At 63.7% G+C, this 56,798-nt stretch carries 53 protein-coding genes and 1 riboswitch (2 of these 54 cut by a window edge); of the genes, 33 read left to right on the top strand and 20 right to left on the bottom strand.

Annotated elements, in window-relative coordinates:
- The 5 genes from E8E78_RS07630 to E8E78_RS07610 all read right to left on the bottom strand — a co-directional run.
- Positions 1-443, bottom strand: the beginning of a protein-coding gene (locus E8E78_RS07630) for an MFS transporter (RefSeq protein ID WP_280311656.1). Its footprint begins 733 nt before the window's first position; the window shows 443 of its 1,176 coding nt (coding positions 1-443); the start codon lies at positions 441-443; the stop codon falls past the left edge of the window.
- Between the two features lie 66 nt (positions 444-509).
- Positions 510-1,034: a gamma carbonic anhydrase family protein gene (locus E8E78_RS07625; RefSeq protein ID WP_049275351.1), complete on the bottom strand. Its 525-nt coding sequence runs from the start codon at positions 1,032-1,034 to the stop codon at positions 510-512.
- Between the two features lie 12 nt (positions 1,035-1,046).
- Complete coding sequence (locus E8E78_RS07620; protein WP_049275352.1) at positions 1,047-2,237, bottom strand: CaiB/BaiF CoA-transferase family protein; 1,191 nt, start codon at positions 2,235-2,237, stop codon at positions 1,047-1,049.
- A gap of 24 nt (positions 2,238-2,261) precedes the next feature.
- On the bottom strand, positions 2,262-3,191 hold the full coding sequence (locus E8E78_RS07615) for a hydroxymethylglutaryl-CoA lyase (protein ID WP_280311655.1): 930 nt from the start codon (positions 3,189-3,191) through the stop codon (positions 2,262-2,264).
- Between the two features lie 98 nt (positions 3,192-3,289).
- Positions 3,290-4,201 (bottom strand): LysR family transcriptional regulator, encoded by a 912-nt coding sequence (locus tag E8E78_RS07610; RefSeq protein WP_049275354.1) that lies wholly within the window; start codon positions 4,199-4,201, stop codon positions 3,290-3,292.
- Between the two features lie 267 nt (positions 4,202-4,468).
- Here E8E78_RS07610 and E8E78_RS07605 point away from each other — a divergent pair, with 267 nt between their 5' ends.
- From E8E78_RS07605 to E8E78_RS07575, 7 genes are all read left to right on the top strand, one after another.
- Complete coding sequence (locus E8E78_RS07605; RefSeq protein ID WP_016499852.1) at positions 4,469-5,797, top strand: hypothetical protein; 1,329 nt, start codon at positions 4,469-4,471, stop codon at positions 5,795-5,797.
- Between the two features lie 32 nt (positions 5,798-5,829).
- Positions 5,830-8,061: an Ig-like domain-containing protein gene (locus E8E78_RS07600; protein ID WP_059396369.1), complete on the top strand. Its 2,232-nt coding sequence runs from the start codon at positions 5,830-5,832 to the stop codon at positions 8,059-8,061.
- Positions 8,062-8,076: 15 nt separating this feature from the next.
- Positions 8,077-8,550: a curlin gene (locus tag E8E78_RS07595; protein WP_059396370.1), complete on the top strand. Its 474-nt coding sequence runs from the start codon at positions 8,077-8,079 to the stop codon at positions 8,548-8,550.
- 16 nt (positions 8,551-8,566) lie between these two features.
- Positions 8,567-10,012 (top strand): curlin, encoded by a 1,446-nt coding sequence (locus tag E8E78_RS07590; protein WP_049275357.1) that lies wholly within the window; start codon positions 8,567-8,569, stop codon positions 10,010-10,012.
- Positions 10,013-10,262: 250 nt separating this feature from the next.
- Positions 10,263-10,910 carry a DNA oxidative demethylase AlkB gene (gene alkB / locus E8E78_RS07585; protein ID WP_059396010.1) on the top strand — a complete coding sequence of 216 codons (648 nt, stop codon included), beginning with the start codon at positions 10,263-10,265 and terminating at the stop codon, positions 10,908-10,910.
- Between the two features lie 167 nt (positions 10,911-11,077).
- Positions 11,078-11,365 (top strand): hypothetical protein, encoded by a 288-nt coding sequence (locus tag E8E78_RS07580; protein ID WP_016499857.1) that lies wholly within the window; start codon positions 11,078-11,080, stop codon positions 11,363-11,365.
- A gap of 86 nt (positions 11,366-11,451) precedes the next feature.
- Positions 11,452-12,066 (top strand): Yip1 family protein, encoded by a 615-nt coding sequence (locus E8E78_RS07575; RefSeq protein WP_016499858.1) that lies wholly within the window; start codon positions 11,452-11,454, stop codon positions 12,064-12,066.
- A gap of 20 nt (positions 12,067-12,086) precedes the next feature.
- Here the strand turns inward: E8E78_RS07575 and E8E78_RS07570 are convergent, their stop codons facing one another.
- The 5 genes from E8E78_RS07570 to E8E78_RS07550 all read right to left on the bottom strand — a co-directional run bounded on the left by E8E78_RS07570 (position 12,087) and on the right by E8E78_RS07550 (position 16,053).
- Positions 12,087-12,347, bottom strand: coding sequence for a DUF1652 domain-containing protein (locus E8E78_RS07570; RefSeq protein ID WP_041167745.1), 261 nt, complete (start codon positions 12,345-12,347; stop codon positions 12,087-12,089).
- Between the two features lie 186 nt (positions 12,348-12,533).
- Positions 12,534-13,460 (bottom strand): AlkA N-terminal domain-containing protein, encoded by a 927-nt coding sequence (locus E8E78_RS07565; protein WP_049275358.1) that lies wholly within the window; start codon positions 13,458-13,460, stop codon positions 12,534-12,536.
- An 85-nt stretch (positions 13,461-13,545) separates the two neighbouring features.
- Positions 13,546-14,433, bottom strand: coding sequence for a pirin family protein (locus E8E78_RS07560; RefSeq protein ID WP_016499861.1), 888 nt, complete (start codon positions 14,431-14,433; stop codon positions 13,546-13,548).
- Positions 14,434-14,529: 96 nt separating this feature from the next.
- Entirely contained in the window at positions 14,530-15,402 is an 873-nt protein-coding gene (locus E8E78_RS07555) for an alpha/beta hydrolase (protein ID WP_232861703.1), read from the bottom strand.
- Positions 15,403-15,423: 21 nt separating this feature from the next.
- The gene (locus E8E78_RS07550) at positions 15,424-16,053 is read right to left on the bottom strand and encodes a LysE family translocator (RefSeq protein WP_049275361.1); all 630 of its coding nucleotides are present in this window, start codon (positions 16,051-16,053) and stop codon (positions 15,424-15,426) included.
- A 124-nt stretch (positions 16,054-16,177) separates the two neighbouring features.
- On the opposite strand from E8E78_RS07550, the gene E8E78_RS07545 reads away from it, so the two are divergent.
- Positions 16,178-16,657: a GNAT family N-acetyltransferase gene (locus tag E8E78_RS07545; protein ID WP_016486745.1), complete on the top strand. Its 480-nt coding sequence runs from the start codon at positions 16,178-16,180 to the stop codon at positions 16,655-16,657.
- A gap of 165 nt (positions 16,658-16,822) precedes the next feature.
- Here the strand turns inward: E8E78_RS07545 and E8E78_RS07540 are convergent, their stop codons facing one another.
- Positions 16,823-17,281, bottom strand: coding sequence for a hypothetical protein (locus E8E78_RS07540; RefSeq protein ID WP_059395974.1), 459 nt, complete (start codon positions 17,279-17,281; stop codon positions 16,823-16,825).
- A 173-nt stretch (positions 17,282-17,454) separates the two neighbouring features.
- On the opposite strand from E8E78_RS07540, the gene E8E78_RS07535 reads away from it, so the two are divergent.
- From E8E78_RS07535 to E8E78_RS07450, 18 genes are all read left to right on the top strand, one after another.
- Positions 17,455-18,345: a LysR family transcriptional regulator gene (locus E8E78_RS07535; protein WP_049275362.1), complete on the top strand. Its 891-nt coding sequence runs from the start codon at positions 17,455-17,457 to the stop codon at positions 18,343-18,345.
- Positions 18,346-18,608: 263 nt separating this feature from the next.
- Positions 18,609-19,745 carry an acyl-CoA dehydrogenase family protein gene (locus E8E78_RS07530; RefSeq protein ID WP_280311654.1) on the top strand — a complete coding sequence of 379 codons (1,137 nt, stop codon included), beginning with the start codon at positions 18,609-18,611 and terminating at the stop codon, positions 19,743-19,745.
- Positions 19,742-20,686: a D-isomer specific 2-hydroxyacid dehydrogenase family protein gene (locus E8E78_RS07525; RefSeq protein ID WP_156860019.1), complete on the top strand. Its 945-nt coding sequence runs from the start codon at positions 19,742-19,744 to the stop codon at positions 20,684-20,686. The genes E8E78_RS07530 and E8E78_RS07525 overlap by 4 nt, the downstream gene beginning before the upstream one ends.
- A 23-nt stretch (positions 20,687-20,709) precedes the next feature.
- A complete protein-coding gene (locus tag E8E78_RS07520) occupies positions 20,710-21,504 on the top strand; it encodes a class II aldolase/adducin family protein (RefSeq protein WP_059395976.1) in 795 nt (264 codons plus the stop codon).
- 152 nt (positions 21,505-21,656) lie between these two features.
- On the top strand, positions 21,657-23,285 hold the full coding sequence (locus tag E8E78_RS07515) for an ABC transporter substrate-binding protein (protein WP_049275364.1): 1,629 nt from the start codon (positions 21,657-21,659) through the stop codon (positions 23,283-23,285).
- Positions 23,282-24,232, top strand: coding sequence for an ABC transporter permease (locus E8E78_RS07510; protein ID WP_016486734.1), 951 nt, complete (start codon positions 23,282-23,284; stop codon positions 24,230-24,232). The genes E8E78_RS07515 and E8E78_RS07510 overlap by 4 nt, the downstream gene beginning before the upstream one ends.
- A gap of 2 nt (positions 24,233-24,234) precedes the next feature.
- A complete protein-coding gene (locus E8E78_RS07505) occupies positions 24,235-25,125 on the top strand; it encodes an ABC transporter permease (RefSeq protein WP_049275365.1) in 891 nt (296 codons plus the stop codon).
- Positions 25,122-26,744 (top strand): ABC transporter ATP-binding protein, encoded by a 1,623-nt coding sequence (locus tag E8E78_RS07500; RefSeq protein WP_049275366.1) that lies wholly within the window; start codon positions 25,122-25,124, stop codon positions 26,742-26,744. Before E8E78_RS07505 ends, E8E78_RS07500 begins: the two co-directional genes overlap by 4 nt.
- Before the next feature lie 433 nt (positions 26,745-27,177).
- Complete coding sequence (locus tag E8E78_RS07495; RefSeq protein WP_049275367.1) at positions 27,178-28,512, top strand: LLM class flavin-dependent oxidoreductase; 1,335 nt, start codon at positions 27,178-27,180, stop codon at positions 28,510-28,512.
- Positions 28,513-28,539: 27 nt separating this feature from the next.
- Positions 28,540-29,640, top strand: a complete 1,101-nt coding sequence (locus E8E78_RS07490; RefSeq protein ID WP_049275368.1) for an LLM class flavin-dependent oxidoreductase — start codon at positions 28,540-28,542, stop codon at positions 29,638-29,640.
- A 158-nt stretch (positions 29,641-29,798) separates the two neighbouring features.
- Positions 29,799-32,279 (top strand): TonB-dependent receptor, encoded by a 2,481-nt coding sequence (locus E8E78_RS07485; RefSeq protein ID WP_280311653.1) that lies wholly within the window; start codon positions 29,799-29,801, stop codon positions 32,277-32,279.
- 167 nt (positions 32,280-32,446) lie between these two features.
- A riboswitch (cobalamin riboswitch) is annotated at positions 32,447-32,671 on the top strand.
- A gap of 93 nt (positions 32,672-32,764) precedes the next feature.
- Entirely contained in the window at positions 32,765-32,953 is a 189-nt protein-coding gene (locus E8E78_RS07480) for a CbtB domain-containing protein (RefSeq protein ID WP_049275370.1), read from the top strand.
- 9 nt (positions 32,954-32,962) lie between these two features.
- Complete coding sequence (locus E8E78_RS07475; RefSeq protein WP_061203877.1) at positions 32,963-33,649, top strand: CbtA family protein; 687 nt, start codon at positions 32,963-32,965, stop codon at positions 33,647-33,649.
- On the top strand, positions 33,649-34,038 hold the full coding sequence (locus tag E8E78_RS07470) for a cobalamin biosynthesis protein (RefSeq protein WP_061203878.1): 390 nt from the start codon (positions 33,649-33,651) through the stop codon (positions 34,036-34,038). Before E8E78_RS07475 ends, E8E78_RS07470 begins: the two co-directional genes overlap by 1 nt.
- Positions 34,039-34,071: 33 nt before the next feature.
- A complete protein-coding gene (gene cobM / locus E8E78_RS07465; protein WP_280311652.1) occupies positions 34,072-34,824 on the top strand; it encodes a precorrin-4 C(11)-methyltransferase in 753 nt (250 codons plus the stop codon).
- Between the two features lie 66 nt (positions 34,825-34,890).
- Entirely contained in the window at positions 34,891-35,133 is a 243-nt protein-coding gene (locus E8E78_RS07460; protein WP_049277855.1) for a DUF1272 domain-containing protein, read from the top strand.
- 222 nt (positions 35,134-35,355) lie between these two features.
- Positions 35,356-35,970: a response regulator transcription factor gene (locus E8E78_RS07455; RefSeq protein ID WP_049277853.1), complete on the top strand. Its 615-nt coding sequence runs from the start codon at positions 35,356-35,358 to the stop codon at positions 35,968-35,970.
- A gap of 13 nt (positions 35,971-35,983) precedes the next feature.
- On the top strand, positions 35,984-39,253 hold the full coding sequence (locus E8E78_RS07450; protein ID WP_280311651.1) for a transporter substrate-binding domain-containing protein: 3,270 nt from the start codon (positions 35,984-35,986) through the stop codon (positions 39,251-39,253).
- Here E8E78_RS07450 and E8E78_RS07445 read toward each other — a convergent pair.
- Both E8E78_RS07445 and E8E78_RS07440 read right to left on the bottom strand, forming a co-directional pair.
- Positions 39,228-40,547 (bottom strand): PAS domain-containing methyl-accepting chemotaxis protein, encoded by a 1,320-nt coding sequence (locus E8E78_RS07445; protein ID WP_016499889.1) that lies wholly within the window; start codon positions 40,545-40,547, stop codon positions 39,228-39,230. The genes E8E78_RS07450 and E8E78_RS07445 overlap by 26 nt on opposite strands.
- Before the next feature lie 129 nt (positions 40,548-40,676).
- A complete protein-coding gene (locus tag E8E78_RS07440) occupies positions 40,677-41,696 on the bottom strand; it encodes a LacI family DNA-binding transcriptional regulator (protein WP_049274495.1) in 1,020 nt (339 codons plus the stop codon).
- Between the two features lie 207 nt (positions 41,697-41,903).
- Between E8E78_RS07440 and E8E78_RS07435 the strand changes: the two genes are divergently transcribed.
- From E8E78_RS07435 to E8E78_RS07425, 3 genes are all read left to right on the top strand, one after another.
- Positions 41,904-42,443 (top strand): gluconokinase, encoded by a 540-nt coding sequence (locus tag E8E78_RS07435; protein ID WP_280311650.1) that lies wholly within the window; start codon positions 41,904-41,906, stop codon positions 42,441-42,443.
- A gap of 111 nt (positions 42,444-42,554) precedes the next feature.
- A complete protein-coding gene (locus tag E8E78_RS07430; RefSeq protein ID WP_016499892.1) occupies positions 42,555-43,907 on the top strand; it encodes a GntP family permease in 1,353 nt (450 codons plus the stop codon).
- Between the two features lie 84 nt (positions 43,908-43,991).
- Positions 43,992-44,294 carry a hypothetical protein gene (locus tag E8E78_RS07425; RefSeq protein ID WP_151326012.1) on the top strand — a complete coding sequence of 101 codons (303 nt, stop codon included), beginning with the start codon at positions 43,992-43,994 and terminating at the stop codon, positions 44,292-44,294.
- A 114-nt stretch (positions 44,295-44,408) separates the two neighbouring features.
- On the opposite strand, the gene E8E78_RS07420 is transcribed toward E8E78_RS07425, so the two are convergent.
- From E8E78_RS07420 to E8E78_RS07405, 4 genes are all read right to left on the bottom strand, one after another.
- Positions 44,409-45,836 carry a sigma-54 dependent transcriptional regulator gene (locus E8E78_RS07420; RefSeq protein WP_016499894.1) on the bottom strand — a complete coding sequence of 476 codons (1,428 nt, stop codon included), beginning with the start codon at positions 45,834-45,836 and terminating at the stop codon, positions 44,409-44,411.
- Positions 45,805-47,298: a HAMP domain-containing sensor histidine kinase gene (locus E8E78_RS07415; protein ID WP_016499895.1), complete on the bottom strand. Its 1,494-nt coding sequence runs from the start codon at positions 47,296-47,298 to the stop codon at positions 45,805-45,807. The genes E8E78_RS07420 and E8E78_RS07415 overlap by 32 nt, the downstream gene beginning before the upstream one ends.
- 298 nt (positions 47,299-47,596) lie before the next feature.
- Positions 47,597-49,057 carry a HAMP domain-containing sensor histidine kinase gene (locus tag E8E78_RS07410; RefSeq protein WP_049274499.1) on the bottom strand — a complete coding sequence of 487 codons (1,461 nt, stop codon included), beginning with the start codon at positions 49,055-49,057 and terminating at the stop codon, positions 47,597-47,599.
- 118 nt (positions 49,058-49,175) lie between these two features.
- Positions 49,176-49,769, bottom strand: coding sequence for a transglycosylase SLT domain-containing protein (locus E8E78_RS07405; RefSeq protein ID WP_061203881.1), 594 nt, complete (start codon positions 49,767-49,769; stop codon positions 49,176-49,178).
- 185 nt (positions 49,770-49,954) lie between these two features.
- On the opposite strand from E8E78_RS07405, the gene gspG reads away from it, so the two are divergent.
- The gene (gene gspG, locus E8E78_RS07400) at positions 49,955-50,380 is read left to right on the top strand and encodes a type II secretion system major pseudopilin GspG (protein ID WP_049274509.1); all 426 of its coding nucleotides are present in this window, start codon (positions 49,955-49,957) and stop codon (positions 50,378-50,380) included.
- Positions 50,381-50,391: 11 nt separating this feature from the next.
- Positions 50,392-51,582, top strand: a complete 1,191-nt coding sequence (locus E8E78_RS07395) for a type II secretion system F family protein (RefSeq protein ID WP_156859263.1) — start codon at positions 50,392-50,394, stop codon at positions 51,580-51,582.
- Here E8E78_RS07395 and E8E78_RS07390 read toward each other — a convergent pair.
- Both E8E78_RS07390 and E8E78_RS07385 read right to left on the bottom strand, forming a co-directional pair.
- A complete protein-coding gene (locus E8E78_RS07390) occupies positions 51,576-52,883 on the bottom strand; it encodes an LLM class flavin-dependent oxidoreductase (RefSeq protein ID WP_197863087.1) in 1,308 nt (435 codons plus the stop codon). The two genes, E8E78_RS07395 and E8E78_RS07390, sit on opposite strands and share 7 nt — an antisense overlap.
- A gap of 137 nt (positions 52,884-53,020) precedes the next feature.
- Entirely contained in the window at positions 53,021-53,956 is a 936-nt protein-coding gene (locus tag E8E78_RS07385) for an ABC transporter substrate-binding protein (RefSeq protein WP_049274502.1), read from the bottom strand.
- Between the two features lie 303 nt (positions 53,957-54,259).
- Here E8E78_RS07385 and E8E78_RS07380 point away from each other — a divergent pair, with 303 nt between their 5' ends.
- Entirely contained in the window at positions 54,260-54,868 is a 609-nt protein-coding gene (locus tag E8E78_RS07380) for a cysteine dioxygenase (protein WP_049274503.1), read from the top strand.
- Entirely contained in the window at positions 54,865-56,451 is a 1,587-nt protein-coding gene (locus tag E8E78_RS07375) for a rhodanese-related sulfurtransferase (protein WP_049274504.1), read from the top strand. The genes E8E78_RS07380 and E8E78_RS07375 overlap by 4 nt, the downstream gene beginning before the upstream one ends.
- A gap of 189 nt (positions 56,452-56,640) precedes the next feature.
- On the opposite strand, the gene E8E78_RS07370 is transcribed toward E8E78_RS07375, so the two are convergent.
- A protein-coding gene (locus E8E78_RS07370) for an RHS repeat-associated core domain-containing protein (RefSeq protein ID WP_084738481.1) crosses the window boundary here: on the bottom strand, positions 56,641-56,798 show its end. It continues 817 nt past the right edge of the window; 158 of the gene's 975 nt are visible here — the last part of the coding sequence; its start codon lies beyond the right edge, outside the window; the stop codon is at positions 56,641-56,643.

Raw genomic sequence — 56,798 nt, 5'->3', positions numbered from 1 at the left:
CGCGGGAACCAGCACGCCAGGTAGAAAAGAATCGCCGGGCCGAAGCCAGCCTCCATCACCCCGATCAGAAAGCGCAGGAAATACAGGGTGTACTGGGTATAGGCAAACACCAGCGCCGCCGTCGCCAGGCCCCACGACACCATGATCCGGCAGATCCAGGCCGGTGCCCCGTAGCGCTTCAGGCCCAGGCTGCTGGGCACTTCGAACAGCACATACCCCACGAAGAACATGCTCGCGGCCAGGCCGTAGGCGGCGTCGGTGAGGCCCAGTTCCTGCTGCATCTGGGCTTTTGCGAAACTGATGTTGATGCGGTCGAAGTACGAAAACAGGAAGCAGATGATGGCCAGCGGCATGATGCGCCAGGCCACGCGGCGGTACAGCAGCAGTTCATTGATGTGGCTGTCGTTGCGCTCACGCGCCAGTTCGCCGGTCATGGCAACCATGGTGGATCTCCATTCTTGTAATTATTGGAGAGCAGCGACGCCTTCTTGGGCGTCGCCAGCGGGTTTTCAGCGGATACGGATCAGTTTTTCCTTGAAGCTCTTGCCTTTTGCGACGTACTCGACGGCGTTGCGCTGCATGCTGGCGATGGCTTCGGCCGTCAGTTCGCGCACCAGCTTGGCGGGCGCACCCAGGATCAGCGAGTTATCGGGGAACACCTTGCCTTCGGTGACGATGGCGCCAGCCCCGACCAGGCAGTTGTTGCCGATGACCGCGCCGTTGAGCACCACCGCCTGGATGCCGATCAGCGCGCCATCACCGATGGTGCAGCCGTGCAGCATGGCCTGGTGGCCGATGGTGACGCCCTGCCCCACCGTCAACGCAAAGCCGGGGTCGGCATGCAGCACTGCGCCTTCCTGCACATTGCTGTGCTGGCCGATGCGGATGGGTTCGTTGTCGCCCCTTAGCACGGCCTGCGGCCATACGCTGACGCCTTGTTCGAGGGTCACGTCGCCGATCACTGTGGCATCCTCTGCCACGTACGCCTCCGGGTGCAGGTTGGGGGCCAGGGTGTCGTATTGGTAAATCGCCATCTCAAACCCTCCTCAAGCTGCGTCGTCGGTTTTCAGCACGCCGGCCGCGCACAGCTCGGCAATGTGCGCATCGCTGTAACCCAGTTCACGCATCACCTGGCGGGTGTGCTCGCCAATCCGTGCTATCGCACGGCGCGGCTGCAGGCGCTGCCCGTCCAGTGACAGCGGCAGCAACGGCATGGGTGTGTGGCTGCCGTCTTCCAGTTGCAGGTCGGCCATACCGCCGCTCTGCTGCAGGTGGGGGTCGTCGAACAACTCTTCCGGGCGACGGATCGGCGCAAACGGGATGCCGTTGGCCTCCAGCTGCAGCGCCAGTTGACCCGCTTCCAGTGGCGCGAACACCTCGGCCAGGTGCGCCAGCAGCCGTGGCCGTTGCAACACACGGTCGTTGTTGCTGGCCAGTGTCGGGTCATCGAGCAAGGCAGTCTGCCCCAGTACCTGGCACAGCGCGTGCCACTGCCCTTCGCCGGTGGCGGCGACGAACATCTGCTCGCCACCGGCGAAGGTGAACACGTCATAGATCGCCCAGGCACTGATGCGGTTTGGCATCGGCGCTGCAGCCTCGCCGGTGACTACGTACTGCTGCATGTGCTGGGCGGCCAGCAACACGCAGTTCTCGTACAGGGCACTTTGTACCTCGCGGCCGCTGCCGGTGGTGTGGCGGTCGTTGAGCGCCGCCAGTACGCCAATGGCGCCGAACATGCCGCCCATGATGTCGTTCACCGAGCTGCCCGCACGCAACGGGCGGCCCACCGGCCCGGTCATGTACGCCAGGCCGGCCATCATCTGCACCACCTCGTCCAGCGCCAGTCGGTTGTCATAGGGCCCGCTGAGAAAGCCTTTGTGCGAGGCATAGATCAGCCGCGGGTTGCGCTGGCGCAGCGCGGCGTAGCCCAGGCCCAGCTTGTGCATCCGACCAGGTTTGAAGTTTTCGATAAACACGTCGGCAGTGTCGATCAATTGCAGCACGGCCTCGCGGCCCTCGGCCGTTTCGACATCCACCGCGATGCATTGCTTGTTACGGTTGAAGGTGCGGAAGAAGCCCGCCCCCGCACCCAGCAGCCGGCGCGTGCCGTCGCCGCGCACGGGTTCGATCTTGATCACTTCCGCGCCAAGGTCGCCGAGGATCATGCCGCAGGTCGGGCCCATCACCATGTGGGAAATTTCGACGACACGGATGCCGTCCAAGGGAAGTCTGGACATCGTGGTATTCCTCGTTCAGGCAGGTCAGGCGTGGCCGGCAGCGTAGGCGAAGTTCAGCGGTAAACCGGCGCGGGCGATGCAGCCGTAAAGGGGCTCGCCCGGCAGCGCCTCGCTCAGCACCTGGCGCGACTCGATCAGTGCAGGCAGGTTGATACCGGTGGCGTAGCCCATGCTCTGCAGCATGAACACCAAGTCTTCGGTGACGGTATTGCCCGACGCGCCCGGTGCGAACGGGCAGCCCCCCAGGCCAGCCAGGGAGGCGTCCAGCTCGCGGATACCCTGCTGTACAGCGACCAGGCTGTTGGCCAGGGCCAGGCCACGGGTGTCATGGAAGTGCGCGGCCTTGAGGCGCTCACCGGCAATCGCCCGTACCGCCTGGAGCACCGTTGCCACCTGGCCCGGGTTGGCGTAGCCAGTGGTGTCACCCAGCGAGACAAGGTCGCAACCGGCTTCGATCACGTGGCGGGTCAGTGCACACAGGTCGGCCAGCGGTACTTCGCCCTGACGGGTGCAGCCAAATGCGACCGACATGCCGGCAATGACCTGTACATCCTGCAGGCCCATTTCAGTACGCACTTGGCACATGCGCCCCAGTTCCTCGACCATTTCCCTGGGCGTGCGGCGCACGTTGGCCAGGCTGTGCGCCATGCTGACCGATACCGGGGCGACGATGCGATGGGCGCCAGACTCAAGTGCGTCCCTGGCGCCGCGCAGGTTCGGGGCCAACACGGTTACCTGCAGGCCCGGGTATGTGAGGGCGTGGGCCACCACTTCGCGGGCATCGGCCATTTGCGGCAGCAAGCGTGCTGGTACGAACGAAGCGACCTCCATGTGGCGCACGCCAGCGGCGTAGGCGGCGTCGATCCAGCGGCGTTTGGCGGCGGTTGGCATGATCGTCTGCAGGCTCTGCAGGCCATCGCGCATGCCGACTTCGTTGATTGTTATTGTTATCATCACGGTCTCTCTATCTGAAGCGTTGCGCCAGACTAAGAGCTGGATGACGGGCAGAAAAGACGTGTTTCACGGGCTGATCCATCGTCAGCCACGATGGATCAGCCCGCGACCTGCCAGGCCGGTGCACGCAGCAACAGGTGGTCAAGCAGGCGCCGTGCCGACAGCGACAACGTGTGCCGGTCGCGCATGCAGATAACGAATTCGCCAAGCGCCCAGTCGTCCGTCAGCGGGATGACCCGCAGGTCGAACAATCCCGCATAGCGGGCCACGGCCTCTTGCGGGAACACCGCCAGGCCAAGCCCGAATTGCACCAGGCGGTATGCCGCGTCGAACGACGATACATACGAGCGAAAATGCAGCTCCTTGCCGGCCTGTTCGGCGCTTTTACGCATGAAGGCGTTCAATGTGGCGAAGGCCGAGAGGCCCAGGTGGTCGTAACCCAGAGTTTCCTCGAAAGCAATCTGGCTGCGGCCGGCCAGCGGGTGATCCGCCGCAACGACCACGGCCAAGTGATCCTGCCGGTACGCTACGAATTCCAGGTCACCCACCGCCATGGATTTGCGGCAGATGCCGAGGTCTGCATTGCCCTCGGCCACACCACGAACGACATCGGTGCTGAAGCGCTCCTCGATATCGGCCTGAATCAGTGGATTCTCCAGCATGAACGCCGACAGCTCTTCGGGCAGGAACTCCATGATCGACGACACATTGGCCAGCACCCGCACATGACCACGCGCACCTTCGGCGTATTCACTCAGCTCGCTGTCCAGGCGTTCCATGGCGCGGGTCATTTCCCGGGCATGGCGCAGCAGCGCCAGCCCCGCTGGGGTGGGCTCCACGCCGCGCTTGCTGCGCTTGAGCAAGGCGGTGCCAAAGCGCGCCTCGATGTCTGAAATACGTTTGCTGACGGCGGAAGGCGCCATGAACGCGCGCTCGCCAGCGCGGGCGATGGTGCCTTCTTCACAGACAACGATGAACAGGTTCAGGGAAAGGTGGTCGAGGGGTTGCATCGCTTGGCTCGGCAGGGGAATGGGACCGCCGATGCAATGTAGCAAAAACCGCATTTGCTTCGAAAACCGGGTTTGAATTACTGGCCCCAATCCCCAACCTTGGGGGAACGTAGCCCACCGCCAACCGCTCGCAACATATGCCGCTGAGAAGCACGACCCTTTGTCCCGCAAGGCCTGCGACACAATTTTCAAATTGTGGCACAGCTCTTGCCGATCTCCTCCCAGACGCCCCAAGTCCATGGGCCCGTTTGCAGGAGGAATTGACTCATGCACCGACCGATACCCCACCCGCTGGCAGTGGCGATTTTCGCCGGCATGCTCCAGCTCCCGGCGCAGGCTGCCTTGAATGCTGTCGATCCAGGCGCCTACGTGCCCGCCAACGGCGGCTTCCCCGCCTGGTACCAGGACAGTCACGGTCGTACCCTCGACCTGTGCCTGACCAAGGCGGTGAGCTCCAGGGTTGCCGGCGCACCCGGCGCACCGTCTTACATGTGCACGCTGCTGCCCACGCCCGGCGTGTTCGACGATACCCAACCCATCGTCTTTCCCACCAATTTCCCTGACGAAGCGTTCTGGTTCACTGCCGACGCTGCCATCGTCGACGCCGCGCGTGGCATCGACCTCAGCTACGGCACCGCGATCGAAGCGGCATTTGCCGCCGAAGAGCCGGTCGAGGGTGACCAGGTCAGCTTCGCCCGGGTGCGTATCCGGGTCGACGTTCCCACCGCTGGCACCTACGTGGTCACCCACCCCTATGGCGTGGAAGTGTTCGATGTCCCCGCCGCAGGGCGTAGGGCGATCAACATGACCCGCGACATCGGCATTGCCGGGGCAGGCGATTTCACTGGTGCGTTGAAGGGCGATGTCGGGCCGTTCCTGCGCAGTGTCAACGGCCCCTACACCGAAGGCAACGAGCGCTTCATCGGTGACCCGAACCTTGAAGAACGGGTGACCGGCAGCCCGTTCAACACCAACTTCGTGCGCATCGAAGGCCCGGGCGGCATCGACCTGCGCACCGAGCTGTTCGCAATATCGGGCAAGCTCTCGACCGTTGCCCTGCCTACCCCGCTGATGCCCCAGCGCAGCACCTACTCACGGCACACCGAGAACGGCGACCTGCGTGCCCAGCAAGACATCTTCGTGATGGCCCCGCCGCCACCGGCCAGCGTCACCCTGACCAGCCAGACGCCCAACCTAAGCCTGACCGAGGCCAACGCAACTGGCGCCTGGTACGCCCAGTCGGCCCTCAACCCGGCGGCCGGTACCATCGTGACCCTGACCGCCGACAACAGCGTGGCCATCCCGACCAGCAGCCTGACCACCCGCAATGTGCCACTGACTGACCTGGTCACCATCACCCAGGCCCAGTACCGCCTGTCCACCGGCGAGCTGACCCTGGTGGCCAGCACCAGCGACGAAACCACCCCGCCCGTGCTCACCGCCCATACCGGCAACGGCACGTTGATCGGCAACCTGGGCGGCACCGGCGCCGTGAAGACGTTGAGCATGTCCCTCTCGCCCATCCCGCCGGCCAAGGTGCAGGTCACCAGTGCCAATGGCGGTAGCGACACCGAAGACGTGGTGCTGGTGCCATGAACAGACAAAGGCTCAGCCTTCAAGGAGGCCGCATGAACACTTGGTCGCGCCGTGCGCTGTTCGCCGCCGGTTTTTCCCTCACCGTTACCAGCGCCGCCTTTGCCGCGTTGTCTGATGTAGACCCGGGGCCCTACACCTTCGCCACTGGCGGCTACCCGATGTGGTACAAGGACAGCCTCAACCAGTCGCTGGAACTGTGCCAGTCACGTGCGACCAGTACCCGGGCGCCAGGCGCACCAGGGGCGCCGGCCTACATGTGCACCTTGCTGCCCGAGCCCGGTATCTATGACGACGCCCTGCCGCTGGTATTCCCGGATAACTGGCCACCAGAGATGTTCTGGTTCCTGGCCGAAACCTCAATACCACAAGTGGGCAACAGCGGTTATGAGCTGGAGGTCTACGTTGCGGGTATAGAGGCAGCCTTCGCTGCTGAAAACCCGGTAGACGGTGATCAGCAAAGTTTCGCCCGCATCCGTATCCGCGCTTCGGTTCCACGCACCGGTACCTACACCATCACGCATCCTTACGGGGTGGAAACGGTCAACGTGACCACGGCAGGTCGCCGGGCGATCAACATTACCCGGGACATAGGCATTGGCGCTCCGGGCAACTTCCAGGGGGCGCTGGCGGGTGCGATCGGCCCTTGGCTGAAGGGGGTTGGCGGGCCTTATACCGAGGTCAATCCTGACACTGGTTCCACCGAAACCTACATCGGTGACCCCAACATCACCGAAGCGGTCACCGGTAGCCCGTTCAATACCAACTTCGTACGCATTGATGGGCCCGCCGGCATCATCCAGACCAACGCATTCACAGTCTCTGGCAAGGTGCTGGACCAACGTGCGCAGACCCCGGTGACCCTGGAGCGCGCCACCTACTCACGCAGCGCCACCGGCACCCGTACGGAAGTCTTCGCCAAGGCGCCCATAGAGGCCAGCTTGTGTATGCGCAATGGCCTGGCATTGGTCGGCACCCCGCCTTCACCGTGCCAGTTCACACTCACCGCCGACAACAACGGGCTGTTCTTCCATCAACAGTTCGGCCAGGACGCACCACCTGCAATCGTGGTGGTGACCGCCAGCAACAACATAGGCGGCACCCAGCCAACCGCACTGTCGAGCAAGCTCACCGACGTGGTCAAGGTCAGCACCGCACGCTACGACTGGGCCAACAAGCGCCTGCTGATCGAGGCCAGGTCCAGTGACGAAGTCGCTATCCCGGACATGCTCGCCCAGGGCTACGGCCGCCTGTCGAAATCCGGCACGCTGCAAAGCATCACGGTCAACGACGTGGCACAACCGCCAGCTACCGTCACTGTCAAGTCTGCCCATGGTGGTACTGACGTGGAACCCGTGATCGTGGTCGGCAACGCACCCGTCGAGGCGGCCAACCAGCCACCGCTGGCCCAGGCAGATGTCGGCAGCACCAGCGTTGGTGTGCCGATCACCCTCAACCTGCTGCAAAACGACAGCGACCCGGACGGCAATGTGCCGCTGACCATCAGTGACCTCACCCAACCGGGTACCGGCCTGGGCGGTGTAGTGCTCAACGGTACCACCTCGGTCACCTACACCCCGCCAGCCGGCGCTACGCAACCATTGGTGGCCACCTTCAGCTACCGGGCGGTGGATGCCAAGGGCCTGAAATCGGAACCGGCCACGGTCACCATCAATGTGGCGCCTAACCGGCCACCGGTCGCCAACCCGGAAACCGTCGCCACCCTGGGTGTGCCATTGACCATCAACGTGCTGGCCAACGACACCGATCCGGAAGGCAATGTGCCGCTGGCTGTTGCTGCCGTCACCCAACCGGCTGCCGGCCGCGGCACGGTCAGCACCGACGGCGCCACCGTGACCTATACCCCGCCGGCCACGGTTACGGCGGCCTTCACCACCACCTTCACCTACCAGGCACGTGACTCGCTGGGGGCGTTGTCCACCCCGGGTACGGTCACCGTCAACGTGTCGCCACGGCCCGCCGCCGAAACCTTCGCGGTCACGGCAGCCACCGTCACGGCGCGCTCCAACAACCGTTACAACTGGGACATCAGTGGTACTTCGTCGGTAACCACGGGCAACGTTGTCACCGTCCGGGTCACCACCACCACCGGGGTGCAGACACTGGGCACCGCCACCGTACCGGTTAACGGCCGCTGGCGCCTGGCAGTCAGCAACAGCACCACGGTAATCCCGACTGCCGCGCCGACGGCAACCATCACCACCAGCACGGGTACCACCCGCACCGTCAACGTGGTTGTGCAGTAAAGGCGGGGAAACGCCATGAAACGCTTGTATCCACTGCTGTTCAGCCTGGCCCTGGCGGGCCAGGCCAGCTGGGCCGACGACCTGATGGACAATGCCGACCTCGCGCCCGGCAACGACCTCGGTGAACCGGTGATCATCCGCCTGTTGCCGGTCGGTGCCGGCCAGGCTGCGGTGATCGAGCAGCAGGGGTCAGGCAACCGCGCCGCCATCGACCAGAACGGTCAGGCCCTGCTGGGCCGTATCGTCCAGTCTGGCGGTGCGCAGGAAGCTTACATCTTGCAGGAAGGCAGTGACCTGATGGCCAGCATCAGCCAACAGGGAAATGGCAACAGCGCGTCGATCCGCCAGAGCGGCAGCAGCAACAGCGCTGCCATCGAGCAGATCGGCAACGACAACAGCGCCAGCATCGTGCAGTCGGGCTCGGGCCTCAACAGTTCCGTGACCCAGACCGGCAATGGCCAGCATGTTCAGATCACCCAATATCGATAGACCTGGAGGCACCACCATGTACAAGCTCGCCCCTTTAAGTGCCGCTATCGTCCTGGCCCTCGCAGGTCAGGCCATGGCTGCTGACAGCACCTCGTCCCAGACCCAGGACGGCAAGGAAAACATCGCCGAAGTTTCGCAGACCCAAGCATCCTTCGCCTCGGCCACCCAGAACCAGACAGGCAAGGGGCACAACCACCTGGCGGTGCAGACCGAGAGCACCAGCGATATCCAGCAAAGCGCCACCGGCCAGTACAACGCAGGCTACGCCGAGCAACTGTTCGAGAACGGCAGCCAGATCACCCAAACCGCTGGGGGCAGCTACAACGATGCCTTCGCCAGCCAGTCGGTAGGGCTGAACAACGAATCGCTGCAAACCCAGCAAGGTGTCGGCAACAAATCCACCGTGTGGCAGGACACCCAGGAAGGCAGCAAAGCCACCACCTGGCAATCCGGCCAGCGCAACGAAGCCTTCATCGAGCAGACCTTCGGTGGTACCAACAACCGTAGTACCGTCAACCAGACCGGCCAGGACAACTACGCCGCCGCCGAGCACTTGAACCACGTCGATGGCGACATCCAGGTGTACCAGGATGGCCACGACAACTGGGCCTACGGCGACCAGCGCGAAGGCACCGGTGGCACCATTGGCATTGGCCAGTACGGTGGCGGCAACTCGGTGGAAGTGTGGCAGGACACCCAGGTCGGTAGCCAGGCCTCCGTGGTCCAGACCGGCCAGACGAACGAAGGCTATATCGACCAGAGCTTCGGCACCGCCAACAAGGTCAGCCTGTCGCAGCAAGGCAATGCCAACGCCAGCTGGTCGGACCAGTTCGAGACCAATAACGCGACCGCCACCATTACCCAGACCGGCAACAACAACCTGTTTTTCACCTACCAGAATGGTGAAAACCTCAACCTGACCATCAACACCAAGGGCAATGGCAACAGCATCACCGCCAGCAACTGGAAAGGCGCCAAGATGGGCGGCCAGTTCGGTACCAACCAGAACGCCACCATCAACCAGAACGGCAATGGCAACGGCGTCAACCTCACCCAGAAAGGCGCTGACCAAGTGGCCACGCTAAACCAGACCGGTAAAGGCAACCAGATGTCGACCAAGCAGGACGACGTCAACAACGAGCTGTATTTCGAGCAGAACGGCACCGACAACATTCTGATCGCCGATCAGCGCGGTACCGACAACTATGCCTACGGGAACAGCCAGGGCACCGGTAACTCCATCACCCTGGACCAGTCCGGCTACAGCAACCAGAGCTCTACCAACCAGCTGTACGGTAGCGGCAACGAAGCCACCATCAAACAGACTGACAGCATCAACGTCGCCTACGTGACCCAGGGAGGCCAGGGCAACAAGGCGTTCGTCGACCAGAGCGGTATCGCCCAAACCGCCACCATCACCCAGCTGGGCAGCGCGAACCTGGCCACTGTGACCCAGAAGTAAACCTCTCCCCCCTTGAATCGCGGCACTCCTCTCCCTGGTGCCGCGGTTCCTTTTTCGCTCGCACCCTATGCAACTTCTCGTTCTGCCGGGTATGTGCATTCCCGGTAGGAGCAGCCTTGTGCTGCGAAAGGGCCTGCAGCACCGCCACATCTTTGGGAGGCATACCGGCCTCTTCGCAGCACAAGGCTGCTCCTACAGGGATTGCAATTGCAGGGATACAATGTCCAATCCCTCGAACCTGTGCGATGCCATGATCCAGTCCGATCTAGACCTGTTCGGCCCCCAGCCGCAACGCCTGGCCAACCACACCCTGCTGCTGCCCGGCTTCGCCCTGGCCGAAACCGAGGCGCTGCTCGATGCCCTGCGCCCGGTGCTGCGCGCAGCGCCCTTCCGGCACATGTACACGCCGGGTGGCCTGCGCATGGCAGTAGGCCTGACCAACTGCGGTACGCTGGGTTGGGTGAGTGACGAACACGGCTACCGCTACAGCCCCAGCGACCCGCTCAGCGGCAAGCCCTGGCCCGCGCTCCCCCCGGTGCTGCTCGCCCTCGCCGCCCGCGCTGCGGGCCTGGCCGGCTTCGAGGGTTTCGTGCCGGATGCCTGCCTGGTCAACCATTACCTGCCAGGCACACGCCTGAGCCTGCACCAGGACCGCGACGAGCAAGACTTCGGCCAGCCGATCGTGTCGGTATCACTGGGCCTCCCGGCGGTGTTCCTGTTCGGCGGTCTGCAGCGCGCCGACAAGGCCCGTCGCATCCCGCTGAGCCACGGTGATGTACTGGTCTGGGGCGGCGAGGACCGCTTGCGCTTTCACGGCGTGCTGCCTATAAAACCTGGCGTGCATCCACGCATGGGCGAACGGCGGATCAACCTGACCTTGCGCAAGGCGGGTGCCTGAACAGGACCTGTGGTCTGCCACCCGGCGCAAACAAGATGAATGCACATGAAACACGTTGAACATCTTGGCCAGGCAAGCTTCAAATATTAAGCCGCCTTCTTTTGCCTGGAGCCTGCCATGCCGAACCCGCCCTGCCCATCAAGCCGTTGCGATGGAGCCACCTACCGATGAAGATGCCTGGCCGCGCACCGAATGCCTCGCTGCAGCTCGATTACGTACGCGACACCCTGTTCGGGCCGGTGGCGCAAAGCGTGGAATGCCAGTGCCAGCTTGCCGCCCTCAACCTGCAGGGCCGACCGGGGCTGCGCCTGCATATCTGCCCGCCACTGCCTGACAAGGTCGACCGTGCTCACAGCGTGGCCTTTATCTGGGATGGGCGCAGTTACCATGGCGTAGTCCGGGACAAGGGCAAGTGCGGCGATGGCGGCCTGAACTTGCTTCTGGAACTGCAATAAGCCGATCAACGGCGGCCAAACCGGCTGAACCGGCCCGGTGCAGTATATCTCCATAGCAAAAGGGCCCGTGCCTGCCGGAGAACGCCATGAACAGTCCATTGCTCAAACTCTTCACCCACCCCGCCGACGCCTGGCTGGATATCCGCCGGGCCGAAGAGGACCACCCCCAGCAATACCTGCCGCGCCTCCTGGCCCTGGCATTGATACCCGCTGTGTGCCTGTTTGTCGGTACTACCACCTTCGGCTGGAGCCTCGCAGCCGAGGAGCGGGTGCGCCTGAGCATGGGCAGCGCCGCGCAACTGGCAGGGCTGCTGTATGCCACTACCGTCGTGGGCGTGATGCTGATGGGGGTGATGATACGTTGGATGTCGCGAGGGTTCGATGCGCAGCCCAGCCTCAACCAGTGCATTGGTTTTGCCGCCTACTGTGCCACGCCGTGGTTCTTTGCCGGCGTGGTCGGTCTGGTGCCGATCCGCTGGCTGGCCTTCGCCGCACTGCTCGCCGCCTCGGCTTATGCCAGCGTATTGCTGTATGGCGGGTTGCAGACATTCCTGCGGCTGAAGAAGGAACAGGCGATGCTGTTTGCGACGTGCGTTTGGGGTGTGGGGCTTCTACTCTTGGTGACCATGCTGGTGGCAATGATCCTGTTCTGGTTCAACGGCCTGATGCCGGAATACGTACGCCCGGCCAGCCTGGGCTGACCGGGGCACGACGGGCGCGCTCAGGCAATCGACCTGATTCGCGCCGGGCGGCTGTCACGCAGCGCGTGCAGCTGCCCCACCAGGTGGACCAGATCACGGCAGCTGTTAAGGCTTTGCAGCGGAACCCCGTTCAGGGTCACGCCCTCGTCCAGACTCTGACCCTGACCCAGGCGGATGGTCAGGTTGGCGCCATCCAGGCAGCTGACTTCACAGCGATCAGGCAAGCAGGCCTGCTCGATCATCTGCCGCATTTCCAGCATCGAAACTCCTATCAACGACATGGTACGACCCTCTCTGTGCGATGGCCTGTTGTGAGTGAGTACGCCTTTATCGGGCGGGGCGCCAATTGATATTGCACATGCCCCGGCAAGCGTCCATGCGCGGGGGCAATGATCATGCGGGGAATCCTCTAGCACCTTAGTGGAAGATTGCAGGCATCGGCCGAGTGTTCGAATGCATTGGCCGACTTAACGACGAGCGGTCCCTGCCGACCCCAGCGATGCCCACAGGTGCTGCGCCGCGTAGGCCCGCCACGGTCGCCAGGCCAGCGCCCGTTCGGCCAGCTTCGCGTGATCACCCTCAAGCCGGCGCAATGCCTTGATCAACGCCACATCGCCCAACGGCAAGGCATCAGCAGCGCCGGCCTGGCGCAGCGCCAGGTAGTGCGCACTCCACGGCCCAATGCCTTTTAGCCGGCACAGGTTGCGCAGCAGCTCATCCAGCGCTTGGCCGCGACGCAGCAACCCGGGTTCAGCCAGTAGTGCATTTGCCAAGGTCCCGAGGGTGATGGCGCGCACTCGCGGCATGCCCATGTCTTCGAATTGCGCATTGGCCAATGCCGGCAAAGCCGGGAACAGATGGCTCAGCCCCGCGACCGGCGAACGCAGCGCTGTGCCGTGACGTTGTACCAGCCGGCCTGCCAGGGTCATGGCGCCGGCCACGCTGATTTGCTGGCCCAGCACAGTACGCATGGCTTGTTCGCAGGCATCCCAGCCTTGGGGCACACGCAAGCCTGGGCGCTCGCGGGCCAAACGGGCCATCAAGGGGTCGCGGGACAATTCGGCCGCGATGCGCACAGGGTCGGCGTCGAGGTCGAAGAAGCGCCTCAGTCTGGCGATCAGGCCAGGCAATGCAGTTGAGGGAACGCCTTCGAGGTGCACGCGCAACTGGTTGCGCAAGGGGGTGGCGTGCAAGACAGCGTGGTGGCCGCCAATAGCCAGGGTGCGGCGATAGGTGCCGTCGATGCAGGTCTCAATACCGGGGATGCAGCGGGCAGTCAGGAAACCCAGGGTCGAGGGCCAGTGATACGGTGCACGGTAGCGCAGCCACAAGGTGTGTTGGCCGGGGGTGGGCAATGATCGGCGGACGGCGTGCTGGAGTGTGGGCTTGGGCATGGGCTGATCATGCCAAAGCCCTGGGGTTCAATCCATGCTCAAGAAAGCCGGGGGCGCTTCGCAACCCCAGCTTTTCAACCAAGACTCAGTGCTGAACACCTTCGCGCTCATCCTGCATCTGCCCGAACCGCCCGGCATGGAAATCGTCGAACGACTCGGCAATCTCCGCCTGGCTGTTCATCACGAACGGGCCATAGCCGACAATCGGCTCATCGATCGGCTCGCCACTGAGCAGCAGCACACTGGCACCTTCCAACGCCTCGACAGTGACATCCTCACCCTGACGGTCCAGCAGGACCAGGCTGGACGGGCCCGCTTCACGCTCGCCGTTGATTCGCACGTTACCGCGCAGAACGACCAGCGCGGCGTTTCGACCGGCAGCAACTGGCAGCTGCAAGGACGCCCCGGCATTCAGCCGCAGGTCCCACACATCCATGGCGGTAAAGGTCCGGGCAGGCCCCTGGTGCCCACGGTAGTCACCGGCAATCACCCGCAAGCTACCGGCGTCTCCGTCCAGCGCCACCACCGGGATGTCGCTGCCCAGCAGCGTCTGATAACCGGCGGCTGCTCGCTTGTCACGCGCTGGCAAATTGACCCACAGCTGGACCATTTCCAGCGTACCGCCACTGCGGGCAAAGGCCGGGGAATGAAACTCTTCATGGATGATGCCGTTGGCGGCGGTCATCCACTGCACATCACCTGGCCCGATCAGGCCGCCAGCGCCCGTGGAGTCACGGTGCTCCAGCTCACCCTGGTAGACGATGGTCACGGTCTCGAAACCACGGTGCGGGTGCTGGCCAACGCCGCGCCGCGCAGTGGTCGGGGTGAAGTCATGGGGGCCAGCGTAGTCCAGCAGCAGGAACGGGCTGATCCGGCTGGCCAGGTTGTCGTAAGTGAACAGGCTGCGAACGGGAAAGCCATCACCTACCCAATGGGCGTGTGGGCTGCGGTGGATACCCAGAATGTTTTTCATGAGAAGGCTCCTCTCTTGGCTGGGATAACCTTATCAATGATACCAATCAGACGGTAGACGGGTTATTCGGCATGCATCGTTCCACCTATGGAACAGTCAACCCTGCAAGAAAGCGAGCACCTGCTCGGCCGCCATGGCCGGGTCTTCCTGCATGAAACAGTGCCCACCGCCGACTTGTCGGGCGGTTACATGCCGGTTGAGCGTGGCCAGGCGGTTCACCGAATGAGGCACGAAGGGATAAGTCTGTTCGCCATACAGAATCCGTGTCGGCGTGCTGATCGCTGCAAGGCGCGCCCACATGCGTTTGGGGAATGAACTGAAGATTTCCACTTCCCGGCTGGGCCGGCACTTGAGCACCACTGCATCGCCACAATCGCCGATGGCGTGTTCGACATAAGCCTGCAGCGCCGCATCGGTCCAGCCCTTGAAGATGCCCCGCCCTTGCAGGGAGGCCAGCGCTGCCTCGCGATCAGGCCAGTGGCTGCGGCGGCTGGCGGCCTTGCGCGCCAGAGCATGACGCTGGTGCAGGCCAACCAGTGCTGCCGCGCCCATCACACCCAGCATGCGACGGCTGAACAACACCGGGTCAAGCAACACCGCACGCCCGAACAGCGCAGGTTCAGCGGCCAGGATCAGGCCCGTAAGCACGCCGCCAAAGCTGTGCCCCACGGCAAACCGCGGCACATCGCCGTACTCGCTACGCCCGGCCTGAAAGGCTTCCACTGCCAGCTCGGCCGTGCGGTTCCACCCCCGAAACACCCCACCATGGTCAGTGTCGCCATGCCCCTGGACGTCGCAAAGCCACAGGTCGAAATGTTCGCCCAGGCGCATCAGCAGCGGTTGGTAGGCCAGGCAACAGAAGCCATTGCCGTGCAAAAAATGCAGCAACGGCTTGCCACTGGCCGGGGTTCGCCAACCCCGCAGGGTAAAACCTTCGGCGCATTCATGGGACCAGGGGATCAACTGCATCAGCTTGCTGTACTCGCGGGGCTAGGAAAACGCCGATTCTACAAACAGCAGCGGGTAGAGGGAAATCACCAGCAACAAGGCCATCAGGACATTGAACAGCATCAGCCAGCGCGGGTTTTGCAATACGTTGCGCAGGGCGCTGCCAAACATGACCCACACACCGACGCTGGGCAGGTTGACCAGGGCGAACAAGGCGGCGATGACGATCACGTTGGTCACATAGCCTTGCGCCGGTGTGTAGGTGGTAATCGCACCCACCGCCATCACCCAGGCCTTGGGGTTGACCCACTGGAACGCCGCCGCCCCCCAGAAACCCAGCGGTTTACGGGCGCTGGACGAGGCCGTGCCAACCGGCCCGGCAGTGGCGATCTTCCAGGCCAGGTACATCAGGTAGGCGGCCCCGGTGTAGCGCAGTACCGTGTACAGCGGTGGCCAGGCCTTGAATACCTCACCCAGGCCCAGGCCGACGGCCAGCACCATGACCATGAAACCGACACTGATGCCCAGGGCGTGAGGGATGGAGCGACGCACGCCGAAGTTAACCCCCGAGGCCAGCAGCATGGTGTTGTTGGGGCCGGGGGTGATGGAGGATACGAAGGCAAACAGCACGAAAGCGGTCAGCAGGTCGGCAGAGGCAAGCATGGCGGGCATTCCACTTTCGTAATAGGTGCTGTCACACTAACGGAGTAACCCACCCCAGCGACCGATACAGTTATATTAAATTATTCAGATACACATCACTGTACCGTTAACCCGGATCAAGGAAGCCGTCACCATGAGCCTTACCATTCGCCCAGCCGTTCGCACCGATGCCGAGCAGATCCTGGCCTTTATCACCGAGCTGGCCGAGTACGAACGTGCCCGCCACGAGGTGGTCGCCACCTTGGCCGACATCGAGCACAGCCTGTTCGACGAGGGCAGCACAGTACGTAGCCTGATGTGCGAACGCGATGGCCGGGCAGTCGGTTTTGCCGTGTACTTCTACAGCTACTCGACCTGGCTCGGGCGCAACGGTATTTACCTGGAAGACCTGTACGTCACGCCTGAACAACGTGGCGACGGCGCTGGCCGGCAATTGCTGCGGCACATTGCCCGCGAGGCGGTGGCGAACAACTGCGGGCGCCTGGAATGGAGCGTGCTGGACTGGAACGAGCCAGCGATCGGCTTCTATCAGAAGCTGGGGGCCGAGGCGCAGGACGAGTGGGTGCGCTACCGGCTGGATGGCGAGAAGCTGGCGGCATTCGCCCGCGGGTGACCGCCGGGTTTACGCGGTCATTTATAGGAGCGGCCTTGTGCCGCGAACGGGCTGCGAAGCGGCCCCAGGTTTCTGCGCATATGCACACATTGCCGGGGCTGCTATGCAGCCCGATCGCGGCACAAGGCCGCTCCTACAGGGACCGATGTGAGCCCGAAGGTAAAGTTACTGCCGCCGCCACACTGCCCCGGCAATGTCGACCCGCTTGGGCAGTACCTTGTTGTCGAAGAACAACTGCGCCGTACCCTGCTGCGCCGCCACGATCTCATCACTCACAGGCAGCACCGGTGACGCTGGCCGGTGGCTGAAACTGCGCTGCACCACTTTTTCCGGCAAGCCCATGAACTGTGCCAGCAAGCGGATGCTGCCGGCCTCGTCGCTGCGGGTAAGCGCTTCGGCCTGGCTAATTTCGTCCAGCAATTGCCCGACAAAGGCACCATGGGCTTCGACGTAGGTGCGTGAACCCAGCATGAACGGCCCAATCAGCCCCAACCCTTGGCCGTCGGCGAGCAGCCGCGCCTTACCCTCCAGGTCGATGGCCGAGTAGAACGGGTCCCAGATTGCCCAGGCGTCCACGCTGCCCCGCTCAAACGCTGCCCGGGCATCGGCAGGTGCCAGGTACACCGGCTGAACACCGCCAGGTGGCGTGTGAGGGGAAAGTGCAGCGGCTGAACCTGTTGGCGTGTGAGTTGATTGCCCGCGAAAGCGCGTGAGGTGCACAGGTGCTGTGACAATCCGGCCATTGAGGATTATTCTCCTCCGGTATGTCCCACCGCCCCAATATGTGAGCGCCGAATATGAAAATCGATGACATGGACGCCTTCGTGGCGGTCATCCGTTGCCAGTCGACCAACCTTGCCGCCGAGGCCCTGCAACTGACACAGCCGGCCATCACCCGCCGCGTGCAGAACTTCGAGGAAGACCTGGGCGCCACCCTGCTCGACCGCAACACCAAGCCACTCAAGCCCACCCCCATGGGCCTGCGGGTTTACGAGCAGTGCAAGGCGATCTTGCGTGAGATCGACTCGCTGCGCGAGCTGGTGGCCAACGACGGGGCCCCGTCCGGTACCCTGCGCCTGGGCGTGCCGCAAACCCTTGGCGATGTGGTGCTGCTCGATGCCTTGGCACAGATTCGGGAAACCTACCCCGACCTGCGCACCCAAGTCACCAGTGGCTGGGGCAGCAGCCTGATCGCACGCATGGAAAACGGCGAGCTGGATGCCGCTGCGGCACTATTCCCGCCCGGCAAGATCTTCCCCGAGGGCATCGCCAGCCAGTCGATCGCCCGCATGCCGCTGCGGGTGGTAGCGGCCAAGGGCAGTACCGGCAAGCGCAGCCTCAAGCTCAAGGACTGCTACACCCGTGGCTGGGTGCTCAACCCTGATGGTTGCGGCTTTCGCGCGGGGTTGCAGCGCGCCCTGAGCGAACAGGGGCTGAGGCTGTCGATCAACCTGGAGACCTTTGGCACCGAGTTGCAACTGGGGCTGGTGGCCAATGGGCAGGGGCTTGGGCTGGTGCCCGAGCCCTTGTTGCAGAACAGCCGCCACCGGGATGCGCTGGACGTGGTCAGTGTGACGGACTTCAAGCCGCAGGTGGATTTGTGGCTGTTCCACCCACGCTACCTGGGCAACCTGCAGGAGCCGGTCGAGCTGTTTGGCCGGGTGGCCGGGCAGCAACTGTGCGGGTGAGCTGAAAGCGCAATCCCTTGTGAGAACAACTGCCTTGATCAAAATCCAAAAGTCCGCGTGATCACCGTGGGAGCGACCTTTCGTCGCGATTGGGCTGCGCAGCAGCCCTGGCATTCCACCGAAATAAAATAACCAACTCGCATAACTAAATATAAACGTAATTCTTACAGTTAATAATTAGCATAGAACTAAAAAGAATTTTACAGCAATCATCCATACGAATACGGTCTTATAAACCCACCGTGTTCCAGGGATGAATACCCATGAGTCACCCCCCTTCCGCCAGCGCGCTCGCCGAACTCACCCAGGCCCTGGCCGCCAACGCCGAACGCTACGACCGCAGCGGCCAGTTTCCCGCCGACAACTTCGACCTGTTGCACCGCCACGGCCTGCTGGGTTTCACCGTGCCCCGCGCATTGGCCGGCGGTGGCGCCGACCTGGCCAGTGCGCGCCAGGTCATTGCTGCGGTCGGCAAAGGTTGCCCGTCTACCGCACTGATCCTCGTCATGCAGTACCTGCAGCACTTTCGCCTGCAGGACGAAGAGCGCTGGCCCGAGCACCTGCGCCTGCAAGTGGCCCGCGACGCGGTGGCCGACGGCGCACTGATCAACGCGTTTCGCGTCGAACCCGAACTGGGCACACCCGCCCGCGGCGGCCTGCCGGCCACCCTTGCCCGGCGCACCACCGAAGGCTGGCGGTTGTCCGGGCGCAAGATCTACTCCACCGGCAGCCATGGCCTGACCTGGTACCTGGTATGGGCACGCAGCGACGACCAAGACCCACTGGTGGGCGGTTTCCTGGTGCACAAGGACACCCCGGGCATCCGTATCATCGAAGACTGGGACCACCTGGGCATGCGCGCCACCTGCAGCCATGAAGTGCAGTTCGACGAGGTGCTGATCCCGCTCGATCATGCCGTTAGCGTCAGCCCGGCCAGCGCACCCCGCGCCGAGCTCGACAGCACGGGCCTTCTGTGGATGGCAGTGTTGCTGCCTGCGCTGTACGACGGGGTGGCCCAGGCCGCACGCGACTGGCTGGTGCAGTTCCTGAACCAGCGCGCGCCGTCCAACCTCGGTGCACCGCTGGCCAGCCTGCCACGTTTCCAGGACGTGGTCGGGCGTATCGACACGTTGCTGTTCGCCAACCAGAGCCTGTTGAACGCGGCCGTGACCGGGCAGGTCGATCCGCGCCACGCCGGGCAGCTCAAGCACCTGGTCAGCCGCAACGCCATCCAGGCCGTGGAACTGGCCATCGAGGCTGCCGGCAACCCAGGCCTGTCGCGGCGCAACCCGCTGGAGCGGCACTACCGTGATGTGCTGTGCAGCCGCATCCACACGCCTCAGGACGACGTGGTGCTCGGCCATGTCGGCCGTGCCGCCCTGGCGGAGGTGGCGGCATGAGCCACTCGATCATCGCCAGCCAGCTGGACGCACCGGCCAACCAATACCTGCGTGATCGATTGCGCGACCATGAGGTGATCGATATCGCCCCGGGCCAGTTGCAGCTGGACGTCCCCGCCGATGTGTTCATCGTGCGCCCGATCAATGTACGCGGTAACCGCGTGGACAACCCGCCAGCGGGCTGGCCGTGGGCGTTGCGCTGGGTGCAGGTAGTGTCCTCGGGCATCGACTTCTACCCCGACTGGGTGTTTCAGGGCCCGCCGGTCACCAGTGGCCGCGGCGCCAATGCCGAGCAGGTGGCCGAATTCGCCCTGGCCCTGGTGTTTGCCGCAGCCAAACAGCTGCCGGGCCTGTGGGTCAAGGACGCCGACTGGCGCCTGACCCCGCTGGCCCCCGTGCGTGGCCGCACCTTGGGCATCTTCGGTTTCGGCAGCATCGGCCAGAGCCTGGCACGCAAGGCAAACGCTCTGGGCATGCCGGTACTGGCGCTGAACCGCCCAGGCCAACCCATTGCCGAGGTGCCGGGCGTGCAGCGCGTCGACAGCCTGCAGCAGCTGTTTGCCGGCAGCGATCATCTGGTCATCGCCGCCCCGCTCACCCCCGCCACACGTGGCCTGATCGACCGCCAGGTGCTGGCCCAGGCCAAACCCGGGCTGCACCTGATAAACATCGCCCGTGGCGGGCTGCTCGACCAGGGCGCCCTGCTCGAAGCCCTGGACAACGGGCTGATCGGCCGCGCCAGCCTCGATGTCACCGATCCGGAGCCGCTACCAGCGGGCCACCCGCTCTACCAGCACCCTCGGGTGTTCCTGTCACCGCACACCTCGGCCATTTCCGAGGACGGCTACCCGGCCCTGCTCGACGCGTTTCTCGACAATTTCGCCCGTTACCGCGAACAAGCACCGCTGCACAACCTGGTCGACACCCAGCGCGGCTACTGAACCCACACTTATTGGAGACCACCATGACTGCACTGTCTGTCGTCATCGCCCAGGAAAACACCGTACGCCAGCGGGTCAGCGCCGAAGAATGGGAGGTGCGTGTCAAGCTGGCCGCCGCCTACCGCCTGGCCGCGCTGTTCCGCTGGACCGACCACATCTACACGCACTTCTCGGCACGCGTGCCGGGGCCTGACGAGCACTTTCTGATCAATGCCTTTGGCTTGCTGTTCGACGAGATCACCGCGTCCAATCTGGTGAAGGTGGACGTGGATGGCACCATCATCGACGACCCGCTGGGCCTGGGCATCAACCAGGCAGGCTATGTGATTCACAGCGCAATCCACCGCGCCCGGCATGACCTCAAGGCCGTGCTGCACACCCACACCCGAGATGGCGCGGCGGTGTCGGCGCAGCGCGACGGCCTGCTGCCGATCTCGCAGCACGCCCTGGCGTACTACAGCCGGGTGGCGTACCACGACTACGAAGGCGTCGCCCTGGACCTGGACGAGCAGCAGCGGCTGGTGGCCAACCTGGGCCACAGCAACATCCTCATCCTGCGCAACCATGGGCTGCTCGCCGGGGGGGTCAGCGTGGAGCATGCCTTCCGTGAACTGCACGGGCTGGAACGTGCCTGCAACATCCAGGTAGCGGCGCAGGCCGGGGGCAACGACCAGTTGCTGCATGCTGCGCCGGCGGCGATCGCCAAGGTGCATGAGCAGTCCAAGCGGTTTTCCGACGGGTTGGGTGAAGGGATCCAGCGGCACTGGGATGCGCTGATCCGGCAGCTGGACCGGGAGGGGCTGGATTACCAGGACTGACAGGTTTGCTGTGGCCTGTACCGGCCCTATCGCCGGCCAGCCAGCTCCCACAGGAATTCCATCGGATTCAGGCCTGTGCTGGTCCTGTGGGAGCTGGCTTGCCGGCGATAGGGCCCGAACAAACACCTCATATCCCCTTGAAGGAACGCCCAATGCCTCCACTTCACATGGCCAGAAGCCTGCTGGCCTGCGCCACCCTGGCCTTCACGCTCGCCGCCTGCTCCCCCTCCGGCGAAGATGCCACCAGCAAAACCCTGAACATCGCCTTCTGGGGCGACAACACCACGCTGGTCAGCGTCGACCCGTTCCAGGTCTACTGGCTGGAGCACCGCGTACTACTGCGCAACGTCGCCGAATCGCTCACCGACCAGGACCCGGCCACAGGCCGCATCATCCCTTGGCTGGCCAGCAGCTGGGAGGTCAGCGACGACGCGCTGCAGTACACCTTCCACCTGCGCCAGGACGTCTCCTTCAGCAATGGCGAGCGCTTCGACGCCCAAGCCGTGAAAACCGCCTTCGACAGCAACAAGGCTTTCGCGGCGCAACTGCCTGCCACGTTCGGCGCCACCTACCTGGCCGGTTTTGACCATGCCGAAGTGGTCGATCCGTTCACCGTCCGCCTGGTGCTTTCACGGCCCAACGCCGGCTTCCTGCAGGCCACGTCCACCACCAACCTGGCCATCCTCGCTCCGGCCTCCTACGCGCTCACTGCCCAGGAGCGTTCGCTGGGCAAGATCATCGGCACCGGCCCGTTCATCCTCGAACACTACACCCCGGAAGTAGGCGCACGCCTGGTCAAGCGGGCGGATTATGCCTGGGCCTCCGCCAACGTCAAAAACCCCGGCGCCGCCCACCTGGACCGCGTGGACATCAGCTACATCCCTGAAGAAAGCGTGCGCAACGGCCTGTTCCTGCAAGGCAAGGCCGACATCCTCTGGCCACGCAACCCGTTTTCCGAAGTTGACCTGAAGCTGTTCCAGGCAAAAGGCGCAACCATCCAGAGCCGATCGTTGCCAGGCCCGGCGCTCAACCTCTACCCCAACACCCGCAACAACCGCCTGCTGGGCGATCGCCAGGTGCGCCTGGCCCTGCAGAAGGCCATCGACCGCACCAGCTACGCCCACACCGTATACAACGCCGAGTTCCCGGTGGTGACCGGGGTGTATGACGTGACCACGCCGTACTTCAAGCCCCAGGCCGACAAGCTGGCCTACGACCCGCAGGGCGCCGAGCGCCTGCTGGACGCCGCCGGCTGGAGCAAGGGTGACGACGGCTACCGGCACAAGGACGGTAAACGCCTGACCCTGCGTTACAACCTCACCCCCGCCGAAAGTGCCGGCGATGTGCTGGTGCAAGACCAACTGCGCAAGGTCGGCATCGACCTCAAGCTGAACGTGCTGACCCGTGCCGAATGGGTGGCCGGCAACGCCTCGGGCAACTACGACCTCACCTCCACCTACATGACCCGCGCCGACCCGATCATCCTGCAGACCATCCTCGACCCGCGCGCCGCCAGCAGTGCCACCTTGGCCACAAACACTTACGAGCCACACACCCTGGCGCAGGCGCAAACCTTGTTCGACAGCGGCATTACCGCCACCCGCGACGAACAACGCGCACAGGCCTATGGCCAGCTGCAAGACCTGCTGGTTGACGAAGCCTCGGCGTTCCCGCTGTACGAGCGCGTGTGGCAAGCCGCCACCGCACCACGGGTCAAGGACTTCCGCTGGACCGCCGAAGGCTTTGCCTTCCTCAGTGACATCCAGGTCGCGCAGCCATGAACCGTTACCTGATCGGCCGCATCGGCCAGGCCCTGCTGGTGTTGTGGGGCGCCTACACCATCACCTACTTCATCCTCTATCTGCTGCCCGGTGACACCCTGGCGATCATGCTCAGTGCATCGGGCATGGAAGCCGATGGCCTGTCGCCCGAAGACCTGGCCAAGGCCCGCGCCTACTACGGGCTGGACAAGGGCATCTTCGAGCAGTACTTCGACCTGCTGTGGCGGGCCCTGCACGGCGACCTGGGCCAGTCGTTGTCACTGAACCGGCCGGTGACCGCGCTGCTGGCCGAGCGCCTGCCGCAAACCCTGGCCCTGGCCGGTTTTGCCATCGCGCTGTCGTTGCTTGGGGGCATCGGCCTGGCCTACCTCACCGCCTACCTGCAATGGCAACCGCTGAAAGTGGCGCTGTCACGCTTGCCGTCACTGGGCTTTTCCGTACCGGTCTTCTGGATGGGGCTGCTGCTGATCCAGGTGTTCGCCTTTGGCCTGGGCTGGTTCCCGGCCACTGGCAGCCAGGGCTTTGCCAGCCTGGTACTGCCGGCGGTGACGCTGGCCATCCCCAGTGCTGCGGTGTACGCGCAGGTGTTGCAGCGCGGGTTCCAGGGCGTGTGGCAGGAGCCCTACATCGCTACCGCGTTCGCCAAAGGCCTGAGCCGTGCGCAGGTGCAGGCGCGGCACGGCCTGCGCAATGCGGCCCTGCCCATTCTTACCCTGGTCGGTTTGCAGGTGGGCAACACAGTGTCCGGGGCGGTACTGGTCGAGACCATCTTTTCGCGCAATGGCGTCGGCCGATTGGCCCAGGAAGCCGTGCTGCGCCAAGACATCCCGGTAGTGCTGGCGATTGTCGCGGTGTCGGCGGCGGCCTTCGTGTTGGTGAACCTGATCGTCGACCTGCTGTACCCGTACCTTGACCCCCGCATCGCCCACGCCACGAAGGTGACCTGACCATGACCGCCGATACTCACCCCCTGCGTGCCGCCGCCCCGCCAGCCACCTGGAAGCGCCGCACTCGCCTGCAGCGCCTCGGCCAGGCGCTCGCCCCTTTGCTGGCGCGCCCGGGCTTCAGCCTGGCGCTAGTGGTGGTGCTGTTCGCCCTGCTGGCGGCATTGGCGCCGCACTGGCTGACCAGCTTCGACCCATACGCCACGTCGCCCGTCGACAAGCTACGGGCCCCTGACGCCGTCCACTGGTTCGGCACCGACGAGCTGGGCCGTGACCTGTACACCCGCGTGGTCTATGGCGCCAGCCTGTCGGTGCAGGCCGCATTGCTGGCGGTTGGCATTGCCCTGGCAGGCGGGTTGAGCCTGGGCGTACTCGCCGGGTTTGCCGGCGGGCGTCTGGATGCCGCCCTCATGCGCCTGGTCGATGTGCTGCTGGCCCTGCCCGGCCTGCTGCTGGCCCTGGCCATTGTCACCGCCATCGGTTTTGGCACGGTGCCGGTGGCGATCGCCGTCGGCGTCGGCATCATTCCAGGCTTTGCCCGCACCACCCGCGGCGAAGTGCTGCGGGTCAAGACCTTGCCCTATGTCGAGGCCGCACGCTTGGGTGGCGCCAGCTGGCGCCGCACCTTGATGGGGCATGTGCTGCCCAATGCCTGGGGGCCAGTGGCCGTGCTGGCCACGCTGGACTTCGGCGCCGCCATCCTGGCCACGGCCGGCCTCAGCTTCCTCGGTTTTGGCGCAGCACCGCCAGCGGCCGAATGGGGCACCTTGATTGCCAACGGCCGGCACTTCCTGATCACCGCCCCCTGGGTGTCGCTGCTGCCCGGCCTGTTCGTGGTGGCCGTGGTGTTCAGCCTCAACCACCTTGCCCGCACCTTCGAGGAGCACCCACGATGAACGACCAGCCATTGCTTGTGGTACGCGACCTCAGCATCAGCTATCACGCCTCCGGCCAGGCTACGCAGGCCGTCAAGCACCTTGCCTTCAGCCTGGCCCAGGGCGAGACCGTGGCCATTGTCGGCGAGTCAGGCTCGGGCAAGTCGACCTTGGCCAACGCCCTGCTCGGCCTGCTACCGGGCACGGCGCGCATCGACAGTGGCCAGCTGTGGGTCGACGGGCTGGATGTAGTGCGCGCCAGCGAACGGCAGAAACGCCAGCTGCGTGGGCGTACCGTCGGCCTGGTGCCACAAGACCCGATGGTCAGCCTCAACCCCACCCTGCGCATTGGCCAGCAGATCGGCGAGGCGCTAGTGCTGGCCCAAGGCGGCCGCTCGCGCAGTGTCGATGCCGATGTGCTGGAGTTACTAGCCCAGGTTGGCCTCGACAACCCGGTGGTGCGCGCCCGCCAGTACCCGCACGAACTCTCTGGCGGTATGCGCCAGCGGGTGCTGATCGCCATCGCCCTGGCCGGTAACCCACGGCTGATCATCGCCGACGAACCCACCAGCGCGCTGGACGTGACCGTGCAACGCAAGATCCTCGATCACTTGCAGCGGCTGGTGGCCGAGCGTGGCATCTCGTTGCTGATCATCACCCACGACCTGGGCATGGCCACCGACCGCGCCGACCGCCTGCTGGTGATGAAGCAAGGCGAACTGGTGGAGCAAGGCCCGCCCGCGCAGATTGTGCACGCAGCGCAGCACCCATACACCCGCGCCCTGCTCAATGCCGCACCGGCATTCAGCGCTCGACGCCAGCCCCGGCAACTGGCGCCGGGCGCAAAGCCGATCCTCAGCCTGCAGGGGGTTGGCAAAACGTTCGAGTTGCCCAAGGTAAAAGGCCAGGACAACCGCTTTATCGCGTTGCAGGGCCTGGACTTGCAGGTTCACCCGGGGCAAACGCTGGCCATCGTCGGTGAATCCGGTTCGGGCAAGAGCACCGCCCTGCGCATTGCCATGGGCCTGGAAACGCCCAGCCAAGGCCACGTGCTGTTCGACCAGCAGGATGTCACGGGCCACGGCTGGCGCCAGTTCCGCCCCTTGCGCCGACGCATGCAACTGGTGCAGCAAAATCCCTTCGCCGCTCTCGACCCGCGTTTCACGGTGTTCGACAGCATCGTCGAGCCGCTGGTGTCGTTTGGCCTGCTCAAAGGTGCGGCACTGGAGCAACGCGCGCGCCAACTGATCGAACGCGTGCACCTGCCTCTGCATTACCTGGACCGCCTGCCCCGCGAACTGTCCGGCGGCCAGCGCCAGCGCGTGGCGATTGCCCGGGCGCTGGCGCTACAGCCAGAACTGTTGCTGCTCGACGAGCCGGTGAGTGCCCTGGATGTGTCGGTGCAGGCGCAGATTCTGGCACTGCTGGATGAGCTGCAACGAGAGCTGGGCATGGCTTATGTGCTGGTATCGCATGACCTGGCGGTGGTAGCGAGCATGGCCGACCAGGTGCTGGTGCTGCGCCGGGGGCAGGTGGTGGAGCGAGGGACGGTGGCGCAGGTGTTCGACAGGCCGACGAGTGATTACACGCGAGAGTTGATTGCTGCCGTGCCCGGGCGGTTGGTCACTGTTGCTGCTTGAGTTTGAAGGCCTCGGGGGCTGCTTTGCAGCCCATTCGCGGCACAAGGCCGCTCCTACAAGGGACCGCGCTTCTCAAGGCAACGCGGTCCCTTGTAGGAGCGGCCTTGTGCCGCGAATGGGGCGCAAAGCGCCCCCAGAAATCTCAGATCAGCGCCCGACTGAAAATGCATAGCCTGCATTATTAAGCACTACTGTTATTTTCATTTTTCATAATTAGCATAGAACAAAAAAGCCTTTCACAACCCCGCCCCACACCCGCTAAGGTCACTCCAGACCGACCCCTTTCCTGGCGGAGGCCGTCCACCACGACCACCCCAGGAGCCTTGCACGCATGCCACCTCTCTCACCCGCACCCCTGCTTCATCTTCGCCCACGGGCCAGGTGACGCATGGCTGTCCCCATTCCCTTTGCAACACAACCCACAGGTACTCCGATGAGCAAACGACAGATCCGCCTGGGCGCCATGATCCATGGCGTCGGCCACGGCTGGGGCGAATGGCGCCACCCAGAGGCGTTGGCCGATGCCAGTGTCAATTTCGGCTTCTACAAACAGCAGGCAAAGCTGGCCGAGGCGGCAAAGTTCGACTTCGCCTTCATCGCCGACAGCCTGCACATTCACGCCCGCTCAAGCCCGCACTACCTCAACCGTTTCGAGCCGCTGACGATCCTTTCGGCGCTGGCTGCGGTTACCGAGCACATCGGCCTGGTGGCCACGGTCACGGTCAGCTACACCGAGCCGTTCCAGGTAGCACGCCAATTCGCCTCGCTGGACCTGATCAGCGGCGGGCGTGCTGGCTGGAACGTGGTGACTTCCTGGCTTTCCGGCACCGCCGACAACTTCGGCAAGGCTGAACACCCGCCGCATGCCGTGCGTTACCGGATTGCCCGTGAGCATGTGGATGTGGTCAAGGGGCTGTGGGACTCGTGGGAAGACGACGCCTTTACCCGCGACAAGCAAAGTGGGCAGTTCTTCGACCCGGCCAAACTGCACACCCTCGGCCACCAGGGCGAGTACTTCAAGGTCAAGGGCCCACTGAACATCCAGCGTTCGCCCCAAGGGCAGCCCCTGATCTTCCAGGCTGGCGTGTCGGAAGACGGTCGCAACTTCGCGGCGCAAAACGCCGACGCCATTTTTGTCAGCCCGGAATCGTTCGACGATGCCCACGCCTATTACCAGGACCTCAAGCAGCGTGCCGCGCGCCATGGCCGCGACCCCGACGCACTATTCATCCTGCCCGGCATCCGCCCCATCGTCGGCCGCAACGCCCAGGAGGTCGAGCAGCGCTACCAGCAGGCCGTCAACCTGGTGAGCATCGAGGATGCCCTGGTAGCCCTGGGTCGCCCCTTCAACGACTACGACTTCAGCCAGCATGACCTGGACGCGCCCTTCCCCGACCTGGGCACCCTGGGCAACGACAGCCACAAGGGCACCTCGGACCAGCTCAAGCAACTGGCCCGTGATGAAGGCCTGAGCCTGCGCGAACTGGCACTGCGCTTCTCGCGCCCACGCAGGGACTTCGTCGGCACCCCGGAGCAGGTTGCCGATGCCTTGCAGCACTGGTTCGAAAACGACGCTGCCGACGGTTTCATCATCAACTCGTTGCTACCCGACGGCCTGCAGTACTTCACCGAACACGTGGTACCGCTGCTGCAAGCACGTGGCCTGGTGCGCACTGAGTACACCGGTAAAACCCTGCGCGACAACTTCGGCCTCAGCGTGCCGGAAAACCGCAACACCCTGCGCCGCAGCCAGGCAGCGGTTGCCTGAGCCCACCCAGACAAGGAGTTTTGTTCCATGAGCCTCGAATTCATCGGCCTCATCGGCCCGCAGGAAAGCAGCGAATCCCAGGCGCCACGTGGCCCGCTGGTTGATCTTGAGTTCATCAAGGCCTTCTCCCAGGCCCAGGAATATGGCGGCTTCGACAAGGCATTGCTGGCAGTCAACACTAGTGCGCCGGACTCGATGATCCTGGCCAGCTACGTGGCAGCGCTTACCGAGCGTATCGGCCTGCTGGTCGCCCACCGCCCGGGCTTCCAGGCGCCAACTTTCGCTGCCCGCCAGTTCGCCACCCTTGACCAATTGAGCGGGGGCCGGGCATCGATCAACGTCATCACCGGCGGCGATAGCGGCGACCTGCAGCGCGATGGCGACTTCCTCGACAAGGATGCCCGTTATGCCCGCACCGATGAGTACCTGCAGGTACTGCGCAACACCTGGACCCGCCAGGAGCCGTTCGACCACCTGGGCACTCACTACCGCGTTGAAGACAACCTGACCTTGGTCAAACCGGTGCAGCATTTGCCCATCTACTTCTCCGGTGCGTCAGACGCCGCGGTTGAAGTGGCCGCCAAGCACGCCGACGTCTACATGATGTGGGGCGAACCGCTGGAGCAGGTACGCGAGCGCATCGCCAAGGTGCGCAAGGCTGCCGCCCGCTACGGGCGCGAGAAGCACATCCGCTTCAGCTTGTCGTTGCGACCGATCCTGGGCGGCACCGAGGCCGAAGCCTGGGCCCGCGCCGAGCGTATTCTGGCCGATGCCCAGGAACGCATCGGCATCCGTCAGGGCAACCGCCGCGAGAAAAACTTCGGCAAGAGCAATGCCGGCTCCGAACGCCTGGTGCAACTGGCCAGCCAGCGCAAGGTGCATGACACCCGGCTGTGGACCGAGATTGCTGCGTTGGGCGGCGGTGCCGGTAACTCCACCTCGCTGGTAGGCACTGCAGACCAGGTGGCCGAGGCCGCATTGGCCTACTACGAACTGGGGGTGACCACCTTCCTGTTCCGCGGCTTTGACCAGCTGCGCGATGCGGTGGAATACGGGCAGGACCTCATTCCCCGTATTCGGGCGTTGGTAGAACAGCATGAGGCTGGACGCAGCACCCGCACAGCCTAGATCTCCATTCGCTTCACCGGCCTCTTCGCGGCGGTTCGACGCCTCGACATGCCCGCGAAGAGGCCGGTGCAGGCAAACACTTCCCCAACACCCTACGCCAGCCTTATCAGGACCTGGCGCCTATTCGCCTGCGTGCTCCACCGTATTCCGAGGACATGATGTCTAGAACACCGCTTTTCGCCCTGCCCCTGGCCTGCCTGCTCTCCCCGTTCGCCAATGCCGCCCCAACTACCGAAGACCCGCGCCTGGACACCGTCACGGTGATCTCCACCGGCCTGCGAGGCAACCAGCGCACCGTCGCCGACAGCCCGGCCCCCATCGACGTGATCAGCAGCGAGCAGCTATTGCGTACCGGCCGCGCCGAGCTGTCCGAGGCCATCTCCAAACTACTGCCCTCGTTCAACTTCGGCACCAACATTGCCGGCTTCCAGTCCGGCGTGCGGCCACTGAGCAACCGCAGCCTGGGCCCGGCCTACACCCTGGTGCTGGTCAATGGAAAACGCCGCCACAACAGCGCCGTGCCGGCCAGCGGCTCGACCGACAACAGCGGTGCCAACGCCGTGGATATCGACATGATCCCGGTCAGTGCGGTGTCGCACATCGAGGTTCTGAAAGACAGCGCCGCCGCCCAGTACGGCTCGGATGCGGTGGCCGGAGTGATCAACATCATCCTCAAGAGCGCCAGCAGCGGCGGCCACTACGAAAGCAGTTACGGCCAGCTGTACAGCGGCCAGGGCGAAACCATCAAGCTGGCGGGCGACCAGGGCTTCAGCCTGGGTGACGGCGGTTTCCTGCACCTGTCGGGCGAGGCACGCAAGCGCGGCACCGCCAACTGGATCGACAAGGCCGCCCCCGATTACCGCGCCTACTTCGAAGACGACCGCCAGGCCGCCTGGGACCACCGGGCGGTGAAGAACGGCGACCCTGACCTGCGCGCCTTCAACCTCGGTTACAACGCCGAGTTGCCCATCAGCGACGATTTGAAGCTGTATTCATTCGCCACTTATGCCGAGCGCAAGCTGGAGGCTTTCAACAACTACCGCCTGCCCAACAGCAACGCCTCGATCCCGGAGTTGTTCCCCGACGGGTATTTCCCGCTCAACAACATCAAGGACACCGACTACCAGTGGCTGCTCGGCGCACGTGGCGCCGCCGGTGCCTGGGACTGGGACCTGTCCACCACCTACGGGCGCAACAAGAACCAGCAGTCCAGCGACCTGACCATCAACCCCACCTACGGCCCGGCCTCGCCAACCTCGTTCGATGACCTGGCGACCTTGCGGTTTGACCAGTGGGTGAACAACCTGGACCTCACCCGCGCCTTCGACGGCCTGTTCGGCCTGGCGGTACCGACCCGCGTCTCGGCCGGCCTGGAGCACCGCTGGGAGCGCTTCCAGACCTTTGCCGGCGCCCCCATCGCCTACAGCGTCGGGCCCTACACCTACCCGGCTACCCTGGCGGACGGGCGACCCAACCCGCTCTATGCGCTGGCCAACGGCCAGACCGCAGTGGGCGCCCAGGCTGCGCTGACCATTCGCCCGGAAGACGAGGCCGATGTGAAGCGCAACAACTATGCCGCCTACCTCGACCTCGGCCTGGACCTGACGCCGCGCTGGTACCTGGGCGCCGCCGCGCGCGTCGAGCACTACGACGACGACTCGGGCAACACCGCCAGCTTCAAGCTCAATTCACGCTATGAACTGAGCGAAACCGTGGCGATACGCGGAACCCTGGGCAGCGGCTTCCGCGCCCCGTCGCTGACCCAGAGCGGCTACACCGTCAGCGACAACCGCACCGCGCTGGACGCCGACGGCAATGTGGTGCCGGCCTTGCGCCGCACCGTGGCGCCCGGCAGTGCCGCCGCGCTGGCATTCGGCGGCGACAAGCTCGACCCGGAGAAATCGCGCAACGCCGGCCTTGGCCTGACCTGGCAACCGGCGCGCCGTACCAGCGTTACCCTGGACACCTACCTGATCGACATTGACGACCGCATCCTGCTCACCGAAAACCTCTACGACCGGCAGAACGGTGCCGGTGCCGGTGCCATTGGCGACATCCTCGAATCGCTGGGCCTGGCACGCACCACCTGGATCAACTACTACACCAACGCCTTCGACACCCGCACCCGCGGCCTCGACCTGGTGGGCGACCACACCAGCGAGTTCGGTGCCTGGGGCGATGTGCGCTGGACCTTGGGCTTCAACTGGAACAAGACGACCGTACGCGGCACCCGGGGTACGCCCGCAGCGCTGGCCGCCGCCGGTATCGACGTGGTCGGCCATGGCCGCGAAGGCGACCTGGTGGCAGCCTCGCCGCGAACCAAATGGGTACTGGGCAGCCAGTGGTTGCTGGGCAGCTTCACCGGCACCTTGCAGACCACCCGCTACGGCAAGGTCGAAACCTGGCAGCAGAACCAGGCCCAGGACCGCACCTTCGGCGCCAAGTGGATCACCGACCTGGACCTGTCCTACCTGCTGTTCGACAGCCTGACCGTCAGTGTGGGTGGCACCAACATCTTCAATGTGCGACCCGACAAGAACGGCGTGTACAACGCCAACGGCAACCAGGCGGCGTACGGCAACCCACCGTTCCACCCAGGTGGCGGCTATTGGTACACCAAGCTGGCCTATGACTTCTGAAGCATCTGCACATTTGCTCCTGGCCTGTGGGAGCGGGTTCACCCGCCAAGCATCCAGCCCGGTGCATGGCACCGGCAAAGCCGGTGTTCGCGGGTAAACCCGCTCCCACAGGTGTGCGTGGCACCTTCGGTACTTGGCAATTGACGCAAACCCCGCCCCCATGCTCTCCTTATGCCTCACGTTCAGGTGCCCCCACAGGGGGTGAAACGGGAAACCGGTGCGTCCCAGGCCCTCCAGCAGGGCCGGACAAGGCCGGTGCTGCCCCCGCAACGGTAAGCGAGTGAAGCGTCTTTACCACTGTGCCATGTAGTCCGGCATGGGAAGGTGACGCTTTCCAGGAGCCCTGCTCCTCCTCGCAAGCCCGGAGACCGGCCTGACGTTCATGAACACCCCGCGGTGGGCGGGCGCTGTTGCATTCCCCTGGGCGGCCACGCATCGGGGATGCCGCGCTTGCCCGTTGCCCACAAAAAGCAGAGGAACGCGTCATGCCCGTCACCAGCACCAAGCAGCAAAGCCTTGCCACACCCGTCACCCTCAGCCAGCGCGTCGTCATCGCCGTCGGCGCCAGCCTGCTGGGCCTGTGCCTGGTGTACTTCGCCGGCTTTTCGCACATCGAGGCCGTGCACAACGCCGCCCACGACACCCGCCACAGCGCCGCCTTCCCCTGCCACTGAGTACACCTGATGATCACGCGCATTGCCCGTACCGCGGGCTTCAGCGGGCTGCTTGCGGCCCTGCTGCTGACCCTGCTGCAAAGCTTCTGGGTCGCCCCGCTGATTCTTGAGGCGGAAACCTACGAATCCTCGGCCCCGGCCGCACAGCATGAACATGGTGGCGAAGTGGCCGCCCATGAGCACAGCGCCGAAGCCTGGTCGCCGGAAGACGGTTGGCAGCGGGTGCTATCCACCACCGGTGGCAACCTGGTGGTTGCGGTCGGTTTCGCCCTGATTCTCGCCGCCCTGTACAGCCTGCGCGAACCGAAGCGTCTCGGCACCGGTGCGCTGTGGGGCCTGGCCGGTTTTGCCGTGTTCTGCCTGGCCCCGACGTTGGGGCTGCCACCGGAGCTGCCCGGCACTGCCGCCGCCGACCTGGGGCAACGCCAGGCCTGGTGGATTGGCACAGCCAGCGCCACCGCCGTTGGCCTGGCCTTGCTGGTGTTCGCCCGCCACTGGCTACTGAAGGCGCTGGGCGCCGTGCTGCTGGTACTTCCCCATGTGATCGGCGCTCCACAGCCCGAAGTACATGAAAGCCTGGCTCCCGAAGCACTGGAGACCCAGTTCAAGATGGCTTCCTGGCTGACCAACGCTGCCTTCTGGGTGGCCCTGGGCTTGCTCAGTGCGTGGCTGTTCCGCCGCTCCAGCCAGGCCTGATGCCAGCGTTCTACGCCGGCTTCGGCTGCCGCCGGGACTGCCCGGCGGACACCCTGCAAACCCTGCTGCACCAAGCCCTGGCTAGCCAGGGCCTGGCGCTTGCCGACCTGTGCGGAGTTGCCAGCATCAGCCTCAAGGCCGACGAAGCCGGCTTGCAGCAACTGGCCGCACGCCTTGGCTTGCCCTTGGTGCTGTACCATAGCGCACACCTGCAAGCCTTTGAGCCGCTGCTCAGCCACCGCTCTGCCACAGCCCATGCCCACAGCGGCTGCTGGGGCGTGGCCGAAAGCGCGGCGCTAGCCCTCGCCAGCGAGCAGCCCGGGAGCACAGCCCGGTTGCTGCTGACCCGCCAGGTACTGGGCCCGGCGACCCTCGCACTGGCCTGCTGAAAAATTCGCTCCTCTTTCTTGCAAGGACTTTCCATGACGGTGTATTTCATCGGTGCCGGCCCCGGCGACCCGGAACTGATCACGGTCAAGGGCCAACGGCTGATCCGCCAGTGCCCGGTGATCATCTATGCCGGCTCACTGGTACCTGCTGCCGTGCTCGACGGCCACCAGGCCGAGACCGTGATCAACAGTGCCGAGTTGCACCTGGAGCAGATCATCGCCGCCATGCGCAGCGCGCACGAACAAGGCCAGGACGTGGCCCGGGTGCACAGCGGCGACCCCAGCCTGTACGGCGCCATCGGTGAGCAGATCCGCCACCTGCAGGCGCTGGGCATCGATTACCAGATCATACCCGGGGTCACGGCCACGGCGGCCAGCGCCGCTCTGCTTGGCTGCGAGCTGACCCTGCCACAGGTCGCGCAGACGGTGATCCTCACCCGCTATGGCGACAGTTCGCCAATGCCACCCGGCGAACAACTGGGCGACCTGGCGTGCCATGGCAGCACCCTGGCGATTCACCTGGGGGTCAAGCACCTGTCGCGAATCGTCGAAGAACTGCTACCGCACTATGGCGCGCACTGCCCGGTGGCGGTGGTCCATCGTGCCACATGGCCTGACCAGGACTGGGTGCGCGGCACCCTTGGCGATATCGTCGAACGGGTGGCAGCCAAGGATTTTCGCCGCACGGCACTGATTCTGGTAGGCCACGTGCTCGGGGATACGCCATTCGCCGAGTCGGCCTTGTACCGTGCCGGGCACGCGCACCTGTACCGCCCTGGCGACTGAGCATTGCCAGCATTGCCACGGGCGTAGCAGACTCCGGGTTCACGCCTGCGAACAGGAGTCACACCCATGCTGGAATTACGCCCCAACTGCGAGTGCTGCGATACCGACCTGCCGGGCGACAGCCCGGATGCGCTGATCTGTTCCTTCGAATGCACCTTCTGCCGCACCTGCGCCGACACGCGCCTGCAGGGCCGCTGCCCGAACTGTGCCGGCCAACTGGTGGCCCGCCCGACGCGGGTCGGCCAGGCGCTGGTCAATAACCCCGCTGCCACCCAACGCGTGAACAAAGCACACGCTGCTTGCGCCTGACTCCACACCTCAAACCCGGCATTGCCGCTTTGATAGGGTGATGCCTTTCCCATTACTTGTAGGATTTTTCAACAACAAGCGCGCGGATTATCAACACTTCTATACTCGGCATTACCAAACCTCGGGATTGGTCGTATCTTGCAGCGCTTCCGATTAACCCACTTGCAGACGTATTCCTGAGTGTTCCAGGAAGCGGACCACATCTTGACAGGAGTTTTCCACATGACAACCGTGCTGATCGTCGACGACCACCCCATTGTCCGACTGTCTTTGCGCCTACTACTGGAGCGTGAACGTTTTCATGTCATTGGTGAGGTGGGTAACGGCAGCGAAGTGGCGCAGGTAGCCCGCGATCTGCGCCCGGACGTGGTAGTGCTCGACATCGGCCTGCCCGGCCTGGACGGCATGGAAGTGATCAAACGCCTGCAGTGCCTGGAACCAGTACCCAAGATCATGGTGCTGACCGGGCAAGCCACCGACCTGTACGTGCGCCGCTGCCTGGATGCCGGCATCGGCGCTTTCGTCACAAAGGAAGAAGACCACGAAGCTCTGCTGTTTGCCCTCAAGGCCTTGGTCAAGGGCTATTCGACCTTCCCGCAAATGTCGGTAAACAGCAACTCGCTGGAGAGTGAACCGGTACGCCTGGCCAGCCTGTCGAACCGTGAAATGGAGGTGCTGCGGCGCCTGGCGCGCGGCGAGAACAACAAAAATATCGGCACCTGTATGAACCTAAGTGCCAAGACCATCAGCACCTACCGGGGCCGCATCATGGAAAAGCTCAAGACCGAATCGCTGGTTGAAATGGTCGACCTGGCCAAACGCAACAGCGTCTACTGAGCGCTCGGCCGCCATGAAGCGCCTGCTGGCGTGCATGCTCCTGGCCATCGGCCTGTCCGGCCCCGCCGCGCTGCTGGCCGACAGCGAACCTCGCCAACTGCTGGCGCGCTCGGTCAGCGCCGCAGCCCCGTTGCAACTGTCCAGCCAAGACCGGGCTTGGCTGCAGCAACGCCAATACCTGGTGCTGGGCAGTTCGCGCCCCGACTATCCGCCCTTCGAACTCAACGCCAGCCTGCGGGACTACGAAGGCATTAGCGCAGACTACGCCGGCATCATTGCCGAGCAGCTGGGCATAAACGTCGAAGTACGGCGGTTCGACAACCGCCACGAAGCCATCGCTGCGTTGCGTGAGGGCAGTATCGACCTGCTGGGCAGCTCCAATGCCTTCGAGGCGGCAGATGCCCAGCTTGACCTGAGTACCCCGTATGCCGACGACATGCCCGTCATCGTCACCCGCGAAGGAACCAGCCTAAAGAACACACCGGACCTCGCCGGCCTGCGCCTGGCGATGGTCGATCACTACCTGCCAGCCAGCACCGTACGCAATCTGTACCCCAAGGCGCAGTTAAGCCTGTACCGCTCGACCCTGGCCGGGCTGGCCGCTGTCGATCTGGGCGAGGCCGATGCCTACCTGGGCGATGCCATCAGCACCGATTTCACGATTGGCAAGAGTTACCAGGGCACGCTGAGAATCGACCACTTCTGCCAGGTCCCTGCGGGGGCATTTGCCTTTGCCCTGGCCAGCGACAACCCTCGCTTGCGTCGGTTGGTCGACATGGCGCTAGCGCGCATCACCGACAGCGAGCGGCTGAATATCCTGCGCCGCTGGAGCAGTGGCCACACCAGCCTGCTGCTGCAGCGCCATCTCACCGCCTTGAGCAAGGAAGAGGAAGCCTGGATCGCGGCCCACCCCAACATCAATGTTTTGGTAAACACCTCGTTGGCGCCACTGACGTTCAACGACGCCGAACACCGCCCAACCGGCATCACACTTGACCTGCTGAAACAGATTTCGCTGCGCACAGGGCTGCACTTCAGCGCGGTCGAAAGCGACTCGGCGCAGGCGATGGTCGAGCGCCTGGCCCGTGGCGATGCACAAATGATTGGCGCCTTGGGCTATGGCGCGGATCGCGCGAAACAACTGCGCTATACCCGTCCCTACCTGGTCAGCCCACGCGTTCTGGTTGCCCGTAGCGACAGTACTTTCCCGGCACAGGCCAAGGCGCTGGATGGCCAGCGCATCGCCGTGGTACGCGGCTCGCCGCAGCGGGCGCTGCTGCAACAACGCTACCCGCAGGCCCGGCTGGTGGAAGTGGACAACCCGCTCGGTCTCATGGAGGCCGTGGCCGGTGGGGCTGCCGACGTTGCCCTTAGCAGCCATATCAATGCCGCCTACTACATCAGCCATGTCTTCAAGGGCCGCTTGCGCATCGCCAGCGTGCTGGACGACGACCCGGCCATTGCCGCTTTCGCCGTGGCCGCGGACCAGCCGCAGCTACAGGCCATCCTCGACAAGGCACTGCTGAGCATTCCACCCGAAGAGCTCGACCAGCTGGCCAACCGCTGGCGCACCAGCACCTTGGTCAGCGATAGCCCTTGGCGCGACTACCGCACCCTGGCCTTGCAGGTACTGGTTTTGTCGGCCCTGCTGCTGGCGGGCGTGGTGTTCTGGAACAGCTACCTGCGCAAGCTGATCAACCAGCGCACCGAGGCCCAGCACGCGCTGCAGGCGCAGCTGGCCTTGAGCCGCGGCCTGCTGGAACAGCTGCGTCAGACCAAGGACGACGCCGAACAGGCCAGCCAGACCAAAAGCACCTTCCTGGCCACCATGAGCCATGAAATCCGTACCCCGATGAATGCCGTGATCGGCCTGCTGGAGCTGGCCCTGGAAGACAGCCGGAAGGGGCGTTGCGACGCCCAGACCCTTCAGACTGCCCATGACTCGGCCATCGGCCTGCTTGAGCTGATTGGCGATATTCTCGACATTTCCCGTATTGAATCTGGGCACATTACCCTGCAACCGGTACCTACAAACCTGGTCGAGCTGGTACGCGCTACAGTACGGGTGTTCGAAGGCAACGCTCGGGCCAAAGGCTTGCATCTGCACGCAGCACTGCCTGCCGAGCCGGTCTGGGTGCTGGCAGACCCGCTGCGGCTCAAGCAGATCCTGTCCAACTTGATCAGCAACGCCATCAAGTTCACCGACCGCGGCGAAGTACAGGCCAGTTTGCTGACACCTCCAACTGGGGGGGGCAGTAGCCAGTCTATCGACCTGTCTGTGCGTGACACCGGCATCGGCATCAGCCCCGTTGATCAGGCCCGGCTGTTCAACACCTTCGTGCAGGCTGATGGACCGCGGGCACGCCAAGGGGCGGGCTTGGGGCTGGTGATCAGCCGCACCTTTGCCGAACTCATGGGCGGCAACTTGAGCCTGCAAAGCGTCGAAGGTGTCGGCACCAAGGTGCAAGTCAGCCTGCAATTGCCAGCCTGCCCGGCACCGCAACCTGTTGAGCAGCACACCCCGGCAGCCGAAAGCAGCAGTGGCCCGCTGAATATCCTGGTAATCGACGACTACCCTGCCAACCTGCTGTTGCTGGAGCGACAACTGCACACCCTGGGCCATCACGTGACCCTGGCAGAAAATGGCCAGGTCGCGCTGGAGCGCTGGCAGGCAGGGCATTTCGACCTGGTGATCACCGACTGCAGCATGCCGGTGATGGACGGCCACGAACTCACCCGCCGCATTCGCAGCCTTGAAGCCGAACGCGGCCTGCCGGCGTGCCAGATCCTCGGCGTGACTGCCAATGCCCAGGCCGAAGAACGTGACCGATGCCTGGCCAGCGGCATGAACGAATGCCTGTTCAAACCGATCGGCCTGCGCACACTCAAGGCTCACCTGCCCCAAGCCCGCAGCGCCCAAGAGCCGACGCCGCGCAGTAGCGGCTTCAACTTGGCTGAACTGCGCCACCTGACTCAGGACGACAGGCAACTGACGCGGCATCTGCTGGAACAGCTTTCAATAAGTGTCGGCGAAGATCTCGCCTCTTTGCGCGCGTTGGGACCCGAGGCCTCCGATGAGGCCGTTCGCACCCTGGCTCACCGCATCAAGGGCGGCGCGAAGATGATAAGGGTGCGCGGCGTGGTCAAGGATTGCGAAGCCATCGAGAACGCTCATGCGCGGGGCCTGCCAACGGTTGATCAACGTGAACAACTGCAAATCAGCCTGCAAGCCCTGCTGAACGAGCTCAGCGACGCACTCAATGCAGTTGAAGCGTCGAGCTGATCTGGCTGATGGCATCCACCACGTGCCGCGAACCCTGCTGGATTTCCATGATCACCGTACCGGCCTCATTGGCCAGTGCAACCCCATGACCGGTGCGGGTCAAACTCGACTGCATGCTGGCCACGGCCAGCAGTGACAGGTCGTGGTTCTGCCGCACGACATCGACGATTTCCAGGGTGGCCTTGCTGGTCCGCGCCGCCAGGTTGCGCACCTCGTCGGCCACCACGGCAAAACCGCGCCCGTGATCCCCGGCTCGGGCAGCCTCGATGGCCGCGTTCAGGGCCAGCAGGTTGGTCTGGTCGGCAATGCCCCGTATGGTCAGCACGATCTGGCCGATCACATCTGACTGCTTGCTCACGGCATCGATGCTGCGTGCAGCCTCGTTCAGCTCATGGGAAATCTGCTCGATCACCTGCACCGTCTGCTGCACCACCTCGGTGCCCTTGCGCGCACAGGCATCGGTCTGCATGGAACTGGCATGGGCGGCGTCGGCGGCGGTTTGCTGGGTACTGACCTGACGGGTGATGTCACTGGCGAACTTCACCACTTTGTACAAGCGGCCCTTGCTGTCGAATATCGGGTTGTAGGAGGCCTCCAGATAGACCATCTGGCCCTGCTTGTTGATGCGTTCGAAGCGGTGCGAATGGTACTCGCCGCGGTTGAGCGATGCCCAGAACTCACGGTACTCGGCCGATTCGCGCTCCTGCGGCAGGCAAAACAACCCGTGATGACGGCCAACTACCTCGTCCAGGCGATAGCCCATGGTGTCGAGGAAGTTCTGGTTGGCCTTGATCACACGGCCTTGCGGGGTGAACTCGATCACTGCCATGGAGCGACCGATGGCCTTGAGCAGGCTCTCGCTCTCGTGCTCCTGCACGACCCGCTGACTGATGTCGGCTGCCACCTTGATCACGCTGGTTACCTGGCGCTGTTCGTCCAGCACCGGCATGTAGCTGGCCTCCAGCCAAACCTCGCGGCCGGCCTTGTCGAGGCGTTCGAACGTACCGCTGATCGCCTTGCCCTGGCCCAGTTCACGCCACAGCTGCTGGTACTCGGCAGTTTGCGCATAGCCCGGTTCGCAGAATAACCGATGGTGTTTGCCCCGCAGCTCGTCTGCGCTGTAGCCCATGGCCTGGCAAAAACGCTCGTTGGCATCGAGAATGGTGCCATCAGGGGCGAACTCGATCATCGCCATCGAACGGCTGATCGCCGCCAATTTGGCTTGCGTGCCGCTCAAGGCCTGGTGAGTGCGCTGGATCTCAACCAAATCGGATTTGCGATGGAAATCGAACATGACGCCGGGCTCCTTTATGCGCGGTGTCCTGAGCATAGATCGCCGTTGGCGCCGTGCAAGCACAGTGCTATCACTTTAGGATTACTACATTGATATGACAGAACGCGCCTGCACAGGCACGAGTTCTCGCTACGAACTCTCGCGCACCATCAGCTCAAAGCCCAGATCCTGTTGCGTATCCGCCACCCGCTTGCCATCGAGCAACGCCAGCAGCGCCTGCGCCGCGCCACGCCCGACTGCGGCCCGGGGCGTGCGAATCGAGGTCAGGCGCGGCACCATGTGTGCCGAAGCGGGCAAGTCGTTGAACCCCACCATGGCCACCTGACGTGGCACTTCCACCCCTTGGCGCAGTGCCTGCAGCACCGCCCCTTGGGCCAGGTCGTCGTTGCAGAAGAAGATACCGTCGACATCCGGCGACTGTTGCAGCAACTGGCTGAACAGCACACTGCCCAAGGCAATCGACGAAGGCTCCGGCGCCAGTACCTCCAGCTCGGCCGCCTGCAAACCGGCCTCGGCCAACGCCTGGCGGAAACCTTCGGCCCGCTGCATTACCCGTGGATCGAGCTGCGCGGCAATGAACGCCAGGCGTTTGCGCCCACGCTCGATCAAATGCCTGGCCGCAGCGCGCCCGGCCTGCTGCTGGGAAAAGCCTACCGACAATGCCCCAGGCTCGCCATTGAGCTCCATCATGTGCACACACGGCACACCGCTGGCGGCCAGCATCTGCCGCGCCGCGTCGCTGCGCTCGAAACCGGTCAACAGCATGCCGCAGGGCTGGTACGCCAGGTAATTGCGGATCAGGTTCTCTTCTTCGGCAAGGTCGTAGTGATAGTTGCCAATCAGCACTTCGAGGCCACGCGGGCGCATGACCTCGTGAATGGCTTCCAACGTGTCGATGAACAATTGGTTGGACAACGACGGGATTAACACCACCACCGACTGGCTGCGGGCCGAGGCCAGGGCGCGGGCCGCCGGGTTGGCCACGTAGCCCAGGCTCGCCGCTGCAGCGACGACCTTTTCGACCAGTTCAGGCGCAACCGTGCTGACCCCGCGCAGGGCGCGCGAGGCGGTAATCGGGGAAACCCCGGAAAGCCTGGCAACTTCGGCCAGGGTGGGACGACCTGTAGTACGGGAGCCGGTGCGGGACATGGATGTTGTAATTTTACTACTTGCAAGGATAGGGAACGGCCACTAAGGTAGCGCTGTCTCAGGACGCAGGCAATGTAATCTTTGGCAGCAGCCCGCACGCGCTCGCTACCAGGCGTCCATACTGCGTAAGGACAAGACCAATAACACCGGGGAGGTAGCTGTTCGTCGGCGACGAGACAGCGCTATCTCACCCCGCAGGAGGTACTGATGAATTCTCCCCTGTCCGCCATCGTGGTGATGGGCGTGGCCGGTTGCGGCAAAAGCTGCATCGGCGCTGCCATTGCTGCCCGAAGCGGCGGCCGCCTGATCGAAGGCGACGCTTTCCACCCTGCCGAAAACATCCGCAAGATGAGCGATGGCATCCCGCTGGACGACAGTGACCGCGCCGGCTGGCTGGTGCGCCTTGGCCAGGAGTTGCAGGCCACCACCCAGGCTGGGGAGCGCCCGATCCTGACCTGCTCGGCACTCAAGCGCCGCTACCGCGACACCCTGCGCGACGCCATGCCAGAACTGGTGTTCGTGTTCCTCGAACTGTCGCCCGCCGAGGCGGAAAAACGCGTATTGGCCCGGCCCGGGCACTTCATGCCGGCTAGCCTGATCGACAGCCAGTTTGCCGCTCTGGAATCGCCACGCGGCGAGCCACTGACGCTGGCGCTGGACGCTACCCAGCCCATAGACGCACTCGCCGAAGCGGTGGACCGCTGGCTAAAGCGCTGCGGTGAGCAGGGGCTGGCGCAAACCGCCTGACCCCGGCGGCTTTCCCGGCTCACCAAAGACAGCGCTACCTTGACCCGTGAGTGCGGGCAAAGTTCCAAGACGCTACGCCAAAAACAACGATAAGATCGAGGCCTTCAAACCATGTTCGGACTGGCTACTGACACCTTCCTGCTGCTCGATGCGCTGGTTACCATCGTCGGGCTGATCCTGCTGATCACCCACTTCAAAGTGCACCCCTTCGTCGCCCTCACCCTTGCGGCCGGCTTCCTTGGCCTGACCTCCGGCATGCCGGTGGCCAAGGTAATGAAGTCGTTCCAGGATGGTTTTGGCGGTGTGCTCGGCTTCGTCGGCATCGTGCTCGCCCTGGGCACCATGCTGGGCAAACTGATGGCCGACTCTGGAGGTGCCGACCAGATTGCACAAACCCTTATCCGCGCCTTCGGCAAGAAGAACGTGCATTGGGCGATGATGTTCGCCGCCTTCCTGGTGGGCATTCCGCTGTTCTTTGAAATCGGCTTTGTGCTGCTGATTCCGCTGGTGTTCATTGTGGCGCGGCGTTCCGGCGTATCGCTGGTCAAGATCGGCATCCCGCTGCTGGCCGGCCTGTCGGTGGTGCACGGCCTGGTGCCGCCACACCCGGGCCCATTGCTGGCGATCGGTATTTTCCACGCTGATATCGGCAAGACCATCTTCTACGGCCTGATCGTCGCCCTGCCCACCGCGATCATCGCCGGGCCGCTGTTCGGCAACTTCATTTCCCGCTACATCCCGGGCAACCCGTCCCAGGAGCTGATGGACCAGATCGCCAAGGAGTCCGACCAGGGCAACCTGCCAAGCTTCAGCATCACCCTGATTACCGTGCTGCTACCCGTAGCGTTGATGTTGCTGAAAACCTTCGCCGACGTGGTACTGCCGGCCGAGCACATCGTGCGCCAGTGGATGGACCTGATCGGCCACCCCATTACCGCCCTGCTCGCGGCCCTGCTGCTAGCCTTCTACACCTTTGGTTCGGCCCGCGGCTTCAATCGCCAGCAGATCATGAAGATGCTTGACCAGAGCCTGGCCCCCACGGCCGCCATCGTGCTGATCGTGGGTGCTGGCGGTGGCTTCAAGCAGATGCTGGTGGACACCGGCGTGGGCAACGTGATCGGGCAGATGGCCGTGCAGGCGGAGATTTCGCCCATCATGCTGGCCTGGCTGGTGGCAGCGGTAATCCGCATCGCGACCGGCTCTGCCACGGTCGCTACCATTACCGGTGCAGGTATTGTCGCACCGGTAATCGAACTGGTCCCGGGTGTGAACCGTGAGTTGCTGGTGCTGGCCACCGGTGCTGGCTCGTTGATCCTGTCGCACGTGAACGACGCCGGCTTCTGGCTGGTGAAGCAGTATTTCAACATGACCGTAGCGGAAACCTTCAAGACGTGGAGCATGATGGAAACCATCCTCTCGGTGGTTGGCATCATCTTCATCATGTTGTTGGCGCAGGTGGTGTAACCGTTTATCGGGGTAATGGCACCTTGATGCTTTGGGTAGGGCCAAAGGAAATCATGAGACCTATCCGAAGCAAAGGAGCCTGCCATGCCCCGCTCAAGCATTCTGCTGATTGCCCTGCTCGCCTCGCCAATGGCCCTGGCCGCCGGCACTGGCCCCACCTACCCTGACGACCCACACAACCCGGCGCCACGGCCGGGCGTGGACAGCACCCTCAACCCGATCGAAAAGCCCATGCCGCGGGATACTGACACGCGCATCCAAGGTAACGACCCGGAAAGCCCACCGGCCAAGCAGAACGACAACCGCGATCTGCCGGGGATGGATGGCAGTGGCTCGGAGGGGAGCGGATATCAGGGAAACAGCGGTACCAGTACAGACAACCCCTGACTACGCTAACCAGTGGTCCACCTTAAAAAATCGCAGGGGTTGGTGTATGCCTGTACTGGCCTTTTCGCGGGCATGCCCGCGAAAAGGCCGACATGGGCAGTAAAGATTGATGAATTACCACTGGCGTTTGTCTGGGCGTGTCAGCCCCAGCTTCTCGATCCTGTAACGCAACATGTCCCGCGACAACCCGAGCATCCGCGCCGATTTGGTCACATTCCAGTCCGTACGGTCCAGGGTCTTGCACACCAGGTCGCGTTCCATGTCCGGCAGGCTGGTGCCTGGCTCCGGGTCGTGCCGTGGCATCTCGAACATCGCTGGCGCCGGTTGCTGCACCAATGGCTCGTCAATCAAGGTCATGCACAGGTTCAACTGGTGCGCCTGCACCACCTCGTTCGGCGCCAGCAGCACGGTCTGCTCCAGCATGTTGCGCAGTTCGCGCACGTTTCCAGGCCAGCTATAGCCCAGCATCAGGCTCTCGGCCTCGGCGGAAAACCGCAGGTTTGGCTTGCCGTAACGCCGGCCATGGTGGGCCAGGAAATGCCTTGCCAGTAACAGGATGTCCTGGCCACGGGCATACAGGCGCGGCACCTTTATGGCGATTATGCGCAGGCGGAAGAACAGGTCGCGGCGGAACTTGCCTTGCTGCACCATCTGCTCCAGGTTGCAGTTGGTGGCACTGATCACCCGCAGGTCTACCTTGCGCTCCTTCACCGCACCAATCCGGCGGATACTGCGATCCTCCAGCAGCTTGAGCAGTTTGGCCTGCAGCACCAGGTCCATTTCGCCGATTTCGTCGAGAAACAAGGTACCGCCGTCGGCGGCCTCTACCAGGCCCAGCCGTCGCTCCTTGGCATCGGTGAATGCGCCCTTCTCGTGGCCGAACAGTTCGGCTTCCAGCAGGTTGGCAGGGATTGAGGCGCAGTTGAACTCGATGAATGGGCCTTTGGCGCGAGAACCATCAAAATGCAGGGCGCGCGCCACCAGCTCCTTACCCGTCCCGGTCTCACCTTCGACCAGCACCGGTGGCAAATCGTCGCTGGCCATACGCCGCTCGGCATCCAGCACCTGGCGCAGGGTGTGCTTGAGGGTGAGCATCACCGACGACTCGCCGATCAACGCCTGCAACCCAGACTTCTGCGCCTCGCGCTCCTGGTAGAACGACAGCGTGCGCTCCATGCGCTCGGCAGCCAGTGCCTTGTCCAGGGTCAATTTAAGCTCGGCAAGCACTACCGGCTTGGTCAGATAATGGAAGGCGCCCTCCTTCATCGCCTGCACGGCATCTTCGACATTACCGTAGCCGGTCATCATGATCACTTTCAGGCCCGGCACCTGCACCACCAGGCTGCGCAGCAGGTCGTGCCCGCTCATGCCTGGCAATGAGTTGTCAGTCAGCACCGCGTCGGGCTGGGCCCGCTTGACCTGCTCCAGCGCAAGCTCGGCGCTGTGGCACACGGTGACCTCGAAGCCCTTGAGGCTGAGGTAGGTGCGAATGTTGTCAGCGAGGATTTCATCATCCTCGACTACCAGGATGCTGTGCTCCATGGTCCCCTCCCGCTGCGATATTGAATGTAAGGCTGACGCGGGTTCCTTCCTCTTCGCGGCTGCTCAGGCTGACCGAGCCGCCAAAACGTTCCATGATGCGCTTGACCAGGGCCAGGCCTACACCGAGGCCGCCCTGCTTGGTCGTGAAGAACGGCTTGAACACCATCCGCTCCTGCTGTTGGCTCATGCCTTTGCCGGTGTCGGTGAGCACGAACTCGGCACGCTGGCCGTCCTTGACATTGACCTGGGCGGTCAGCATGCCGCCTGCCGGCATGGCCTCCAGGGCATTGGAGAACAAGCTGTTGAGAATCTGCGTGAGCTGCAGCGGCTGACTGGCCACCCACTGCTCATCAGGCCCTTCGAAATGAAAGCGCACCCCGTTGCGCTCGATCTGCTGGACGAACGCCAGGTGGGTGTCCTCGATGGCCGCCACCAGGTCCACCGCCTCGGCCTCGTCGCTGAGCGGGCGCAACGACACCAGCAGGTCGCGTACCCAGCGCGACATGCGGTCCACCTGGCTGATGATGTCGGTAATGTTCTTCTGCGCTGCGGGGTTGGCGATTTCCTGGGCCAGTTCGGCGCTGGAACGGATATTGGCCAGTGGGTTGCGCAGGCTGTGCGCCACTGCAGACGACATCTCGCCCAGTGCCACGTAGGTTTCACTGGCCACCAGCCGGTCCTGTTGCAGGTTCAGCATCTGCGCCGCCCGGCGCACAATCCAGAACAGCCCGAAGTAGATCAACGCCCCGCCTACCAGGGTCGAAGCCCAGATCAGCACGTAGCCGCGCTGGATGCGTCGTATCAGGTCTTGCGGCTCCTTGTAGATCTCCACCATGGCCATTACCTGTTCGCCCTGGCTATCGAACAGCGGAATGTAGTTCTCGATGAACAGGTAGCGCGGTTGACGCAGAAACTTCTGCTCTTCGCGGTCATCCTCGGCCTTGTGGTAGCTGGCCGACACCGCCTTGCGCGAGCGGAAGGCGCGATCCAGATCGCTATCGGCTTCTATCCGCTTGCCGATCAGCTCGACGTTGGTGGACCAGACGATGGTGCGGTCGCGGGCGTATACATTGGCCAGCAAGGTATCAGGCAGGTGCTCGACATGGTCGAGAAATTCGACCCGGGTCGATTCGGCCAGCGCCGGGGTGAACTGCAAGTGCTGCTGGTCCAGGCGCGGGTCGAGCAGTTCACCCATGGTGGTGCCCGGTGGCAACTGCGAATGGCGTACCTCGGCCTGGGCCATGGCCTGAATGAACTGCGCGGTCAGCATCGCATCACGCTGCACGCTATCGCGGACCACAAAGCGCGTGGACACATAACCCAGCCCGCCCGCCACCGCCGTGATGATCAACAGGCTGATGACCGAAAACCAGCGCAACAGGTTGAACTCACGCAATGGCACGGCCAGACCGCTGGCAGTCGCACTGGCCTTGTCGCGAACGTCGTTTTCCAGCATCTGCATCGCGTGGTTCCCGCACAAGGCGTCCGTTCAGAAATGCATCAAGGCCAACCAACAGCAGCCAGTTGATAGCACCCCGCCTGGGCAGCCATAAGCTGCCATGTGTCGCGTGTCGCGCTTCGCCTATCACGCTGCAAGAACTCGGCCAGCGCACAGTACAAATCAAAAAATCATATATCTCAGCACCTTAGGTGGTCTTTTTAAAAATCACCTAAAGATCAGGCCCCACATTTGGGTACTAATGACCAAAAAACAATTAATTCATTTAAATCAATAGCTTGTGATGATTTCTTAAAGCCATTTAACAATTCGTCGCCAAGCGGAAATTCAACGACACTCGCGTACCATGGCCTTCACTGCTGCTGAGCCTGACCGTGCCGCCGAAGCGTTCCATGATGCGTTTCACCAGCACCAGCCCCACCCCCAACCCACCCTGTTTGGTGGTAAAGAACGGCCGGAAGGCCATGCGCTGCTGCTGTTCGTTCATACCCTTGCCGTTGTCAGACAGGCGCAGGGTCAGGCTGCGCCGGTCATGGCGCACCACCTCGATACGCAGCCGTCCGCCCTGCTCCATCGATTCCAGCGCATTGGCGATCAGGCTGCTGAAAATCTGCCGCAGTAACGCCGGATGCCCCAATACCTGGACCGCCGGTAACGGTTGCAGGTCCAGGCTCACCCCGCCACGCGCCAACTGCACGGCGTAGCTCTGCAGGCTCTCTTGCAAGGCCAGCGGCAAGTCCACCGCGACCGCCTCATCGTTCAGTGGGCGCAGCGACTGCAGCATCTGGCGGATCCACTGCGACATGCGGTCAACCTGGCTGATGATGTCGTTGATATTGCGCTGTGCCGGCCCTTCGTCGAACGCCTGGGCCAGCTCGGCACTGGAGCGGATACTGGCCAGCGGGTTGCGCAGGCTGTGGGCCACCGCCGAGGACACCTCGCCCAGTGCCACATAGGTTTCGTTGTTGATCAGCCGCTTCTGCTGCACTGCCAGCAACCGCGCAGCGCGGTGCATGATGCCGTACAGGCCAACGTAGACCAGTGCGGCGCCGACGGTGATCGCCAGCCAGATCAGTATCAGGCCATGCTCGATGCGCACGATCAGGTCATGGGGCTCTTTATAGATCTCGACCATGGCCGTGACATGCTCGCCATCAGCAGCGAACAGCGGAATGTAGTTTTCGATGAACAGCTGCTCGGGCGGGGTGACAAACTTCTGCTCGGCGCGGGCCTCTTCGAAGTTGTGGTAGCTGGCCGAGACTCGCATCTTGTACTCGAAAGCCCGCTCCAGGTCGTCGTCGCTGTCAATCAGCTTGCCAATCAGCGCCGGGTTGGTGGACCAGATCACCATACGGTCGGGGGCATAGATATTGGCCAGCAGCATGTCTGGCAGGTGGGCGATATGGTCAAGAAACTCGCCGCGGGCCTTGCGCCGGGCATCCGGGTCGACGTCCGGCAGGTTGCTGCGGTCGGTGCGCGGGTCCAGCAGCTCGCCCATTGTGCGCACGTTGGGGATCGACACATGGCGCACTTCGGCGTCGGCGATGGAGGTGATGAATTGTGCCGTGAGCAAGGCATCACGCTCAACGCTCTCATCGATGATGAATCGGCTGGAAATCAGCCCCAGGCCGACAGCCACCGAAAGGATGATGGCGAGGCTGACCCAGGCATACCAGCGCAACAGGTTGAACGGCTTGCGTGGGGCTGTCAGCTCGTTACCGGCAGGCACTTCGATGGCGTCGGAACGGGGGGCGATGTCCATGGCGGGCTCCACAGCTGGGCACCTTCAGAAGGTTATAGCCCAGACCAGGGGAAACCGTAGTGCTAAATTGATGGCAACCGCCGAAGGGTACAGGGACCGCGTAACCTCTGACAGGCAATTACAGTGGCGAATCATTCGCCAACCCCTGCAGCTTGCGGTATTCGCGCAGCACCGTGGGCACATAGCGCCGGGTCTCGGCAAACGGCGGCACGGCGCCGCGCCGCATCACGGCGTCCGGCCCAGCGTTATAAGCTGCCACGGCCAGGGTGATGTCGTTGTCGAAGAGGGTAAGCATCTGCTTGAGGTATCGTGCCCCGCCCTGCACGTTGTCCTCAGGGTCCAGGCGGTCTTCCACGCCCATTTCGCGGGCGGTATCCGGCATCAGTTGCATCAACCCTACTGCCCCCGCCCGCGAACGGGCCTTCGGGTTGTAGCCGGACTCGGCCTTGATCAGCGCATGCAGCAGGGCCGGTGGCACGTTGTGGATGCGCGCTGCCGTGGCGACCACCTCGGCGTAAGGGCGGCCAGTGATCATCTGCGCATTGGCCGGGCCAGCCTGGGCCGCCTGTTCGCTGATCACCTTTTCATAGTGGCGCCCGGGTCGATGGACGTTGGTCAGTACGTAGCCGCCCTTGGCATCGATGGAGATGTACACATCGGCCTGGGCGGCACCTGCCGCCAGCCAGATCAAACCGAGGATGAGTCCACGCATGACGGTTGCCTCTTCGTCGTGGCCCCCGAAGTGGGGGAAATGCCCCGGAAAACCCGAGGTCGATGACCACGACGCAAGCACTGTGCCGCTTCCTGTACCGCATGGCGCAAGGCCCCGAGGCAGACGTGCACGGCTGTTGCATGGTGCTTGGCAACCCGTGTCCCCATGCAGTGGAGGGCTTCACCATGCAGTGCAGAACCAAACCGCAACGTGGCTTCACCCTGCTCGAACTCCTGGTGGTGCTGGTGGTGCTCGGCCTGTTGGCCGGCATCGTCGCACCCAAGTACTTCAGCCAGCTCGGTCGCTCCGAAGCCAAGGTGGCGCGGGCGCAGATAGAAGGGCTGAGCAAGGCGCTGGATTTATATCGCCTGGAGGTCGGCCACTACCCCAACAGCGAGCAAGGCCTGCAGGCCCTGGTAATCGCCCCCAGTGGCGAAGCGCGCTGGACCGGCCCGTACCTGCAGAAGGCCGTGCCCCAGGACCCATGGGGCCGCCCTTACATTTACCGGCAACCTGGCGAAAACGGTGGTGAATACGACCTGCTGTCGATGGGCAAGGACGGCCAGCCCGGCGGTGACGGGGAAAACGCCGAAATTACCAGCTGGCAGTAAGGAGAGTCGCCATGCGCTACAGCCTCAAGGCCCTGGGCAGACAGGGCGTGGTGCAGTTGCAGATCGACGCCGAGGACGCCGACCAGGCCCGCCGCCAGGCCGAGGACCAAGGCTTGCGCGTGCTCAGCCTGCGCAGCAACGGCGGCGCCTTGCGCGGTATGGCCTGGCGACGCGAAGCGGCATTCGACCTGGTGCTGTTCAGCCAGGAACTGTCGACCCTGCTCAATGCCGGCCTGCCGCTGATCGACGCACTGGAGAGCCTGGCAGAAAAGGCCCCTGCATCTGCCACACGTAAGGTGCTGGCCGAGTTGGTACGCCAGCTGTACGAAGGCCGTTCGCTGTCCCAGGCCCTGGGCCAGCAACCGCGGATATTTCCGCCGCTGTACGTGGCGCTGGTGCAGTCCAGCGAACGCACCGGTGCTCTGGGCGACGCCCTCACGCGCTACATCAGTTATCGCCAGCGCCTGGACCTGGTACGGCAGAAGCTGGTGGGGGCCTCGGTCTACCCGTTGCTGCTGTTGCTGGTGGGTGGCGGCGTGGTGCTGTTCCTGCTCGGCTATGTGGTGCCGCGTTTCAGCCAGGTGTTCGAGGGCATGGGTACCGAATTGCCTTGGCTGTCACGGGTGTTGATGCAGATCGGGCTATTTTTGCATGCCCAGCAACTGCCGCTGGCGCTGGGCACGGTCGTTGGGGGCACGGTGTTGTGGCTGTTACGCCGCCACCCACGGGTACGGCGCTGGGCATCCTGCCAGTTGCGCCGCCTGCCGGCGCTGCATCAACGCTTGATGATGTACGAGCTGGCGCGCTTCTATCGCTCGTTGGGCATCCTGCTGCAAGGCGGCATTCCCATCCTCACCGCCATGGGCATGGCCCGCGGCCTGCTCGGCAGCGCAGCAGCCCAGGGCTTGGGCCAGGCCAGCCAACGGGTGGGCGAAGGGCTGCCATTGTCCGATGCGCTGGAGGCCGGGCACCTGGTTACCCCCGTGTCGCTGCGCCTGCTGCGGGCCGGCGAGCAATCCGGCAACCTGGGCGAGATGCTGGAACGCTGCGCCGACTTCCATGACCAGGAAATCGGCCGCTGGGTGGAATGGTTCGTGAAACTCTTCGAACCGCTGCTGATGACGTTCATCGGCCTGCTGATCGGCCTGATCGTGATCCTGATGTACATGCCGATCTTCGAACTGGCCTCAAGCATTCACTGAATGGCCAGGCCCAGGCTCTCGCGCAGAGTGCTGCCTTCGTAGGCCGTACGGTACACCCCGCGCTCTTGCAGCAGCGGCACCACCTGCTGGGTAAACCGGCGGAACTGCCCGGGGTGGCCGATGTAGATGTTGAAGCCATCCAGCGCCCGCGCCTCGAACCACTCGGTCATTTTTTCCGCTACCGTTTCGGCCGAGCCAACGAAGGCCCCTGGGCGCAGCTTGCGCCCGAATTCCACCGCCTGGCGCAAGCTGAACCCCTGCTCCCGGGCCTGGTCAGCGATGCGCTTGGCGTTGGTGAAGAAACTGCTGCGTGCGTGCTCCAGGCTTTCCTGGGGGAACGGCGCATCAAGGTCGTACTGGCTGAAGTCGTGCCAGCCGAAATTGCGCCCGAATTCCTTGAGGGCCAGCTCGAAGCTATGGTCCTGCTGGTGGTAATGGCGTTCGATCTCGCGGGCGTGTTCGTCGGTATCGCCCACGTAGATCTCGGCACCAGGCAATACCAGCAGTTGCTCGGGGTCGCGCCCCAGCCGCGCAGCGCGGTCTTTCACATCGCGGTAGAACGCCTGGCCCTGCTCGATGCTGGCGGCATGAGTGAAAATGACATCTGCCGTGGCCGCCCCAAGCTCGCGCCCTTGCTGCGAGTCGCCCGCCTGGAAGATCACCGGCTGGCCCTGGGGGGAACGCTGGATATTCAGCGGCCCTACGACCGAGAAGTGCTCGCCCTTGTGGTTCAGGGCATGCATTCGGCTTGGGTCGAGAAATTGCCCGGTCGCGCGGTTGCGCGGGAACGCGCCGTCTTCATAGGAGTGCCACAGCCCCTGCACCACAGCCACATGTTCCAGGGCACGGGCATACCGGGTGTCGTAGTCGTAGTGCTCGTCACGGCCATAGTTGCCAGCGGTACCGGCGTCACCACTGGTGACCACGTTCCAGCCAGCGCGGCCCTTGCTGATCAGGTCCAGCGAGGCCAGGCGGCGGGCGACGTTGAAGGGTTCGTTGTAGGAGGTGGTCAGGGTACCGACCAGGCCGATGTTGCGGGTAGTCACTGCCAGTGCCGAGAGCAGGGTCAGCGGCTCCAGACGGTTGAGATAGTGCGACGGCGAGCCGGGGGTGATGTACTGGCTGTCGACGATGAAGATGAGGTCGAACAGCGCCGCTTCGGCCTGGCGGGCGATGTCGATGTACCAGTCGATATTGACGCTGGCGTCGGCGGGCAGCTCCGGGTCCAGCCACAGGTTGTGCCGGCCTGGGCCGCCGCAGCCCATGGTCAGGGCACCAAGCTTGATTTTGCGAGTAGTCATGGTCATTCCTCAAAAAGGTTCTGCCTGTACCGGCCCTATCGCCGGCAAGCCAGCTCCCACAGGAGCCCCTAAGGCCGAAGCCCAACGGAGTACCTGTGGGAGCTGGCTTGCCGGCGATAGGGCCATTACAGAAGTGCTTAGTGGTCGAGCGCTGCCGCGAACGAGGTATCGAACAGGCTCGACGCCGGGTAGTTCTTGATCAGCCCCAGCCCGGCAAAGAAGTCCACGGTCTTCTGCGCATCCACGATCACCTGCGGGTTCAGCGGCGCGACATCGGTACGGGCGCGGGCAAACCAGATGCGGGCAATGCCGCGGTCGGCACGGGTGCGTTTGGCCCAGGCATCGGCATAAGCCTCGGTATGGGCCGGGTCGCTCAGGGTCCAGTCACGGGCCTTTTTCAGGCGCTGCAGAAAATCACTGATCTGCGCCCGCTTGGCCTCCACCGCCTTGGCATTGGCCACCACGAAGCTCTGCGCCGGGATCAGCCCTTCAGCCGTGGCCAGCACCCGTGCCCCTTGGCGTTCCTGCTGAGTAACATAGGGCTCCCAGGTCGCGATCACGTCCACGGAGCCGCCATCCAGGGCATGCGAGGCGTCCAGGGCGCTGAGGTAGCGCAGCTCCAGGGCATCGCGCGGCACGGCGGCCTTGTCCAGTGCGCTGAACAATAACTGCTGGCTCCAGGAGCCCTTCCAGATCGCCGCACGTTTGCCGCGCAGGTCTTCGAGGCTTTGAATGTTCGAGTCCTTACTCGCCAGGATCGCCACGCCATCCAGGTTCTGCCGGCTGACCGCAATCACCTTGATCGGGGCGCCCAGGGCACCAAGGAACAACGGCGGCGCATCGCCCAGCAGGCCGATGTCCAGGCTGCCCACGTTCAGCGCCTCGGCTACCGGCGAGCCGGCCGTAAACTGCTTCCACTCCAATGTATACGGCAGGTCGTCGAGCACGCCGGCCGCTTCCATGACCGCTCGGGCATTGAAGCTCTGGTCACCGACCACCAAGGTTTGCGCGGCAGCGGCCAGGCTGAGGGAGCTGGCCAGCACACCGGCAGCCAATTGCTTGAGGTATCGCACGTTCGTCTCCAGGTACCGTAGGGGTACTTCAGGCCGATCCGCGCGTGCGGTCTCGTGGGGGGCATGGGGCTGGTATATTCACTTTGAATATAACCAGAACAATGCTTATAAGTTATCGATTAAGCGCAGCGCCGTGAAATTCGTTTTGGGCATAACCTAATGCTTTGCCCATGCGCCCATTTCAAAACAGATTCACCCATCTGTAAATGCGTTATTTGCATATTAGCTTATTCGTATTTTTACTTTTGAGAATATTCAGTGCGTTTGCTAGGGTTAAGCCAAACCGTCAGCCGAGCCTGAACCATGAGCCAACCCCTGCGCCTTGAGCGCCTGCGCCACTTCATCGACGCGCTTGCGCAATTGGTGGACCAAGAAAACGACGAAGCCACCCTCCTCGACCACGGCCAGAGCCTGCTGCGCAGCCTGGTCGCCCACGACGACTGGTTGCCCGAAGCACTGGCGCAGCCAGACCCGACCCGTTACCAGCAATATTTGCTGCATTGCGATTCGCGCCAACGCTTTTCCATCGTCAGCTTCGTCTGGGGGCCAGGCCAGCAGACACCGATCCACGACCACCGGGTCTGGGGCCTGATCGGCATGCTGCGCGGCGCGGAATATTCGCAAGGCTTCGCCCGTAGCGAACACGGCGCATTATTGCCAGCGGGTGAGCCTGTACGCCTTGATCCCGGCCATGTAGAGGCCGTTTCGCCGCGTATTGGCGATGTTCACCAAGTCAGCAACGCGTTCGACGACCGGGTTTCTATCAGCATCCACGTGTATGGCGCCAACATCGGTGCCGTCAGCCGCGCTGTGTACTCGCCCGACGGCAGCGAAAAACCGTTCATTTCCGGCTATTCCAACAGCCTTCTGCCCAACATCTGGGACCTGTCCAAAGAGAACCCTGCCCCATGAGTACCGTTGCCACCCGCTCCTACCAAGACATTCGCCAGGCCTTGCTGGCCCATGAAGAACTGGCGCTGATCGATGTGCGCGAGGAAGACCCGTTCGCCCAGGAACACCCCCTGTTCACTGCCAACATCCCCTTGTCCAAGCTGGAGCTGGAGATTTTCGCCCGCGTGCCACTGCGCGACACCCGCATTACGGTGTATGACGACGGTGAAGGCCTGGCACATCAGGCCGCCGAACGCCTGGTGGCGTTAGGGTACAGCGATGTCGCATTGCTCGAAGGCGGCCTGGCCGGCTGGCGCGCCGCCGGTGGCGAGCTGTTCCATGACGTGAACGTGCCGAGCAAGGCCTTTGGCGAGCTGGTCGAAAGCGTGCGCCATACCCCGTCGCTGGCGGCCGAACAGGTGCAGGCGCTGCTGGACGACAAGGCCGATGTGGTGGTGCTCGACGCCCGCCGCTTCGACGAATACCAGACCATGAGCATCCCGGGGGGCATCAGTGTGCCGGGTGCCGAACTGGTACTGCGAGTTGCCGAACTGGCGCCCAGCCCCGCCACGCAGGTCATCGTCAACTGCGCAGGGCGCACCCGCAGCATCATCGGCACCCAGTCGCTGGTCAACGCCGGCATCCCCAACCCCGTGGCTGCCCTGCGCAACGGCACCATCGGTTGGACCCTGGCCGGGCAAACGCTGGCACACGGCCAGGAGCGCCGCTTCGCCGAGGTGAGCGACAACACCCGCGCCAACGCCGCCCAACGCGCCCGCAATGTGGCCGACCGCGCCGGTGTGCTGCGCCTGGAGCGCGAAGCCCTGGCCGTTTGGCAGGCCGATACCCGGCGCACCACCTACCTGTTCGATGTGCGCACCCCCGAGGAATATGCCCACGGCCACCTGCCGGCCAGCCGCAGTGTACCGGGCGGGCAACTGGTGCAGGAAACCGACCACGTCGCCAGCGTGCGGGGGGCACGAATCGTGCTGGTGGATGACGACGGCGTGCGGGCCAACATGAGCGCTTCCTGGCTGGCGCAAATGGGCTGGCAGGTCGCCGTGCTCGATGGCGTGTCGGCGCAAGATTTCAGCGAGACCGGTGATTGGCAGGCCCCCCACCCTCCACTGCCCGCAGTCACCGAAATCGGTGTCGAGCAGTTGGACGACTGGCTGCAAACGCCAGGCACCGTGGTGCTGGACTTCACCACCAGTGCCAACTACGTTAAACGCCATATTCCAGGCGCCCACTGGGCAATTCGCGCGCAGTTGCCGCAGGTGCTGGAACAGCTGCCAGTAGCCGAGCGATATGTACTGACCTGCGGCAGCAGCCTGCTGGCACGCTTTGCGGCGGTAGACTTGCAGGCGCTTACGCAAACCCCAGTGTACGTACTGGACGGCGGCACGGCGCAGTGGATTGCGGCAGGCAAGCCGCTGGAAAGTGGCGAAAAGCACCTGGCGGTGGCGCGTACCGACCGTTATCGCCGGCCTTATGAAGGCACTGATAACCCGCGTGAGGCCATGCAGGGGTATCTGGATTGGGAGTTCGGCCTCATCGCCCAGCTTGAACGCGACGGTACGCATGGGTTTCGTGTTTTGAAATGAGAGAATCGGGGCTGCCGTGTGGCAGCCCCAAACTGATATCAAACGATAGGTCCCTACCACGACCAGATAATTCATGATAGGCCTTGACCACATCGACCTCCTCTCTGAAAACCAGCGTGGCAACTTCTTCAGCGTTCCAATACCGCGAACAGCTGCAGCAAACCTTGAAGAGCTCACATGAAGTCTAAATTATTGCCGACGTGGATCCTGTATTCCGCCCGCAAATGTATTATCAATAAAATAACTGAGTGAGCCCTCCATAGTTATACTACGAATAAGGGGAATACCACGGGCCAGCGAATAGATTTCTTTAAGTCTGTCATTCACACTACCGCTATACATCTTTG

Source organism: Pseudomonas sp. BN505, assembly GCF_029873175.1.
GTDB lineage: Bacteria > Pseudomonadota > Gammaproteobacteria > Pseudomonadales > Pseudomonadaceae > Aquipseudomonas > Aquipseudomonas putida.
This window is presented reverse-complemented; position numbering and strand designations above follow the sequence as displayed.

Excerpts from the sequence above, each read along its gene's own strand:
- E8E78_RS07405 (WP_061203881.1), bottom strand. The coding sequence starts at position 49,769 with ATGCGTGGACTCATCCTCGGTTTGATCTGGCTGGCGGCAGGTGCCGCC.
- E8E78_RS07620 (WP_049275352.1), bottom strand. The coding sequence starts at position 2,237 with ATGTCCAGACTTCCCTTGGACGGCATCCGTGTCGTCGAAATTTCCCAC.
- E8E78_RS07415 (WP_016499895.1), bottom strand. The coding sequence starts at position 47,298 with ATGCAGATGCTGGAAAACGACGTTCGCGACAAGGCCAGTGCGACTGCC.
- E8E78_RS07420 (WP_016499894.1), bottom strand. The coding sequence starts at position 45,836 with ATGGAGCACAGCATCCTGGTAGTCGAGGATGATGAAATCCTCGCTGAC.
- E8E78_RS07600 (WP_059396369.1), top strand. The coding sequence starts at position 5,830 with ATGAACACTTGGTCGCGCCGTGCGCTGTTCGCCGCCGGTTTTTCCCTC.
- E8E78_RS07475 (WP_061203877.1), top strand. The coding sequence starts at position 32,963 with ATGATCACGCGCATTGCCCGTACCGCGGGCTTCAGCGGGCTGCTTGCG.
- E8E78_RS07460 (WP_049277855.1), top strand. The coding sequence starts at position 34,891 with ATGCTGGAATTACGCCCCAACTGCGAGTGCTGCGATACCGACCTGCCG.
- E8E78_RS07470 (WP_061203878.1), top strand. The coding sequence starts at position 33,649 with ATGCCAGCGTTCTACGCCGGCTTCGGCTGCCGCCGGGACTGCCCGGCG.
- E8E78_RS07505 (WP_049275365.1), top strand. The coding sequence starts at position 24,235 with ATGACCGCCGATACTCACCCCCTGCGTGCCGCCGCCCCGCCAGCCACC.
- E8E78_RS07445 (WP_016499889.1), bottom strand. The coding sequence starts at position 40,547 with ATGTTCGATTTCCATCGCAAATCCGATTTGGTTGAGATCCAGCGCACT.
- E8E78_RS07435 (WP_280311650.1), top strand. The coding sequence starts at position 41,904 with ATGAATTCTCCCCTGTCCGCCATCGTGGTGATGGGCGTGGCCGGTTGC.
- E8E78_RS07440 (WP_049274495.1), bottom strand. The coding sequence starts at position 41,696 with ATGTCCCGCACCGGCTCCCGTACTACAGGTCGTCCCACCCTGGCCGAA.
- E8E78_RS07495 (WP_049275367.1), top strand. The coding sequence starts at position 27,178 with ATGAGCAAACGACAGATCCGCCTGGGCGCCATGATCCATGGCGTCGGC.
- E8E78_RS07535 (WP_049275362.1), top strand. The coding sequence starts at position 17,455 with ATGAAAATCGATGACATGGACGCCTTCGTGGCGGTCATCCGTTGCCAG.
- E8E78_RS07410 (WP_049274499.1), bottom strand. The coding sequence starts at position 49,057 with ATGGACATCGCCCCCCGTTCCGACGCCATCGAAGTGCCTGCCGGTAAC.
- E8E78_RS07590 (WP_049275357.1), top strand. The coding sequence starts at position 8,567 with ATGTACAAGCTCGCCCCTTTAAGTGCCGCTATCGTCCTGGCCCTCGCA.
- E8E78_RS07545 (WP_016486745.1), top strand. The coding sequence starts at position 16,178 with ATGAGCCTTACCATTCGCCCAGCCGTTCGCACCGATGCCGAGCAGATC.
- E8E78_RS07610 (WP_049275354.1), bottom strand. The coding sequence starts at position 4,201 with ATGCAACCCCTCGACCACCTTTCCCTGAACCTGTTCATCGTTGTCTGT.
- E8E78_RS07510 (WP_016486734.1), top strand. The coding sequence starts at position 23,282 with ATGAACCGTTACCTGATCGGCCGCATCGGCCAGGCCCTGCTGGTGTTG.
- E8E78_RS07455 (WP_049277853.1), top strand. The coding sequence starts at position 35,356 with ATGACAACCGTGCTGATCGTCGACGACCACCCCATTGTCCGACTGTCT.
- E8E78_RS07560 (WP_016499861.1), bottom strand. The coding sequence starts at position 14,433 with ATGAAAAACATTCTGGGTATCCACCGCAGCCCACACGCCCATTGGGTA.
- gspG (WP_049274509.1), top strand. The coding sequence starts at position 49,955 with ATGCAGTGCAGAACCAAACCGCAACGTGGCTTCACCCTGCTCGAACTC.
- E8E78_RS07580 (WP_016499857.1), top strand. The coding sequence starts at position 11,078 with ATGAAGATGCCTGGCCGCGCACCGAATGCCTCGCTGCAGCTCGATTAC.
- E8E78_RS07615 (WP_280311655.1), bottom strand. The coding sequence starts at position 3,191 with ATGATAACAATAACAATCAACGAAGTCGGCATGCGCGATGGCCTGCAG.
- cobM (WP_280311652.1), top strand. The coding sequence starts at position 34,072 with ATGACGGTGTATTTCATCGGTGCCGGCCCCGGCGACCCGGAACTGATC.
- alkB (WP_059396010.1), top strand. The coding sequence starts at position 10,263 with ATGATCCAGTCCGATCTAGACCTGTTCGGCCCCCAGCCGCAACGCCTG.
- E8E78_RS07550 (WP_049275361.1), bottom strand. The coding sequence starts at position 16,053 with ATGCCCGCCATGCTTGCCTCTGCCGACCTGCTGACCGCTTTCGTGCTG.
- E8E78_RS07375 (WP_049274504.1), top strand. The coding sequence starts at position 54,865 with ATGAGTACCGTTGCCACCCGCTCCTACCAAGACATTCGCCAGGCCTTG.
- E8E78_RS07395 (WP_156859263.1), top strand. The coding sequence starts at position 50,392 with ATGCGCTACAGCCTCAAGGCCCTGGGCAGACAGGGCGTGGTGCAGTTG.
- E8E78_RS07485 (WP_280311653.1), top strand. The coding sequence starts at position 29,799 with ATGTCTAGAACACCGCTTTTCGCCCTGCCCCTGGCCTGCCTGCTCTCC.
- E8E78_RS07425 (WP_151326012.1), top strand. The coding sequence starts at position 43,992 with ATGCCCCGCTCAAGCATTCTGCTGATTGCCCTGCTCGCCTCGCCAATG.
- E8E78_RS07570 (WP_041167745.1), bottom strand. The coding sequence starts at position 12,347 with ATGTCGTTGATAGGAGTTTCGATGCTGGAAATGCGGCAGATGATCGAG.
- E8E78_RS07380 (WP_049274503.1), top strand. The coding sequence starts at position 54,260 with ATGAGCCAACCCCTGCGCCTTGAGCGCCTGCGCCACTTCATCGACGCG.
- E8E78_RS07520 (WP_059395976.1), top strand. The coding sequence starts at position 20,710 with ATGACTGCACTGTCTGTCGTCATCGCCCAGGAAAACACCGTACGCCAG.
- E8E78_RS07525 (WP_156860019.1), top strand. The coding sequence starts at position 19,742 with ATGAGCCACTCGATCATCGCCAGCCAGCTGGACGCACCGGCCAACCAA.
- E8E78_RS07515 (WP_049275364.1), top strand. The coding sequence starts at position 21,657 with ATGCCTCCACTTCACATGGCCAGAAGCCTGCTGGCCTGCGCCACCCTG.
- E8E78_RS07530 (WP_280311654.1), top strand. The coding sequence starts at position 18,609 with ATGAGTCACCCCCCTTCCGCCAGCGCGCTCGCCGAACTCACCCAGGCC.
- E8E78_RS07575 (WP_016499858.1), top strand. The coding sequence starts at position 11,452 with ATGAACAGTCCATTGCTCAAACTCTTCACCCACCCCGCCGACGCCTGG.
- E8E78_RS07500 (WP_049275366.1), top strand. The coding sequence starts at position 25,122 with ATGAACGACCAGCCATTGCTTGTGGTACGCGACCTCAGCATCAGCTAT.
- E8E78_RS07565 (WP_049275358.1), bottom strand. The coding sequence starts at position 13,460 with ATGCCCAAGCCCACACTCCAGCACGCCGTCCGCCGATCATTGCCCACC.
- E8E78_RS07490 (WP_049275368.1), top strand. The coding sequence starts at position 28,540 with ATGAGCCTCGAATTCATCGGCCTCATCGGCCCGCAGGAAAGCAGCGAA.
- E8E78_RS07450 (WP_280311651.1), top strand. The coding sequence starts at position 35,984 with ATGAAGCGCCTGCTGGCGTGCATGCTCCTGGCCATCGGCCTGTCCGGC.
- E8E78_RS07595 (WP_059396370.1), top strand. The coding sequence starts at position 8,077 with ATGAAACGCTTGTATCCACTGCTGTTCAGCCTGGCCCTGGCGGGCCAG.
- E8E78_RS07555 (WP_232861703.1), bottom strand. The coding sequence starts at position 15,402 with ATGCAGTTGATCCCCTGGTCCCATGAATGCGCCGAAGGTTTTACCCTG.
- E8E78_RS07390 (WP_197863087.1), bottom strand. The coding sequence starts at position 52,883 with ATGACTACTCGCAAAATCAAGCTTGGTGCCCTGACCATGGGCTGCGGC.
- E8E78_RS07605 (WP_016499852.1), top strand. The coding sequence starts at position 4,469 with ATGCACCGACCGATACCCCACCCGCTGGCAGTGGCGATTTTCGCCGGC.
- E8E78_RS07625 (WP_049275351.1), bottom strand. The coding sequence starts at position 1,034 with ATGGCGATTTACCAATACGACACCCTGGCCCCCAACCTGCACCCGGAG.
- E8E78_RS07480 (WP_049275370.1), top strand. The coding sequence starts at position 32,765 with ATGCCCGTCACCAGCACCAAGCAGCAAAGCCTTGCCACACCCGTCACC.
- E8E78_RS07430 (WP_016499892.1), top strand. The coding sequence starts at position 42,555 with ATGTTCGGACTGGCTACTGACACCTTCCTGCTGCTCGATGCGCTGGTT.